The 55,354-nt window shown below is 65.0% G+C and carries 60 protein-coding genes and 1 pseudogene (2 of these 61 cut by a window edge); 33 read left to right on the top strand and 28 right to left on the bottom strand.

The genetic code is table 11. From position 1 onward, the window contains the following. The 14 genes from CBI38_RS26515 to CBI38_RS26450 form a co-directional block, all read left to right on the top strand. A protein-coding gene (locus tag CBI38_RS26515; RefSeq protein ID WP_109333589.1) for a mycofactocin-coupled SDR family oxidoreductase crosses the window boundary here: on the top strand, window positions 1-598 show its 3' portion. The gene continues 224 nt to the left of window position 1, outside the view; only the last 598 of its 822 coding nucleotides appear in the window; its start codon lies off the left edge, out of view; the stop codon is at window positions 596-598. Between the two features lie 74 nt (window positions 599-672). Next, the gene (locus CBI38_RS26510; protein ID WP_109333588.1) at window positions 673-1,155 is read left to right on the top strand and encodes a Zn-ribbon domain-containing OB-fold protein; all 483 of its coding nucleotides are present in this window, start codon (window positions 673-675) and stop codon (window positions 1,153-1,155) included. After that, the gene (locus CBI38_RS26505) at window positions 1,152-2,327 is read left to right on the top strand and encodes a thiolase C-terminal domain-containing protein (RefSeq protein WP_109333586.1); all 1,176 of its coding nucleotides are present in this window, start codon (window positions 1,152-1,154) and stop codon (window positions 2,325-2,327) included. The genes CBI38_RS26510 and CBI38_RS26505 overlap by 4 nt, the downstream gene beginning before the upstream one ends. Before the next feature lie 18 nt (window positions 2,328-2,345). Further along, a complete protein-coding gene (locus CBI38_RS26500) occupies window positions 2,346-2,834 on the top strand; it encodes a lipocalin-like domain-containing protein (protein WP_109333584.1) in 489 nt (162 codons plus the stop codon). Then, complete coding sequence (locus CBI38_RS26495) at window positions 2,831-3,358, top strand: hypothetical protein (RefSeq protein WP_230989977.1); 528 nt, start codon at window positions 2,831-2,833, stop codon at window positions 3,356-3,358. Before CBI38_RS26500 ends, CBI38_RS26495 begins: the two co-directional genes overlap by 4 nt. After that, window positions 3,342-3,656, top strand: a complete 315-nt coding sequence (locus CBI38_RS26490) for a hypothetical protein (protein WP_109333580.1) — start codon at window positions 3,342-3,344, stop codon at window positions 3,654-3,656. Before CBI38_RS26495 ends, CBI38_RS26490 begins: the two co-directional genes overlap by 17 nt. 11 nt (window positions 3,657-3,667) lie before the next feature. Further along, complete coding sequence (locus CBI38_RS26485; protein WP_109333578.1) at window positions 3,668-4,204, top strand: flavin reductase family protein; 537 nt, start codon at window positions 3,668-3,670, stop codon at window positions 4,202-4,204. After that, window positions 4,204-4,866, top strand: a complete 663-nt coding sequence (locus tag CBI38_RS26480) for a TetR/AcrR family transcriptional regulator (RefSeq protein ID WP_109333576.1) — start codon at window positions 4,204-4,206, stop codon at window positions 4,864-4,866. Before CBI38_RS26485 ends, CBI38_RS26480 begins: the two co-directional genes overlap by 1 nt. A gap of 93 nt (window positions 4,867-4,959) precedes the next feature. Next, window positions 4,960-6,375: an aldehyde dehydrogenase family protein gene (locus CBI38_RS26475; RefSeq protein WP_109335381.1), complete on the top strand. Its 1,416-nt coding sequence runs from the start codon at window positions 4,960-4,962 to the stop codon at window positions 6,373-6,375. Window positions 6,376-6,421: 46 nt separating this feature from the next. Further along, window positions 6,422-7,612, top strand: coding sequence for an aromatic ring-hydroxylating oxygenase subunit alpha (locus CBI38_RS26470; RefSeq protein ID WP_109333574.1), 1,191 nt, complete (start codon window positions 6,422-6,424; stop codon window positions 7,610-7,612). An 85-nt stretch (window positions 7,613-7,697) separates the two neighbouring features. Continuing rightward, the gene (locus tag CBI38_RS26465) at window positions 7,698-9,047 is read left to right on the top strand and encodes an MFS transporter (RefSeq protein ID WP_109333573.1); all 1,350 of its coding nucleotides are present in this window, start codon (window positions 7,698-7,700) and stop codon (window positions 9,045-9,047) included. Between the two features lie 167 nt (window positions 9,048-9,214). Next, window positions 9,215-9,367: a DUF1059 domain-containing protein gene (locus tag CBI38_RS26460; RefSeq protein ID WP_418328290.1), complete on the top strand. Its 153-nt coding sequence runs from the start codon at window positions 9,215-9,217 to the stop codon at window positions 9,365-9,367. Window positions 9,368-9,471: 104 nt separating this feature from the next. Beyond that, the gene (locus tag CBI38_RS26455) at window positions 9,472-10,353 is read left to right on the top strand and encodes an SDR family NAD(P)-dependent oxidoreductase (RefSeq protein WP_109333569.1); all 882 of its coding nucleotides are present in this window, start codon (window positions 9,472-9,474) and stop codon (window positions 10,351-10,353) included. A gap of 5 nt (window positions 10,354-10,358) precedes the next feature. Then, window positions 10,359-10,586: a ferredoxin gene (locus CBI38_RS26450; RefSeq protein ID WP_109333567.1), complete on the top strand. Its 228-nt coding sequence runs from the start codon at window positions 10,359-10,361 to the stop codon at window positions 10,584-10,586. Between the two features lie 281 nt (window positions 10,587-10,867). On the opposite strand, the gene CBI38_RS26445 is transcribed toward CBI38_RS26450, so the two are convergent. Beyond that, complete coding sequence (locus CBI38_RS26445) at window positions 10,868-12,037, bottom strand: aromatic ring-hydroxylating oxygenase subunit alpha (protein ID WP_109333565.1); 1,170 nt, start codon at window positions 12,035-12,037, stop codon at window positions 10,868-10,870. 170 nt (window positions 12,038-12,207) lie between these two features. Here CBI38_RS26445 and CBI38_RS26440 point away from each other — a divergent pair, with 170 nt between their 5' ends. The 3 genes from CBI38_RS26440 to CBI38_RS26430 all read left to right on the top strand — a co-directional run bounded on the left by CBI38_RS26440 (window position 12,208) and on the right by CBI38_RS26430 (window position 15,716). Next, window positions 12,208-13,194, top strand: coding sequence for a GNAT family N-acetyltransferase (locus CBI38_RS26440; protein WP_109333563.1), 987 nt, complete (start codon window positions 12,208-12,210; stop codon window positions 13,192-13,194). A 178-nt stretch (window positions 13,195-13,372) separates the two neighbouring features. After that, window positions 13,373-14,197 (top strand): mycofactocin-coupled SDR family oxidoreductase, encoded by an 825-nt coding sequence (locus tag CBI38_RS26435; protein WP_109333561.1) that lies wholly within the window; start codon window positions 13,373-13,375, stop codon window positions 14,195-14,197. Between the two features lie 19 nt (window positions 14,198-14,216). Then, a complete protein-coding gene (locus CBI38_RS26430; protein ID WP_109333559.1) occupies window positions 14,217-15,716 on the top strand; it encodes an aldehyde dehydrogenase in 1,500 nt (499 codons plus the stop codon). A gap of 100 nt (window positions 15,717-15,816) precedes the next feature. On the opposite strand, the gene CBI38_RS26425 is transcribed toward CBI38_RS26430, so the two are convergent. From CBI38_RS26425 to CBI38_RS26415, 3 genes are all read right to left on the bottom strand, one after another. After that, window positions 15,817-16,488 (bottom strand): TetR family transcriptional regulator, encoded by a 672-nt coding sequence (locus CBI38_RS26425; RefSeq protein WP_109333557.1) that lies wholly within the window; start codon window positions 16,486-16,488, stop codon window positions 15,817-15,819. 85 nt (window positions 16,489-16,573) lie between these two features. Continuing rightward, complete coding sequence (locus tag CBI38_RS26420; protein ID WP_109333555.1) at window positions 16,574-17,437, bottom strand: alpha/beta fold hydrolase; 864 nt, start codon at window positions 17,435-17,437, stop codon at window positions 16,574-16,576. A gap of 26 nt (window positions 17,438-17,463) precedes the next feature. After that, window positions 17,464-18,255 carry an SDR family NAD(P)-dependent oxidoreductase gene (locus CBI38_RS26415; RefSeq protein ID WP_109333553.1) on the bottom strand — a complete coding sequence of 264 codons (792 nt, stop codon included), beginning with the start codon at window positions 18,253-18,255 and terminating at the stop codon, window positions 17,464-17,466. 109 nt (window positions 18,256-18,364) lie between these two features. Between CBI38_RS26415 and CBI38_RS26410 the strand changes: the two genes are divergently transcribed. The 6 genes from CBI38_RS26410 to CBI38_RS26385 all read left to right on the top strand — a co-directional run bounded on the left by CBI38_RS26410 (window position 18,365) and on the right by CBI38_RS26385 (window position 25,120). Next, on the top strand, window positions 18,365-19,327 hold the full coding sequence (locus tag CBI38_RS26410) for a PDR/VanB family oxidoreductase (RefSeq protein ID WP_109333552.1): 963 nt from the start codon (window positions 18,365-18,367) through the stop codon (window positions 19,325-19,327). Window positions 19,328-19,351: 24 nt separating this feature from the next. Beyond that, on the top strand, window positions 19,352-20,791 hold the full coding sequence (locus CBI38_RS26405; protein ID WP_230989976.1) for an MFS transporter: 1,440 nt from the start codon (window positions 19,352-19,354) through the stop codon (window positions 20,789-20,791). 186 nt (window positions 20,792-20,977) lie between these two features. Continuing rightward, on the top strand, window positions 20,978-22,495 hold the full coding sequence (locus CBI38_RS26400) for a class I adenylate-forming enzyme family protein (protein ID WP_109333550.1): 1,518 nt from the start codon (window positions 20,978-20,980) through the stop codon (window positions 22,493-22,495). A 34-nt stretch (window positions 22,496-22,529) separates the two neighbouring features. Then, window positions 22,530-23,372: an enoyl-CoA hydratase-related protein gene (locus tag CBI38_RS26395; protein WP_109333548.1), complete on the top strand. Its 843-nt coding sequence runs from the start codon at window positions 22,530-22,532 to the stop codon at window positions 23,370-23,372. Between the two features lie 177 nt (window positions 23,373-23,549). After that, window positions 23,550-23,915 (top strand): ArsR/SmtB family transcription factor, encoded by a 366-nt coding sequence (locus CBI38_RS26390; RefSeq protein WP_109333546.1) that lies wholly within the window; start codon window positions 23,550-23,552, stop codon window positions 23,913-23,915. A gap of 8 nt (window positions 23,916-23,923) precedes the next feature. Then, window positions 23,924-25,120, top strand: coding sequence for a CaiB/BaiF CoA transferase family protein (locus CBI38_RS26385; protein ID WP_162603288.1), 1,197 nt, complete (start codon window positions 23,924-23,926; stop codon window positions 25,118-25,120). Between the two features lie 429 nt (window positions 25,121-25,549). Here CBI38_RS26385 and CBI38_RS38550 read toward each other — a convergent pair whose 3' ends face one another. From CBI38_RS38550 to CBI38_RS26335, 10 genes are all read right to left on the bottom strand, one after another. Then, window positions 25,550-25,768, bottom strand: a complete 219-nt coding sequence (locus CBI38_RS38550; RefSeq protein WP_230989975.1) for an RGCVC family protein — start codon at window positions 25,766-25,768, stop codon at window positions 25,550-25,552. A gap of 268 nt (window positions 25,769-26,036) precedes the next feature. Beyond that, on the bottom strand, window positions 26,037-26,432 hold the full coding sequence (locus tag CBI38_RS26375; RefSeq protein WP_109333540.1) for a DUF5313 family protein: 396 nt from the start codon (window positions 26,430-26,432) through the stop codon (window positions 26,037-26,039). Then, window positions 26,429-26,899, bottom strand: a complete 471-nt coding sequence (locus CBI38_RS26370) for a MarR family winged helix-turn-helix transcriptional regulator (RefSeq protein WP_109333539.1) — start codon at window positions 26,897-26,899, stop codon at window positions 26,429-26,431. The genes CBI38_RS26375 and CBI38_RS26370 overlap by 4 nt, the downstream gene beginning before the upstream one ends. 111 nt (window positions 26,900-27,010) lie before the next feature. Then, window positions 27,011-27,436 (bottom strand): hypothetical protein, encoded by a 426-nt coding sequence (locus tag CBI38_RS26365; protein WP_109335379.1) that lies wholly within the window; start codon window positions 27,434-27,436, stop codon window positions 27,011-27,013. A 357-nt stretch (window positions 27,437-27,793) separates the two neighbouring features. After that, entirely contained in the window at window positions 27,794-28,858 is a 1,065-nt protein-coding gene (locus CBI38_RS26360; protein ID WP_109333537.1) for a class I SAM-dependent methyltransferase, read from the bottom strand. 37 nt (window positions 28,859-28,895) lie between these two features. Further along, the gene (locus tag CBI38_RS26355) at window positions 28,896-29,708 is read right to left on the bottom strand and encodes an energy-coupling factor ABC transporter ATP-binding protein (protein WP_109333535.1); all 813 of its coding nucleotides are present in this window, start codon (window positions 29,706-29,708) and stop codon (window positions 28,896-28,898) included. Then, entirely contained in the window at window positions 29,705-30,469 is a 765-nt protein-coding gene (cbiQ, locus tag CBI38_RS26350) for a cobalt ECF transporter T component CbiQ (protein WP_109333533.1), read from the bottom strand. The genes CBI38_RS26355 and cbiQ overlap by 4 nt, the downstream gene beginning before the upstream one ends. Before the next feature lie 2 nt (window positions 30,470-30,471). Further along, window positions 30,472-30,831, bottom strand: coding sequence for a PDGLE domain-containing protein (locus tag CBI38_RS26345; RefSeq protein ID WP_109333532.1), 360 nt, complete (start codon window positions 30,829-30,831; stop codon window positions 30,472-30,474). After that, window positions 30,828-31,535, bottom strand: coding sequence for an energy-coupling factor ABC transporter permease (locus tag CBI38_RS26340; RefSeq protein WP_109333531.1), 708 nt, complete (start codon window positions 31,533-31,535; stop codon window positions 30,828-30,830). The genes CBI38_RS26345 and CBI38_RS26340 overlap by 4 nt, the downstream gene beginning before the upstream one ends. A gap of 116 nt (window positions 31,536-31,651) precedes the next feature. Continuing rightward, window positions 31,652-32,578, bottom strand: a complete 927-nt coding sequence (locus tag CBI38_RS26335; RefSeq protein ID WP_109333529.1) for a DNA-3-methyladenine glycosylase family protein — start codon at window positions 32,576-32,578, stop codon at window positions 31,652-31,654. 82 nt (window positions 32,579-32,660) lie between these two features. Between CBI38_RS26335 and CBI38_RS26330 the strand changes: the two genes are divergently transcribed. Both CBI38_RS26330 and CBI38_RS26325 read left to right on the top strand, forming a co-directional pair. Then, on the top strand, window positions 32,661-33,179 hold the full coding sequence (locus CBI38_RS26330) for a ribonuclease H family protein (protein ID WP_109333527.1): 519 nt from the start codon (window positions 32,661-32,663) through the stop codon (window positions 33,177-33,179). 49 nt (window positions 33,180-33,228) lie between these two features. Continuing rightward, window positions 33,229-34,104: an amidohydrolase family protein gene (locus tag CBI38_RS26325; RefSeq protein ID WP_109333525.1), complete on the top strand. Its 876-nt coding sequence runs from the start codon at window positions 33,229-33,231 to the stop codon at window positions 34,102-34,104. A 61-nt stretch (window positions 34,105-34,165) separates the two neighbouring features. Here CBI38_RS26325 and CBI38_RS26320 read toward each other — a convergent pair whose 3' ends face one another. Next, a complete protein-coding gene (locus CBI38_RS26320; protein WP_109335378.1) occupies window positions 34,166-34,591 on the bottom strand; it encodes an ArsI/CadI family heavy metal resistance metalloenzyme in 426 nt (141 codons plus the stop codon). 92 nt (window positions 34,592-34,683) lie between these two features. Between CBI38_RS26320 and CBI38_RS26315 the strand changes: the two genes are divergently transcribed. After that, window positions 34,684-35,043, top strand: a complete 360-nt coding sequence (locus CBI38_RS26315) for an Rv2640c family ArsR-like transcriptional regulator (protein ID WP_109333523.1) — start codon at window positions 34,684-34,686, stop codon at window positions 35,041-35,043. A 5-nt stretch (window positions 35,044-35,048) separates the two neighbouring features. Here CBI38_RS26315 and CBI38_RS26310 read toward each other — a convergent pair whose 3' ends face one another. Further along, window positions 35,049-35,936 (bottom strand): DUF4436 family protein, encoded by an 888-nt coding sequence (locus CBI38_RS26310; protein ID WP_109333521.1) that lies wholly within the window; start codon window positions 35,934-35,936, stop codon window positions 35,049-35,051. A gap of 136 nt (window positions 35,937-36,072) precedes the next feature. Between CBI38_RS26310 and CBI38_RS26305 the strand changes: the two are divergent. Further along, window positions 36,073-37,470, top strand: a pseudogene (locus CBI38_RS26305) (diguanylate cyclase domain-containing protein); the annotation flags it as partial. Here the strand turns inward: CBI38_RS26305 and CBI38_RS39375 are convergent. Together CBI38_RS39375 and CBI38_RS26295 are read right to left on the bottom strand one after the other, a co-directional pair. Beyond that, window positions 37,471-37,800: a branched-chain amino acid transporter permease gene (locus CBI38_RS39375; protein WP_109333519.1), complete on the bottom strand. Its 330-nt coding sequence runs from the start codon at window positions 37,798-37,800 to the stop codon at window positions 37,471-37,473. It abuts the pseudogene before it with no gap. Next, on the bottom strand, window positions 37,793-38,533 hold the full coding sequence (locus CBI38_RS26295; RefSeq protein ID WP_109333517.1) for an AzlC family ABC transporter permease: 741 nt from the start codon (window positions 38,531-38,533) through the stop codon (window positions 37,793-37,795). The genes CBI38_RS39375 and CBI38_RS26295 overlap by 8 nt, the downstream gene beginning before the upstream one ends. Window positions 38,534-38,613: 80 nt before the next feature. Here CBI38_RS26295 and CBI38_RS26290 point away from each other — a divergent pair, with 80 nt between their 5' ends. Then, the gene (locus CBI38_RS26290) at window positions 38,614-39,054 is read left to right on the top strand and encodes an Lrp/AsnC family transcriptional regulator (protein ID WP_109333515.1); all 441 of its coding nucleotides are present in this window, start codon (window positions 38,614-38,616) and stop codon (window positions 39,052-39,054) included. 66 nt (window positions 39,055-39,120) lie between these two features. Next, window positions 39,121-39,582, top strand: a complete 462-nt coding sequence (locus CBI38_RS26285; protein ID WP_109333513.1) for a PPOX class F420-dependent oxidoreductase — start codon at window positions 39,121-39,123, stop codon at window positions 39,580-39,582. A 10-nt stretch (window positions 39,583-39,592) separates the two neighbouring features. On the opposite strand, the gene CBI38_RS26280 is transcribed toward CBI38_RS26285, so the two are convergent. The 6 genes from CBI38_RS26280 to CBI38_RS26255 are packed head-to-tail and all read right to left on the bottom strand — an operon-like array spanning window position 39,593 to window position 46,376. Beyond that, window positions 39,593-40,735 (bottom strand): CaiB/BaiF CoA transferase family protein, encoded by a 1,143-nt coding sequence (locus tag CBI38_RS26280; protein ID WP_109333511.1) that lies wholly within the window; start codon window positions 40,733-40,735, stop codon window positions 39,593-39,595. Continuing rightward, window positions 40,732-42,945, bottom strand: a complete 2,214-nt coding sequence (locus CBI38_RS26275; protein ID WP_109335377.1) for an acyl-CoA dehydrogenase — start codon at window positions 42,943-42,945, stop codon at window positions 40,732-40,734. Before CBI38_RS26275 ends, CBI38_RS26280 begins: the two co-directional genes overlap by 4 nt. An 11-nt stretch (window positions 42,946-42,956) precedes the next feature. After that, on the bottom strand, window positions 42,957-43,826 hold the full coding sequence (locus tag CBI38_RS26270) for an SDR family oxidoreductase (protein ID WP_109333509.1): 870 nt from the start codon (window positions 43,824-43,826) through the stop codon (window positions 42,957-42,959). A gap of 12 nt (window positions 43,827-43,838) precedes the next feature. Next, the gene (locus CBI38_RS26265) at window positions 43,839-44,714 is read right to left on the bottom strand and encodes a MaoC/PaaZ C-terminal domain-containing protein (RefSeq protein WP_109333507.1); all 876 of its coding nucleotides are present in this window, start codon (window positions 44,712-44,714) and stop codon (window positions 43,839-43,841) included. 5 nt (window positions 44,715-44,719) lie between these two features. After that, window positions 44,720-45,151, bottom strand: a complete 432-nt coding sequence (locus CBI38_RS26260; protein WP_109333505.1) for a type II toxin-antitoxin system Rv0910 family toxin — start codon at window positions 45,149-45,151, stop codon at window positions 44,720-44,722. A gap of 40 nt (window positions 45,152-45,191) precedes the next feature. Continuing rightward, on the bottom strand, window positions 45,192-46,376 hold the full coding sequence (locus tag CBI38_RS26255; protein WP_109333503.1) for a lipid-transfer protein: 1,185 nt from the start codon (window positions 46,374-46,376) through the stop codon (window positions 45,192-45,194). A 95-nt stretch (window positions 46,377-46,471) separates the two neighbouring features. On the opposite strand from CBI38_RS26255, the gene CBI38_RS26250 reads away from it, so the two are divergent. After that, the gene (locus tag CBI38_RS26250; RefSeq protein ID WP_109333501.1) at window positions 46,472-47,167 is read left to right on the top strand and encodes a TetR/AcrR family transcriptional regulator; all 696 of its coding nucleotides are present in this window, start codon (window positions 46,472-46,474) and stop codon (window positions 47,165-47,167) included. Between the two features lie 89 nt (window positions 47,168-47,256). Further along, window positions 47,257-49,554, top strand: coding sequence for a serine/threonine-protein kinase (locus tag CBI38_RS26245; RefSeq protein WP_230990272.1), 2,298 nt, complete (start codon window positions 47,257-47,259; stop codon window positions 49,552-49,554). Between the two features lie 77 nt (window positions 49,555-49,631). On the opposite strand, the gene CBI38_RS26240 is transcribed toward CBI38_RS26245, so the two are convergent. The 3 genes from CBI38_RS26240 to pdxR all read right to left on the bottom strand — a co-directional run bounded on the left by CBI38_RS26240 (window position 49,632) and on the right by pdxR (window position 53,147). Beyond that, window positions 49,632-50,933 (bottom strand): bifunctional o-acetylhomoserine/o-acetylserine sulfhydrylase, encoded by a 1,302-nt coding sequence (locus CBI38_RS26240; RefSeq protein ID WP_109333499.1) that lies wholly within the window; start codon window positions 50,931-50,933, stop codon window positions 49,632-49,634. Window positions 50,934-50,973: 40 nt separating this feature from the next. Further along, complete coding sequence (locus tag CBI38_RS26235; protein WP_109333497.1) at window positions 50,974-51,510, bottom strand: OsmC family protein; 537 nt, start codon at window positions 51,508-51,510, stop codon at window positions 50,974-50,976. Window positions 51,511-51,737: 227 nt separating this feature from the next. Further along, complete coding sequence (gene pdxR / locus CBI38_RS26230) at window positions 51,738-53,147, bottom strand: MocR-like pyridoxine biosynthesis transcription factor PdxR (RefSeq protein ID WP_109333495.1); 1,410 nt, start codon at window positions 53,145-53,147, stop codon at window positions 51,738-51,740. A gap of 49 nt (window positions 53,148-53,196) precedes the next feature. Here pdxR and CBI38_RS26225 point away from each other — a divergent pair, with 49 nt between their 5' ends. Beyond that, window positions 53,197-53,655, top strand: a complete 459-nt coding sequence (locus tag CBI38_RS26225; protein ID WP_109333493.1) for a carboxymuconolactone decarboxylase family protein — start codon at window positions 53,197-53,199, stop codon at window positions 53,653-53,655. Window positions 53,656-53,672: 17 nt separating this feature from the next. Here CBI38_RS26225 and CBI38_RS26220 read toward each other — a convergent pair whose 3' ends face one another. After that, window positions 53,673-54,080, bottom strand: a complete 408-nt coding sequence (locus CBI38_RS26220) for a DUF302 domain-containing protein (RefSeq protein WP_109333491.1) — start codon at window positions 54,078-54,080, stop codon at window positions 53,673-53,675. Between the two features lie 266 nt (window positions 54,081-54,346). Here CBI38_RS26220 and CBI38_RS26215 point away from each other — a divergent pair, with 266 nt between their 5' ends. Next, on the top strand, window positions 54,347-55,354 hold the beginning of the coding sequence (locus tag CBI38_RS26215) for a SulP family inorganic anion transporter (protein WP_109333489.1). 1,278 nt of this gene lie beyond the right edge of the window; 1,008 of the gene's 2,286 nt are visible here — the first part of the coding sequence; the start codon lies at window positions 54,347-54,349; its stop codon lies off the right edge, out of view.

Below are 55,354 nucleotides of genomic sequence, written 5' to 3'. Positions count from 1 at the left end.
GCAAGCGGATGTCCGGAGCAGTGCAGACATGAGGGCTGTCGCGGATTTGGCCGTCTCTCAGTTCGGACGTATCGACATCCTGCTGGCGAACGCCGGCATCCATGATCACGCCGAGTCGACGATCGAGATCGAAGACGACGCGTGGCAGACGATGCTCGACGTCAACCTCACCGGCGCGTGGAAGGCCTGCAAAGCTGTCGTCCCCGCGATGATCGAGGGTGGCCGCGGCGGATCGATCGTGATCACCTCGTCGGTCGACGGGCTGGGTGTTTCCCCGTCGTGGGGGCACTACGGCGCCGCGAAGCATGGCCTGCAGGGGCTGAAGGACACCCTCGCATTCGAGCTCGCCGACTACAACATCCGTGTCAACACGGTGAACCCGACAGGGGTCAATTCCCCGATGGCGGCCGGCCTGTCGAAAGTGCTGCCGCACGTGGTGCGGAAGTGGAAGCACAACGACCGCACGAATCTGCTGGACGTGATGATGCTCGAACCGCAGGACATCTCCGACGCCGTGTTGTGGCTTGTTTCCGACGCCGCCAAGTACGTGACCGGAATCGACCTGCCGATCGATGCGGGTTACCTGACCAAGCACTGATCGTCGGGTTCCCCACGGCGCCCGCCTGCAGCAGAAGGAAGCGATATGCCAATTCACGAGAGTGGAGCGATCCGATGACACCGGGTGCCGGAACAGCCCGCGAGTTTCCGGCCACGGCCTTGGCCGGCCCGTACGCAGACGGCCTCGACCTGCCGTACTGGGAGGGTCTGCAGGCGGGTGAGCTGAGGCTGCAAAGGTGCGGAGAGTGTGACCTGTGGATCTGGGGACCGCGGTGGATGTGCGGACGGTGTCAGACGTTCGACCCGAAATGGACTGCAGTGGAACCGGTCGGACGAATCTTCTCGTGGTCGCGGACCTGGCACCCCTTCATCCCGGAGCTTGCCGGCGAATTGCCGTTCGTCACAGTTCTCGTCGAACTTCCGGAAGCCGGCGGACGACGAGTACTCGGTCTGCTCGCCGAGAATGGTGCCGGTGACATTGCCATCGGTGATGCGGTTGCGGGGATCATCCAGCAGCCCGCCGATGCACCCTGGCCGGTGCTGCGCTGGCGCATGGCGAGCACTACCACCGAGACCGAACGGAGAACCGGACAATGACCGATACCTTCCTCCGTGGTGCTGCAGCCGTCGTGGGTGCCAGTGAATTCCATTACAAGCGAGGAGAATCGCCGGACAGTGAGCTCCGGATGACTTTGCGAGCCATCGTCGAGGCTGCTGCTGACGCCGGTGTGTCACCACGCGAAATCGACGGATTCGTCTCGTACGGGGGCGGCGACAACGACGGGACTGTCGTGGGTGCGTCGCTCATGTCGCCCCGGATCCGATGGTCCACCATGATCTGGGGTGGTGGCGGAGGTGGTGCTGCCGCGGCGATCACCAACGCTGCGGTCACTATCGCTGCAGGGCAAGCGCGGTGCGTGGTCGTGTATCGTGCCATGGCACAGCAGGATTCCGGCCGACTCGGATACGCCAAGCATCACTTCGACGGCCATATGCTCCCGCATGGGGTTGGATCGCCGGCGCAAGCCTGCGCGCTGCGCACCCGACGGATGCTCGAACACGACGGTGTTCCGGAATCCGCGATGAGATCCCTGGTTCTCGCCGACTACTTCCACGCGCAGCGCAACCCGTACGCCGCCGCGTACGGCCGTCCGCTCGACGAAGCCGAATACGAAGCATCCCGGATGATCGTCGAGCCCTACCGGCTGTACGACTGCTCACGGGAGAACGACGGGGCTGTGGCGCTCATCCTGGTCGCCGCCGACCGCGCCGAGGAACTTTCACCCAGTCCGGCCTACGTGCTGGCCGGCAGTCAGGGTGCGGTCGGCGGATACGCCGTCGACAGCGAGAACGATCTCGACTACACCTCGGCCGGATTCTCCGGAGCCGCCGGAGTTGCCGAAACCTTGTGGGCGGATGCCGACCTCCGTCCGGACCAGGTCGACGTCGTCCAGGTATACGAGAACTTCAGTGGCTCGGGTGTGGCTGCACTGATCGATCACGGTCTGTGCCCACCCGGTGCCGAGGCCGGCAAGGTCATGACACTCGAGAATCTGACCGCCCCGCACGGGCTGCTCCCGGTGAATACCAGTGGTGGAAACCTCGCGGATTCGTTCGTCAACGGAATGGGTCTGGCAGTCGAGGCCGTGCGCCAGGTGCGTGGAACCTCCACCAACCAGGTTCCCGATGCGCAGGTCTCGCTCTTCATCGGCGGGCCCATGGCCGCATTGTCGAGCTCGGTCCTTCTCTGCACGCGCGACGTGCTGTGAGCTGAAAGGAAGCATGACATGAGCACTGACACCGACACCGAAGGCGTCTCGATCGCCGAACGAATCGTCGGGGCCTGGGAACTGGTCGAGTACTCGACGACCTCGAACAGTGGGAAAGTCGACTACCCCCTTGGTCCCGAGGCCCGCGGATTGATCATCTACTCGGCGGACGGGTTCATGTCGGCACAGATCATGCGCCCTGGCCGAACACCGTACCGCTCGCGAAACGTCCACAGTGGCGAGATCAGCGAACGAAGCGAGGCCGCCGGGGGTTACCTTGCGTATTCGGGGCCCTACCACGTCGACGAGGATGACTCCGCCGTATGGCACGAGATGGCGGTATCGCTGTACCCGAACTGGCTCGGTGAGAACCAGAAGCGGCATGTGCGCTTCGACGGTGACCGGATGACCCTGTCCTCGGATCCATTGGTGTTCCGCACCACGACCCTGTCACCGGCACTGGTGTGGCGACGAACCGCACCCCATACGGGACGGACCACGTCGTGAACGGGGTACAGCTCACCGTGGCCGTGGACCTGTCGACGCCAGACGCGCCGGTCGACAGCACCATCGTGGTGCGGCGCCAGGATGACGCCCGCACAGTGCGAATTACAGCCCCGAACCTTCGAGAGGCGCAGAAGAAGCGTGCCCACATTCGGGCCGCGGGCGACACATCCGGCGGCCGGGTCGACGTACTGCTCGACGTCGTCGTCCATATCGCGCCGGACGCTCGCACCGCGCGCTTCGAAGCCGGCGCAGGACAGAGGCGCCCGTCGGCAACTGGCATGACGGAAGGCGACACCGTCGTCTACGTCGGAACGCCGAGCGGCCTGGCAAGTCTGATCCTCGACATCCGCGCGGCCGACATTGCCGACGGCGTCACTGTCGTTCCTGCTGTCACGGAGAGGAACACACGCGATGCATGTGTGCAATTACTGCTGGATGAAGTGCTGCCCATCCTCGATGCCCGCAGCCCTAGCTTCCACCACACCACCATGAACAGGGGAGGAACCCATGCGAATCGTGGTTGACGAGATTTCCGGCAAGTCACAGTTCCGGCTCGAAGACGCCGACGAGTTCGGCTCCCTCCATATCGAATCGGCCGACCCGAAGTGCAGAATCTGGGCAGACCGACTCTCGGCCCTCGGCCGACCGTCCGGCGCCCAGCAGGTCTTTGTCAAACCGGACACGATCCGCGCCCTTGCGGGGGAGCAGGCATTGGACCCGTCGTGGTCGAAACGATTCGAAGCAATGATCGAGTTCGCTGATCACCGCGGATGGCTCAGTCCCGCAGGTGAAATCAGGGTGCACATCGCACTGAGAGTATGAGAGGACCATACGTGTCGACACGATCGGACAGCAGCACACAATCGGTTGTGAACCCGCGGGCGCTTCGCGACGTTCTGGGACACTTCTGTTCCGGCGTGACGGTGGTGACGGCGATGGTGGGCGACGAACCGGCCGGGTTCACCTGCCAGTCGTTTTCGGCATTGTCGCTGGATCCGCCCCAGGTCTTACTGTGCCCGAATCGGCGTTCGACGAGCTGGCCGGCGATCCGTACCGCCGAGACATTCTGTATCAACGTACTTTCCTCGGGTCAACGCGACCTCAGCGACCGCTTCGCGAAATCGGGCGGACCCAAATTCGCCGGAGTGCAGTGGCGACCGGCCGAGCGCGGCGCGCCGATTCTCGAGGGGGTGGCAGCATGGTTCGAGGTGGCGCTCACTGCGGAGCACGACGGTGGAGATCACCTCATCGCAGTTGCCGGCATGCTCGATTTCGGGTCCGATCCAGTGACGGAGCCACTGGTCTTCCATCGGAGCCGATACGGCGGGGTCGTGGAGCTGAATCTCGGATCGATCGAAAGTGGGACATGATGGGGAGACCGGCAAAGCCTCTGATCAGCCGGAGTGCGACCGTCGCGGCAAGCATCGAGATCATCGACACCGAGGGCATGGATGCGTTCAGTCTGCCGCGCGTGGCCAAACAGCTGAACGTAAGTACCTCCTCGTTGTACCACCACTTCGCTGATCGTCGTGAGCTCATGACCGAGGTGGCGAAGGAGCTGATGACCGGGGCGACGGTGCCCGAGTATTCGTCCGGTACGGACTGGGTGGAGTGGTTCGTCGAACTCAGCCTCAATTACCGCGACGCAATCCTTCGTCATCCCAATGCCGCCCTCGTGTTGGTGCAATTTCTTCCCCGTGATGTCCTGACCCGGACGTATGAACGGTGTGCGCGAATCCTCGAGGACGGGGGCGTTCCGGCGCAACTCCAGGTGGTGATACTGGACGGTCTGGAGAAACTCGCTCTCGCAACCACTCTGAGCGATCTCATGCGCGATCCGGTCGGCAGCACAGAGGTCTTCCCTAAGGTCGACGAGCGTAGACACCCGACCCTCGCCCGCGCGCTCGAGGCCAACCAGTGGTCGTCGCGCGAGCTTTTCGTGGTCACCATCCGCGGATTCCTTGCCGGGGTGCTGGGTCTAGCGACCACGCCGGTAAGCGACGAAAGCCTGCGAGATCTGCTCGGATCATGACTGTGGAGTCGCTGCACCGTGGTGCTTTTCGGTAATCGAGCGATTCGAGGCATCGGCAATTTTCATCAACTCAATTCTACGGGGAGAACCATCGTGAGTTTGGAACTATATGTGGATGGCACGTGGATCGCGTCCACGAGCACGGAGCGAATCGACGTCGTCAACCCGACAACCGAAGAGCGCATCGGGAGCGTCCCCGCCGGAGCTGCCGAGGATGTCGATATGGCGGTCGCTGCCGCACGACGGGCCTTAGGCAAGTGGTCGCAGACCGCCCCGCACACGCGGGCCGAGTTCGTGTCGCGTCTGGCCGACGAACTGGAGCGGCGACAGGACGACATCACCGACATCGTCGTCTCCGAGGTCGGCACCCCACGCAGGGTCGCTCGGTGGGCCCAGGTCGGACTGGGCATCGTCGACCTGCGGGAGGCAGTGACCGCGGCGAAGCACTTCCCGTGGGAAGAACCGCTCCGCAACTCCCTTATCGTGCGTGAGCCGGTCGGCGTGATCGGATGTATCACGCCCTGGAACTACCCACTGCACCAGATCACCGCCAAGATCGGCGCCGCGCTCGTGGCCGGGTGCACGGTGGTCGTCAAGGCCAGCGAGGTTGCTCCGTTCACCGCCCACGCTCTGGCAGAGGCGGTCGAAGCGGTCGGGATCCCGGCCGGAGTTTTCAATATGGTGCACGGGTATGGTCCGATTGTGGGTGAGGCCATCGCCGTTCACCCGGACATCGACATGGTCAGCTTCACCGGATCGAACTCGGTTGGTAAGCGAGTGCTGGAACTGGCCGCCGGGACCGTGAAGCGGGTGTCGGTCGAGCTGGGCGGCAAGAGCGCCGCGGTGCTGCTCGATGACCTCGATGTCGAGGAGTTCGCGAAGGCCGTGCCGCACACCGTGCGTGCCTGCTACATGAACGGCGGGCAGTCCTGCAACGCGCAGACTCGCCTGCTCGTACCGCGCTCGCGCCTGTCCGAGGCAGAGAAGCTCGCCGCAAAGGCGGTGGCGGCATATGCCCCGGGCGATCCCACGAGCGGCGACACGAAGCTTGGACCCATGGTGACCGCAGCTCAGCGCGAGCGGGTGCTCGGCTACATTCGTGCCGGCGTCAAGGAGGGCGCGAAGCTGGTCGCCGGCTCGGTCGACGCACCTGCCCGTACCGGATTCTTCGTCGAACCCACAGTGTTCTCCGAGGTGGACCCGGACAGCACGATCGCCCAGGAGGAAATATTCGGTCCGGTGCTGTCGATCATTGCGTACGACACGACCGAGGACGCGATCGAAATCGCGAACGGAACGATTTTCGGTATTGCCGGCGCTGTGTGGTCCGCCGACCCCGAGCGCGCGAAGTCGGTGGCGCGCAGACTGCGTGCAACGCAGATCGAGGTCAACGGTGGAAAGTTCAATGGCGCAGCACCGTTCGGCGGATTCAAGCAATCCGGCCACGGGCGTGAGGGCGGGGCATTCGGCCTCGAAGAGTTTGTCGAAATCAAGAGTCTGCAGCTTTAGCGACGTTCTTGTGGGCCCCGCAGCGGTCCCCGAAGGAGTGAGCACCATGGTCTACACCGATCTGCCGTACGACGAGGAGACGAAAGCGGGTTTTGCCCGGGCGATGTTCGATCACCTCGACAACGGCACCACCGATATGGCACCAGAAATCCTCGAGGTAGATCCCCGCGTCTACACCGATCCGGAACTGGCGGCGCGGGAGCGCAGAGAACTGTTCGGGTATGTGCCGATCATCGCGGCACACAGCACCGAACTGCCCGGAAACAACGACTTTGCGACCGTCCAGCTGCCGAACAACGAAGTTGTTCTCGTTCGGCAGGCAGACGGGAGAGTGCGTGGCTTCGTGAACACCTGCCGGCATCGAGGAGCGCAACTCGTTCCCGAGGAGAAGGGTTCGAAGCGCATCTTTTCGTGCCGCTACCACGGGTGGGCGTACGGCAGCGATGGCAGGCTGCGGTCGATCGCGGACGAGCATACGTTCGGGACGGTTGATCGTAGTTGCATGAGCCTGCTGGAGGTTCCGGTCGAGGAACGGCACGGCTTCGTCTGGGTCATCGACTCCGCCGCGGGTGATCGCGAGATCGACATCGCGGAGTGGCTCGGCCGAGAGTTCGACGAGTCCCTCGCCGCCATGGAGATGGACAAGTACCACTGCCATATCGCCCAGAACTTCGACGTGGACATCAACTGGAAGGTGTTGATGGACGCCTTCCTCGATGGCTACCACATCACCTCGACGCATGCCGGAACCGTTGCCCCGTACTTCTACAACAACGCGCAGGCATGGGAGCCGATGGGCAGGCACGGACGAATGGTCACCGCTCGCAAGAGCATCGACTCGGTCCGCGACGTAAAACCCGAGGATGCCCCCATCGATCGGCATATCACCGTGGCGCACTTTCTGATGCCCAATATGTCGGTGCTCCGTCAACCGGATCACTTGGAGGTGCTCAACTTCGTCCCCGCCCCGGGCACAGCCGTCGGGACTCGGATGCAGATGCGTTTGCTCACTCGGGAGCCGGTGGTGACGGACGAGCAGAAGGCGCGGTGGGACAAGAACTGGAAGATTCTGATGGCCGTGCTACGCGACGAGGACCTCGTGGTCAACGTGGGCCTGCAGAAGTCTGTCGCGAATACAGATGTCGGACCCCTTTATTTCGGGCGCAACGAGATTGCCAACCAGCACTTCCACCAATGGATGGGGCGCGCGTTCGCAGATCCGCGCAAGTGGGGCTGAGCTCCTTCGCACCCATGGTGAACGCGCGCCACTCGCGCAATCACCGAAACCGAACCCCGATACACACGACCCGAAGGAACCCAACATGTCGCAGATTCCTGTCCCGGGGAAGGAAAGGGCCGTCTCGGGGGCCCGATCCGTGGTCCTCACCTGCTTGGCTATCACCATTCTCGATGGTGTCGACCTCATCATGTTCGGCGCGGTCCTGCCGACGTTGCTCGAAGTAGAACAGTGGGGGATCACCACTGCATCGGCGGGGTTGATCGGCAGCCTCTCCCTGTTCGGAATGATGGCCGGGGCGATGCTGGCCGGCTACATCACAGATCGCATCGGGCGACGACCCGTGGTACTCGCATGCATCGTGAGCTTCAGCCTGTTCACCGGGTTGTGCGCCATTGCGCCGAACCTGGAATCATTCGGCCTGTTCAGACTGCTGGCCGGCCTCGGCTTCGGCGGAGCACTCCCCACCTTGATCGCGCTCACCCAGGAATACGTCAAGGTCGACCGACGACAGTTCTACAACGGTGTGATTCAAACGGGTTTTCCCATCGGCGGGTGCGTCGTCGCGATTGCCGCCATCTTCATGATCCCTGCCTTCGGCTGGGAATCGATGTTCGCAGTGGGCGGCCTTCTCGGTGTCGTGTTGTTTGTCATCGCGTACCGAAACCTGCCCGAATCGATTGCCTTCCTCGCAAGCAAGGGGCGGCACGACGAGGCCCGAGAACTGGCACAGCGCTATTCCATCGATGCCGGCGCCGAATCCGGCATGGCACTCGAGAAATCGAAGAGTGAAAGTACCGGCTCCCCGTCGGGCTTTCGGCTCCTGTTCGCCCCCGGCTACAGGATCGCGACGATCATGTTCCCGCTCATCACTTTCTTCGGCCTTCTCGTCTCATACGGCATGAACACCTGGATCCCTCAGATGCTGAGGTCCTCCGGCTATGACCTCGGGTCTGCATTGACATTCCTGCTGGCCTTCAACATCGGCAGCGGGTTCGGCATGGTGGTCATCACCGGTCTTGCGGATCGGCTGGGATCGCGTCCCGTCATTTCCGTGAGCTTCGTCTTCGGGGCACTCGCAGTGTCCGCCCTGACTCTGCAACCGGCACAGGCACTCGTGTTCGGACTCGTTCTCGTGATCGGCTTCTGTGCCTCTTCGACGACGGGCGTCTATGGATTCGTCGGAGTCTTCTACCCGGCGGCCGCGCGTGGCACGGCACTCGGGCTGGCAGTGGGTCTCGGCCGGCTCGGCGGTGTCTGCGGTCCCATACTCACCGGAATGATCATGAGCTCTGCACTCGGAGCCGACTGGGCCTTCTATGCCTTTGCGTTCGCCGGAGTGGCTGCCGCCGTGCTGGTGTCGTTGGTTCCGCGGAAGAACATGGCCGCGTCCGAGTCGGACGTGTCTGTAGAGAAGACCACGGAGCCCGCCTGATCACGACTGTTCCCGATGCGATCGAGCCGGCGCGGGGGCTTGTACAACCTACGTGCATTAGATAACCTTGTGTGACGTCGAACATGTTCGGGGGACTGTCGAACTTCCCGGTCGCCGACGTGCTGTGAGCGTCCGACCGCACGAGAGGCACAGAAAGGTTCACCGAGATGAGAATGAAGACAAGACTGAGCTGTCCGTGTGGCGCCGCGATCACCGGCAGCGACGAAGACGACCTGGTGATGAAAACCCAGGAGCATTTGAGCGAGTCGCATCCGGGCATGGAGTACTCACGCGACGAAATTCTGTTTATCGCGTACTAGCACCGCTGTATCTGCGACACACGGCTATCCGGTCCCATCTCTGTTGTCCCGCTGTCCTATGACAGCTTCCATTCATCCGACACATTCCGAACGCAGGAGACTTCATGAAACTCGAAGGTAAGGTCGCGCTGATCACCGGTGCCGGTTCCGGGCTGGGACGCGAGGCGTCGCAGTTGTTCGCCGCGGAGGGCGCGAAGGTCGCCGTGGTCGATATCGATCCGGAGCGCGCCAAGGGCACGGTCGAGCTGGTCGAAAAGCAGGGTGGTTCGGCGATCGCGGTCACCGCGGATGTGCGAGTCGAGCAGCAGGTGATCGAGGCCGTGGCGGCCACCGTGGCCGCGTTCGGCAAGCTCGACATTGCATGGGCCAACGCAGGCGTCATCTCGCGTGGTGGTGTGCCGTCCGTCGCCGGTGGCGAGCAGGTCGAGTTCCAGGATCTGACGGACGCGGATTGGCAGGACGTCATCGGGGTCAACCTCTCTGGCGTGTTCTACACCGCGAAGGCTGCGGTGCCGGCGCTGCGGGCCAACGGTGGTGGTGTCATCCTTGCGACGTCGTCGGCGGCGTCGTTCGTGGCGTATCACAGCATCGCGGCGTACTCCGCGACGAAAGCCGGTGTGAACGGTATGGTTCGGGCCCTGAGTCTGGATCTCGGCAAATATGGAATCCGCGTCAACGCGATCGCGCCGACACACGGAATGTCGCCGAACTTCCTCGCCCCGGCCGGTACGCCCGTCGTCGGTCAGTCCTATGAGGAAGTGGCAGGTCCGTGGGAGCCGAGCGTGTCGCCGATTCCCCTCAAACTCAATCGTCCGCCGTCACTGAAGGACAATGCTCGAGCAGCACTTTTCCTGGTCTCGGACGAGTCCGCGTACATCTCGGGTGTCACACTGCCGACGACCGATGGCGGCACGTTGTCTCGCGTGGCCATGATGTTCCCCGAAGACGGGAACAACCCTGCGCCGATGGTCACCGGCGAAGAGTAACGATCATGACTGCCCACGACACGAAAACGGAATACGGTACGCGCCGCCTCGTCGTGGATCGGTCGGTGTGCGCGGGACACGGTTTGTGTTACAGCCGTTCCCCCGAGGTCGTCGACTGTGACGATTCCGGGTATCCGGTGATCCTTCAGGACGCACTCGTGCTCGACGAGCACATCGCAGCGGCCGAGGAGGCCGTCGCGGTGTGCCCCGAACGAGCATTGACTCTCGAATAGTCCTGTCGGAACGTATCTGCTACGAAGGCGGACGGCATGTCCGACAGGTCCTCGCTATCTTCCGTGCCATCCGAACGGCGCGTCGATCGCTCACGAACCACGTGGACGCGCGACGCGCCGTTCGTCTTTCAGAATCGGTGCGTGGCAGTGTGCTTCTGCCGCTCCCGTTCACTCCGGAACTCTGAGTCGAGATGAGAAAGGGGACCCGATTGTGATCGGGTCCCCTTCGTGAAGTGAGCGGAAGCCAGCGTCCGTAGTTCCGCGACTGTGAAGCCCAGGTATCAGCTCTCGTTGACGAGTTTCTGGATTGCGCGGCGGAAGACCTGGTTGGCGACTTCGTTCCGGCCGAGGAGCATGTTGCCGGCGTTTGCGCTGTCCATGGCAACCTGTGAATCTCGCAAGATCGGGAAGTCCTCGTTGTGGAGCACTGCTACCAGGATCTCGACGTTCTTGTCCCAGATCCGGTTCCAGCGTTCTTCCGTCAAGCCGCTCTCTTCGAGCGTAGGCGCGACCAGACGAATCTCCATGTGGCAGCGCTGCGGATCACTGCGGTGAGGGCGGAAGGTGAGCAGCTGGAAATGGTCGGGCTGTTTGAGCAACGTACTGTTGGGCCCCACCAGGTGGCTTTCCGTGATGTGCTCGGCGAGACTGCGATCGCCGGGGTCCTCCTCGATCCATCGGTCGATGGTCTTGCGGAGATTGAGGAACCGGCAATGGTTTCCGAAATCCTCGAAGGCCATGACATTCGTGTGGATGTGCTTCGCGGCGGTGTTGGGGTGCGCGTACTGAATGTGGTACCCGTCGAGGAACGCGTCCTGCATCAACTTCCAGTTGATGGGCTCGTCGAAGCGTTGAACCCGAGTGGTCACCATCTTGTCCATGCCGTAGGACCCCATGATCGAGTCCATCTCGGGCCCGAGCCAGTCGGCGACATCGATGGTTGCGTCGGCGTCGTCGACCACCCAGACGAAGCCGTGCCGCTCTTCGGTGGGTAGTTGGACGAGGTTGCGTTCGGAGCGGTCGGCATCACCGAACGTGTTGTCGCGGGTGATGGTGCGCAGGCTGCCGTCGGTATCGTAGGACCAGCGGTGGTACGGGCAGGAGAACAGGCGGCAGCGGCCTTTCTCCTCCTTCTCGACCATGGCCCCGCGATGACGGCACTGGTTCACGAGGGTTTTGACGCTGCCATCGCGCTGGCGGACGATGATGACGTTGTTTCGCGGTAACTGCAGGGTGACGAAATCCCCTGCGCGGGGGATCTCGGAGCCGTGGATGATGATCGACGGAACCCGGCCGAATACACGCTCACGTTCGATCTTGGCGATGTCCGGATCGGTGAACTCGACGGGTTCGAACCACGTGACGTGCTCGAACTCGTCGGTGGTGTCGTTGCGCAGATGGTCGAGCGCGCGACGGATGCGTTCCTCGCGGGGGATTCCGACCTCTGTCATGGCTGCCCTCCAGGCTGTGGTGCGATGGCGAATCGATGATCCTAAATCTAACTTATGTAGATTTAGCTGTAAACCCCGGGCTGCGTCCCCGGGTAGGTTTCGACCATTGCGATCCAATACCGATTGGCATTAGATTTATGGGGACGAACCGGCAGATGAGGAGCGAACGAATGATCTCGTATCAGTGGTGTTCGGAACTGGATTCCGGCGATCGGGACGAGGTGCTGGCACTTGTCGCGGCGGCCGCCGAATACGACGACGAGGCGGGCTTCTCCTCGATCAATCCCGGCGATGTGGCCTCGACGAGCCGTGACGGTGTGCGGGTCTACCACCTGCCGATCGCGGCGCGCAGAGATTTGAGTGCCCGCGACGATGCTCCGCTCGTGGTCGTGGCGTACCTGCATCTGCAGGTCGACGACGGGGGGCTGGGTACCGCGCAGTTCGTGGTTCACCCCGACTATCGGTCGCGAGGTATCGCAACGATGCTCGTCGAGGAGGTCGGTCTGGACACGACCGTGGACGGTGGTTGGGCAGGCACTGGCGCTGTGGCCCTGCGCTGCTGGGCGTACGGCACTCACCCCGCGTCCGAGCGTCTCACGCGCCGGTTCGGCGTCGCACCGGTCAGCAGGTTGTGGACGCTGTTCCGTCACCTGTCGGGGCCGTTCGCGAGCCCGCTCGACGATGTCTCGGTGCCCGACGGCATCACGCTCGCCGAAGCTCGCCCACTCGAAGATCCGACGGCGTCGAAGTCGATCGAGGAAGTGTTGGATGCGGCCGCGCTGGTGCCGGCGCAGCGTGAACGCCTCACCGACGACATTCGTCTCGGGGCCGGCAGCGTGGTCATTGCAACAGATTCTTCGGGCGCACCTCTCGGATTCGTCTGGCTCGACTCGACGGTGTCCACGCACCTCGAACTGGAAGCCGCGTCGGTCCGGGCGCTCGTGCTCACCGAGGCCGCGAGGCGGGAAGGCCTGGGCACCACGCTGCTCGTGGTGGCGCTCGGGGCGCTGCGCGACGCGGGAGCGCAGATCGCCCTGATTCGTATCGACCCGGACGATGCAGGCGCGGTGCGTATGTGCCGGCTGTTGTCGTTCGAGCAGGAGGAAGAACACTCGTGTTACCAGGTCGGGGAGTGGGCCGACGTGCCCAGCTTTTGAATGGTTGTCGGTGATACGAAAAACGATTCTTGTTCGGTGTTGACCTAATGGTTGTAGGCAACTACGGTCTGTGTTGTGGCTCACAGATGGTGTGCCGACTTCATTTCGATCATCCGATCACCCCGCACGTTGCCTGTGTGCACCACCAGGCGGAACCTACACTCGGAGAGGACTATCCATGGGACGGCTCGATGGCAAGGTCGCATTCATCACCGGCGCGGCGCGCGGTCAGGGCAGGTCGCATGCCGTCCGGCTCGCCGAGGAAGGTGCGTCCATCATCGCGATGGACATCTGCGACCAGATTCCGACCGTGTTCTACCCGATGGCGACCTCCGACGATCTCGCAGAGACCGAACGCCTGGTCAAGGAGGCCGGAGGCGCCATCGTTGCGTTCGTTGGCGACGTCCGGAACCTCGAAGACGTCCAAGCTGCGTACGACGCGGGAATCGCACAGTTCGGCAAGGTCGACATCGTGCTGCCGAACGCCGGCATCATGCCCGTCATCGGACCGGGTGAGCAGCGGCAGGCGTGGCACGACGCGATCGACACCATGCTCACCGGTGTGTGGCACGTGCTCGACGTGACCGTGCCGAATCTCGTCGAGCGGGGTGAGGGTGGCTCGATCATCATCACCAGTTCGGCCGCCGGCCTGACAAGCATCGGCCTCAACACCCTGCCGGGCCAAGCCGGGTACAGCGCGGCCAAGCACGGTGTCGTCGGCCTCATGCGGCTGTATGCGAAACAACTCGCTCCCCACAGCATTCGGGTCAATACCGTGCATCCCACAGGTGTGAACACTCCGATGGTCGCGAACGCCGAATACGGGGAGTTCGTCAATTCCCACCCAGAGGTCGCCGCCGACGAGTCGTACAAGAACCCGATGCCCGTCGAGCTGATCGAGGCCGTCGACATCAGCAACGCGATCGTGTACCTCGCTTCCGACGAGGCCCGCTACGTCACCGGTGTCACATTCCCCGTCGATGCCGGCTACAACATCCGTTGAAAGCGAAGGAGCTTCACTGATGACCACCACCGAAACCGCAACCGGTAGGGCGACCCCGTCGATCGCCGATCGCGACCAAATTTTCATCGGCGGCCGTTGGGTCGACTCGACCGGTGACGAATGGGTCGATGTCGTCGACTCGTTCACCGAAGAGAAGGTCGCACGCGTCCGCACCGCCACCGTCGAAGACGTCACCAAAGCGGTTGCCGCTGCCCGTGAGTCGTTCGACAGGGGTGAATGGGCGTCGCGCACCATGGCCGAGCGCGCCGACGTTCTCGATGCCATCGCGGACCGTCTCGAGCAGCGCGTGGACGAACTGACACCGATCGGCGTGATCGAGGTCGGGGTACCGGTCAGCGTCAGCCGCCCGACCCAGCAGATGACCGGCGGCCTGTTCCGGGCCGTTGCCACGGTAGCCCGCGAGTTCGAGGTCAGCGAAGAGCGATGCCGTGCCGACGGCGGCATCTCACGCATCGTCAAGGAACCGACGGGCGTGGTCGCCGCGATCATCCCCTGGAACGGGCCGATCGGCACGATCGCGTTCAAGCTCGCGCCGGCGCTCGCCGCGGGCTGCTCGGTCGTTCTCAAGACCGCACCCGAGGCGCCGATCTCGCCGTCGATTTTCGCTGACATCATTGCCGAGCTGGTCGCGGAAGGTCGCATCCCCGAGGGTGTAGTGAGTGTGCTGTGTGCCGACCGCGAGGTGTCGGAGTCGCTCGTGACCAACCCGGACGTCGACCACGTCACGTTCACCGGCAGCACCGCAGCGGGCCGGCGCATCATGTCGCTTGCCGGCGAGCGCATCGCACGCGTGTCGCTCGAACTCGGTGGCAAGTCCGCGGCGATCATCCTCGACGACGCAGACATCAACCACGTGCTGCAGACCCTGCCCATGGGTGGCTGCATGCAATCCGGTCAGGCCTGCATAGCGCTGACCCGCGTGCTCGTCTCACGCAAGCGTCACGACGAGGTGGTAGAGGCACTGAAAGCCGCATACGGATCTTTGCCGATGGGCAACCCGTGGGAGCCGACAAACTTCCTCGGCCCGCTCGCCTCCAAGCGTCAGCAGGACCGCGTGCTCGGCTACATCGACATCGCGAAGGAAGACGGCGCGAAGGTTGTGCTCGGTGGTGGCCGCCCCGAAGGCCTCGATACGGGTTTCTTCGTCGCAGCCACCCTGATCGACGACGTGCAGCCGGATTCACGAATCGCGCAGGAAGAGGTCTTCGGTCCGGTCATCTCGGTGATCACCTACGAGGACGAGGAAGACGCAATCGCGATCGCCAACAACTCGGTGTACGGCCTGTCGGGCGCCGTCTATACCGAGGATCTCGACCACGGTTTCGAGGTCGCGCGGCGCATCCGTACCGGCACCATCAGCGTCAATACCGCGACGATGGACTTCACCCTGCCATTCGGTGGTTACAAGCAGTCGGGCGTCGGACGTGAGGGCGGCATCGAAGGTCTCGAAGAGTTCTTCGAGATCAAGACCGTCCACCTGCCCGCTCCTACCCAGTAGGTCTGCACGACCGAGTAGGTCTGCAAACGCGGTGCCCCACGGATTCGATCCGTGGGGCACCGGTGCGCCGAGGGCCGTTCCGGAGGAAGGGCGGACTCGGTCAGTTGGCCGAAATCTTGACGTTGTCGGAGGGCGCGGCGTCCGTGATCGCGACGTTCTCGTTGCGCACCACGCCGTGCAAGAAGCTGCGAATCATTTCCTCGAACAACTGCCGGGAGGTCATCTCGTTAGCGGCGAGAGCCTTGGACAGCAGGGGCTGCGACTCCGGGTCGACGTTGGGGAAGATCGTGGACTTCGTGCTCGGTTTGCGCATCGCCTCGGTAAGCACCGCACCGAGCGTCAGGCGCTCCATGCCGTCGAGAATCTGGACGTGCAGGTGCGCGGGCACTCCGGACTCCTCGAGAAACCGGGCGGTGTCCTCGTAGGTGCCGATCAGCAGGTCACGGGGCAGATATTGCAGCAGGATCGGCGCGGCGTTGCGGTGTTTGAGGATCGACCGGCGAAGGTTCATGCTCAGCGTCACGAAGAATTCGGGCCAGTCCGGGCCGGGCTTGCGTCGCGGTAGGTTTCCGGCGCCGGCGATCTGTCGTGCGACCGCGGCGAGGATCGCCGACTTGTCGGAGAAGTGATGGTAGAGCGAGGGAGCACGCACTCCGATGTGTTTCGCCAGGCGTGGCAGGCTGAACGCATCGAGTCCCTCGGAGTCGATGATCTCGATGGACGCTGCCACGGCGGCTGCGCGACTGATCAGAGGTTTCGACGGTCGGGCCATGTCTCGCTTTCGGTTCGAGCAGTACGCCGGGCCTGGTCGGCGCGGCAGATGGTCAGAATGGTATATGTTCCAGTCGCTCAGGTGGTCATGCGGTGAGAACCGCCTCGTCGAGGAACTCCACCAAGCCTCGACTCAGGACGTCGTTGTCGTCGCCGCCCACCATGTGCCCAGCGCCGCCCACGTCTATATAGCGGGACCCGGGAATCAGCTCCAGCAGTTCGCGCGCTCCTTCCGGACTGACCACATCGGACTGTGCGCCACGAATGAGCAACGTCGGAATCCTGATCGCCCGCGCTGCGGCGCGAGCACGACTTTCGCGTTCGGCCGCCGCGGCCGCCGAATTCGTCCTGTCCGACAGCATCCGCGGATCCCAATGCCAGTACCAACGACCCTCGTGTTCACGCAGGTTCTTGCGCAAACCCTCCACCCGCGGCGCGCGAGTGCGGTGCGGGTTGTATTCGATCACTGCTCCCAGCGCGTCGTCGAGGCTGTCGAAGCCGGACAACCCGGCTTGCATGAAGTCGGTGATCTTGGCGAGACCCGCCGGTTCGGCCTTCGGGGTGATATCTACCAGGACCAGCGCCCGGGCAAGACCTGGTTCGTCGCCCGATGCCACGAGTGAGGCCATGCCGCCCATGGACGCACCGACGAGCACCGGGGGTTCACCGAGGTCGCTGACGACTGTGCGGATGTCGCGGGCGTGCGCGTCGGGGCTGTAGTCGCCGTCGGGCGACCATTGGCTGTCGCCGTGGCCACGTGCGTCGATGCAATACGCGCGCCATCTCTGCTGGGCCAGGCGTATTCCGGTGCGCTGCCACGAGTGTCTGGTCTGCCCGCCGCCATGGAGCAGCAGGACGGTGCCTTTCGGTTCCGACCGGGGTTCCCACAGGTCGGCGACCAGGGAAACGCCGTCGCCGCGGAGGGTGGTCACCGTGGTGGAGTACGTCATGGTTGCATGGTCCTTCGTCGTCGGAATCAGTGTCCGGAGGTGCCGCCGTCGACGGCGAGCGTCGAGCCGGTGATGTAGCCGGAGGCGCGACTGGCGAGGAACACCACGGCTCCGTCTATCTCGCGCTGCGTCGCGGTGCGGCCGAGCGAACTGCCGCGCAGGAACTCGTCGAGCGTATCCGACGACATTTCGGAAATCAGGTCGGTCTCCACGAATCCCGGCGCGATCGCATTGACGCGGATGCCCTTTCGCTTCGACCACTGATGCGACAGGTCGCGGGTCAGGCCGATAATTCCCGCTTTACTGGCCGCGTACGCAGCCTGCGGGAGTGCCGATTTGATGAGGCCGAGCATGCTCGCGACATTGACGATGGCCGAGCCCGGGCCCATCACGCGTCCACACGCTTGCGCTACCCAATAGCTGCCCATCAGGTTCACGTCGAGGACTGCGCGGAAGTCCTCAGGGCGCTCGCGTGTCGCAGGCGCGGAGCTGGTGACCCCGGCGTTGTTGATCAGGATGTCGAGGCGGCCGAACTCGGCGACAGCGGCCTGGGCGAGCGCGTCGCACTGCTCGGGGTCGGTGACGTCGGTGGGGACGACCAGGCAGCGGCGACCGATGGCCTCTACTGTCACCGCGACGGCGTCGAGGTTCTCGCGCCGGCGTGCGGCTATCACTACGTCGGCGCCGGCCTCGGCGAGAGCGCGGGCGAATCCGGCGCCCAAGCCACTGCCGGCACCGGTGACGACAGCGACGGATCCATCCAGTCTGAACAGGTCGAGGACCGTCTCACTCCGGTCCGTCGATGAGTGTGGGGTCATGGCGATCTCCTGTGCGCGTCGTGGGTGCCGGTGTGGCCGGGCTTGCGCCTCGTAAACCTAACTGCTTAAGATTATAGGGCACGCGAAGTCTATGGGAACGAGAGCGCCGATGACCCGAAGCACCAACACCGAACAGCGCAAAATGCGAGTGATCGGCAAAGACGTGCTTGCTCACGGTGTCATGGCAGTACGGCTCGCGGATCCCGATGGCGGCGCTGTCCCGACCTGGGAGCCCGGAGCGCATATCGACGTCGTCATCGACAGGTCGACCGTGCGGCAATATTCCCTGTGTGGCGACGCATCGGACACCACCTCCTTGGCGATCGCGGTGCTCCGCGAAGGGGACGGCCGAGGGGGGTCGCGCTGGGTGCACGACTCGCTGCAAGTCGGAGACTTGGTCGCGATCGCAGGCCCGCGCAACAATTTCACTCTCGAACCCGCGCAGTCCTACCTCTTCGTCGCCGGCGGTATCGGCATTACGCCCCTGTTGCCGATGCTCCGTTCGGCCGAAGCCGCCGGCGCCGACTGGCGCCTGCTGTACGGCGGCCGAGCACGCACCAGCATGGCTTTTGCCGACGGGCTGGTCGCTCGGTACCCCGGGCGAATCGAGCTGCGACCCCAGGACGAGTACGGTTTCCTCGACCTTCCGGCTGCCCTCGACGCCGTACCCGACGGTACCGCGGTGTACTGCTGCGGACCGGAGCCGCTTTTGCAGGCGATCGAGAACGAATTCCTCACGCATCCCAACCTGAGGCTGTACGTCGAGCGGTTCGCTGCCAAGGAGCGGCCGGCCGATGCGGTCGACGGATCGTTCGAGGTCGAACTGCGGCGCGCGGGCAGCACCATCACGGTCGACGCGAACGAAAGCGTGCTCGACGCCGTACTCCGGTCCGGTGTCGACGCCCCCTTCTCGTGCCGCGAGGGTACGTGCGGGACTTGCGAAACTCCCGTCCTGGAAGGAGTTCCCGAGCACCGGGACTCTATCCTCACCGAAGACGAACAGGCCGAGAACGACTGCATGATGATCTGTGTATCACGAAGCTGCACAGCCAAACTCGTGCTCGATCTCTGACCGGCACCGCAGCGAGGATTTGCCGTGACCCAGGCACCCGATACGGCCCATCGCGCCGCCCACGAGACGGCAGGTCGATCGGCGGTGCTGGTTCCGGCGCTCTGCTTCGTCGTGATGATCACGTCGATGATGCAGACCGCCGTGGTACCGCTCCTGCCGGCAATCGCGGTGCAGCTCGACATGGGCACGGACGCTGTCGGTTGGACAGTGACAGCGAATCTCCTTGCGGCCGCGGTATGTACACCACTGTTGGGTCACCTCGCCGATCGACATGGTCCGCGGAAGGTGATGCTCGCCGTGCTGGGCACGGTACTGATCGGTTCGGTGCTGTGTGTCGCGTGGACGGGCTTGCCGGCACTGGTCGCCGGTCGAATTCTGCAGGGCGTGTCGTATGCGTTGTTCCCCGTCGGTGTCGCGGTAGTGCGGGGCGCGCTGGGGCCGCGCCGTGTCCCGATGGCGCTCGGCGTCATGTCCGGGGCGTTGAGTGTCGGCGGCGGTGCGGGAATGATCGCGGCCGGATTGCTGTACACCGAAGGGTCCGACTATCGACGTGTCTTCTGGATGCTGTTGATACTTACGGCGATAGCAATGGTCGTCGGGTGGTGCGTTATTCCGCATACCCCGGGGTCGGGAGCGCGCGACGGGTTCGACTTCTGGGGTGTGGTCGGGCTCGCGATCGGCCTGCCGGGGCTGCTGTTGGCGCTGGCGCAAGGTGGGACGTGGGGATGGCTGTCGGTGTGGACACTCGGTTGCGCCGTCACCGGCGCGCTCGTGCTTGCCGCCTGGTACCGGCACGAACGGAGGACTACTGCACCGCTGGTTGCTCCTGCGCTTCTGACGGCGCGGTTGGTGGCCCCGGCGCATATCGCCGCCTTCCTGGTGGGTGTAGCGATGTTCGTGCAGTTCCTGGCCATCGCGACGTTCGTGCAGATCTCCCGAGAAGAAGCGGGATACGGCTTCGATGCGTCGGTGCTCGAGACCAGTCTGGTGTACCTGCTACCCGGACAGATTGCCGGTACGGCTGCGGCGGCCGTCAGTGGGCTCGTAACCCGACGGTTCCCAGCCCACCGGGTGCTGACCGCGGCATGTGCCGTCGGGGTATGCGGATTCGTGATGCTGATACTTGCTCATGACTACACGTGGCAATTGATCACGGCGGTTGCGGTGATCAATGTCTTTGTCATAGTCGCCTACGGTGCATTGCCGTCGATGCTCATCGGCAGCGTTCCTCCGGGAAACACGGGGGCGGTGAACGGGATCAACGCGATCGCCCGGACATTCGGCAGCTCACTGGCCAGTGCCTTGGTTGCGGTGTTGCTCGCGACGATCACGATCCCGGGCACCTCGACGCCCACAGAACAGGCGTACGTCGTGGTGTTCGCGGTCGGGGGAGTGGCCGCGTTCGCAGCGGGCTTCGTTGCCGTCACAGCGCGCGCCGTTTTGCAAAATACAAGACTTGATTGACGTCTCAATTTGGACCATATAGCGTGGGTCGCACGGCGTACGAGCCAGGTTCTCCTGGTCATATTCGCACTGAAAACATCTGTCGGCAAGAGCGATTCGGACCGCGCCCTGTGTCAGGCACCCCGTGCCCGGTAGGCCCCGCTAGAACGACATCGCACATGTGCGACTCACGAAAGGTAAGGACGAATGGCTGCCACCGTCGGCTCGGCATTGCATTGGTGGGCGAAGACCAGGGGAGAGCAGGACGCGCTCGTCGTGGCGGGTGAATCTCTCACATACCGCGAACTGCAGGACTGGTCCAGTCGTATCGCCCGGAAGATCGTGGACCTCGAAATCCAGCCGGGTCAACGAGTCGGCGTGCTGGGCCCGAATTCGCTGACATGGCCGGTGATCGCACTGGGCGTCCTCAAGGCCGGCGGTGTACTGATCCCGCTCAACCCACGGTTCAAGCCGGCGGAGCTCCGCAAGGTTGTCGACGACGCCGGCGCCGTCCTGGTCGTCACGCCGAGCGAGTTCGCGCCGACGGTCGACGCGGCGCGTGAATTGGGTTCCGCCTTCGACACGCTCTCGTTCGACGAGCTCGCGCCGCTACGCGCGGGAGGACAGGACGACTTCCGCATCGATCTCGAACCGGACGAACCGACCGCCCTCCTCTTCACGAGTGGCTCCACCGGGATGTCCAAGGGTGTGATCTGCACGAACCGGACGCTGCTCAATATCGTCTTCGAGGCGTCACTCACCGAAGAAGGCTTCCGGCCCGGGTCCACGTCGCTGCTCGTGTTGCCCTTGGTGTTCACCCCCGGCCTGGTCTGGGGGCTGGTCATGACAACGGTGCTCGGCGGAAAGCTGATCATCGAGAAGGAGTTCGATCCGGGCCGCGCGGCCAAACTTCTCGGTGAACACGATGTCCAGGCCATCTTCGGTGTGCCGTTGATCTTCGAGGCGATCTCGCGTTCACCCGAGTTCGCGGACGCCGACCTGTCGTCGCTGCGCACCGCGATCGTCGGCGGCGCCGCGGTCGCTCCGGCACTGTTGCAGCGCTGGGCGGACAAGGGCGTCGCACTGAGACAGATCTATGGCATGACCGAGGCCGGCGGTGTCGCCACCGCCACCCTCGTCGCCGAAGCCTTCGACCACCCCGACACGTGTGGATCCGGCTCGATCTTCACCGAAGTGAAGGTGGTCCGTCCGGACGGCACCGATGCCGCGCCCGGTGAAGAGGGCGAGATACTCCTGCGCGGTCCGGGCGTCACCCCTGGCTACTGGAACGACGCCGAGTCGACGGCGGCAGCCTTGCAGAACAGCTGGCTGCACAGCGGCGACCTCGGCACTCTCGACGACGAAGGACGCGTCAAGTTCGTCGACCGGCTCAAAGACCTCATCATCACCGGCGGAATCAATATCTCGCCGGTCGAGATCGAGCGGGTCATCGCCGAGATTCCCGGTGTCGAGGAAGTCGCTGTCATCGCGGCCGCTGACGAACGCTTCGGCGAAACCCCGGCGGCGATCGTCACGGTGAAGGATGGCGTCGATGCAGCGGCAATCATCGAACACTGCGACCGGCTCGTGGCCGACTACAAGGTTCCGCGCTACGTGGTGATCCGGGACGAGCCGCTGCCGCGGCTCCCCAGTGGCAAGCTCTCGAAGACGGCGATCCGGTCCGAATACCGGGACGTGGCTGAACGATTCGACAAGGTCCGCTGAACCGAACCGGCGGGGAACAAAGGAAGGAGTCATCGTGCCTGAGACCGGTACCGACGATGCAGTGATACTCGAGCGGCACGGGGAGATCGCGGTTGTGCGATTGAACCGTCCCGATCAGCTCAATGCGTTCACCAACGCGATGTGCTATCGCCTCATCGACATCTTCGACGAGACCGACGCAGACGACGAGATCCGTGCGGTGGTGATCACCGGAACGGGACGAGCCTTCTGTGCGGGTGCCGATCTCGCAGCCGGCGGCGACACCTTCGTCCTCGGTGACGACCCGGAGACCGGAGGCGCACCGGCCGACACGGGCGGGCAGGTCTCGCTGAGAATTTACCGTTCCCTCAAGCCCGTCATCGCCGCGATCAACGGACCGGCCGCGGGTGTCGGCGTCACCATGACCCTGCCGGCCGACATCCGCATCGCTTCGGAAACCGCGAAGTTCGGGTTCGTGTTCACCCGTCGCGGACTTGTCCCCGAGGCCTGCTCGACCTGGTTCCTTCCGCGGGCCGTCGGCATCTCGACGGCCGTCGAGTGGGCGGTGGGCGGCAAGATGGTCTCGGCAGTCGAAGCGCTCGAACGTGGACTCGTCCGTGAACTCGTCCCCGCCGATCAGGTGCTGGATCGGGCCCTCGACATCGCGCGGGAATTCGTCTCCGGCACCTCACCGGTGTCGGTAGCTCTCACTCGACAGCTGATGTGGAGGATGCTGGGTGCGTCCGACCCTGAGGTAGCGCACCGGGCCGAATCGATCGGCATCTACGTCCGCGGCACCTCGGACGACGTGCGTGAAGGTGTCGACGCGTTCCTCGAAAAGCGCGAGCCGAAGTTCCCCAACCGGATCACGGACGGGTTGCCGGACCTGTTCGAATAGTGCGTCGACAGCCGAGGGTCAGCCCAGGGCCTGACGGACTCGTGGGGCGACTACGGTGCCGACGAGCTCGATCTGCGCAGCAGGTCGGCCGGCGGCATGGACCTCATCGCACGGACACTTAACGATCGCCTATGTATGCGCACATGGGCGCGGTCAGGCCGTTTGTAGACTGGCCGAGTGGCTACCACTCCTGCGCTGAATCCCGAGGACGTTCAGCGCGCCGCGGCGGCGCTGCACAGCCCCGACATCGAGGGATGGGCCAACCGCTTCGAATTGTTGTCGGACGGCAACCGCCTCCGGTTGCTGCTGTGCCTGCACCACGCGCCGGGTATCTGTGTCGGCGACCTCGCGGCAGCGCTCGAGATGAGCGGTACCGCCGTCTCGCACGCACTGCGACTGCTGCGCCACCAGGGCTGGGTCTCGGCCACACGCGACGGCCGCTCGATGCGCTATCGGCTTTCGGACGACACCGTGCACCAGTTGCTGCACGCGATCGGGGCCACGCACTATCACGACCACCCGGAATCGAAATCGGAACGGTGAAGTCCCACATGGAGAACGACCCCGGAACCCTTCCACTCGACGGAATCACCGTCGTTGCTCTCGAGCAAGCTGTGGCGGCCCCCCTCGCCACCCGTCATCTGGCGGACATGGGCGCGCGGGTGATCAAGGTGGAGCGCGTCGGGGAGGGCGACTTCGCACGCAACTACGACGACGCCGTCTTCGGCGAGGCCTCACACTTCGTCTGGTTGAACCGAGGGAAGGAATCGTTCTGTGTCGACCTCAAATCCGAGGTGGGACGGGATGCTGTCCTGCGGTTGATCGCGAGTGCCGACGTGTTCGTGCAGAACCTGGCGCCCGATGCGGCGAGCAGACTCGGTTTCGGGACCGAGGCGTTGCGCGCGGAACACACCGCGCTGATCGTGGCGAACATGTCGGGCTACGGGACAGCGGGACCGAGGCGTGAACGCAAGGCGTACGACATGCTGGTGCAGGCCGAAACCGGCATGATTTCCGTGACCGGAACCCCCGAGACGGCCACCAAGACCGGAGTGCCCGTGTCCGATATCGCGGCGGGAATGTATGCGCTGACGTCCATCCTGAGTGCGCTGTTCCGACGTGAACGAACGGGGGCGGGCGCGCAGATCGACGTGTCGATGTTCGACGCGACCGCGGAGTGGCTGGGCCATCCGATGTATATGAAGATGTACGCCGACCGGCAGATCCCTCGTGTCGGCCTCGGGCACGCCGCCATCGTTCCGTACGACGCGTACCCCACCCTCGACGGCAACATTCTGATCGGGGTCCAGAACGATCGGGGGTGGCGGCAGTTGGTCACCGAGGTCTTCGCGCGACCCGAACTCGCCGACCATCCCCGCTATGCGACGAACATGCTGCGGGTCCAGCATCGCGAAGAGGTGGATGCCCTCGTCGCCGAGGAGACGAGGAAGTTCACCTGCGCGGCCCTCGATCAGGCACTGGCGGATGCCGGGATTCCGGCAGCGGAGCTGAACGATATGGGCGGATTGATCGACCATCCGCAGCTGAAGGAACGTGACCGCTGGCGTCAGGTCGGCAGCGAGGTGGGACAGATCAGCGCAGTGCTGCCACCGATGACTTTCGCCGACGTGGAGATGCGGATGGGTGACATTCCGGCTCTCGGCGAGCACACCGATCAGGTCCTCGGCGAGCTGGGGTGCTCGGCTGCGGACATCGCAGCGATGCGGAAGGCCGGCGTCGTCGGCTGACGTTGGATCCGTTCGCGGCTGTGTCAGTCGACACAGGAACCGCATCTCCAATCAGCCATGCGTGCGAGTGAGGTCGAGGTCGGGTACCTGCAAACGATGCGAGTGTCGTCGTAGTGGTTGCGCAAGCCGGACGTTGCCCCTGGCGCGGCAGCAGCGGGTGCACGGGTAGGCGATCATCCGAGAACTAGCTCCGGAGCCCGACATTTCGCGGTGACTCGTGCCAGACACTGAGCTGTGAACGGGGGAGACCGTAACCGGATCGCGATCGACGCGCTCGGCCTGCCTCCTGTGGCGGCGGTCGCACAGTCCCACGGCCAACATCGCGACACGGCTCGCTCTCATTGCCGTCATTGTCCTGTTCTGACAGAGGGCCGGTTGCCCGCACGGCCCGGTACAGCCAGCGAAGCGCCCGTGGGGTGAACCTCTCGTTCAGTACCGGGAGTAGTGCTGTCCTTTCGCCTGTTCGCCAGCACAGATGCACTTTCGGTCGAGGTTTCGGTCCGAGGTCACGGCGCAAAACCGAACACCGAGCGCATCGTGCGATTCCGGGCTATGTGGACATGCCGTGCAAGACAGCGTCGTTTCCAGTGCCCGTGCGGGGCTCGGTGACTCGGAAACTGCTAGAGCATCAATCGGGTTCGACGCCATGGCGGCGCTCCAGTTCTCGGCCCTTGGACTCAGGGCCGGTTTGGGCGCCGAGGACGACATGGCTTGACCGCGCATATTCGATGGGCCCTCGACACCTATGAGGTTACACTTCCCCGCCGCCCTTTCGGCTCCGCGGAACTAGCCTCACACAGCAGAAGTGACAGCGAACGGACCGAACCGCGGCGAGGCGTCGACGGTTCACAACGTCCCGACGACCCATTTCGGCCCTCGGCGGTCTACCGCAATTGCACCCGAACGATCTTGGCTCTCACGCACGGGGATGCGCCCGGGAGTACGCGGCCCGTTCGGCGTCGTGTCGGCGTCTGGCTTTCGGGTTTTCCAAGTCGGGCGGAAGTCCGTGCTTTTCGAGGCGGCGTGATCGGTTCTGCGCCATATAGGCGACGCTGTAGAAGAGGGCGAGAAACACCCCGAGCAGCACCATGGAACCGCGTAACCACACGGGCCCGGGGAAGAGGAAGAAGGCCGCGAACACCGGAATGAACGGCACCATGCTGCGGACGAGGTGTCGCGGCACCGCCCAGTCACCGATCAGATCGTTCCGAACCCAGTCCTGCATGGAGTCGGGCAATCTGCGTCCGAACGCGTAGCCGAGCCATTGAAAGGGCGTCGGCCGGCTCCGGGCACTGCGGCTTCGATTGGTCACTTGTCCACTCCTCCGAGCGCGCCTGCCTTGACGGCCGCGGCGTTGATGCGGGTCAGCACTCTGTGCAATTCCATCAATTCGGACAGTTCCACTCCGAGTGCTTCGACTACGGCGGGTGGCACTTTTTCGGCCTGTGCGCGCAACGCCCTGCCCGCGTCGGTCAACTCGACGACGAGCTGGCGTTCGTCATCCGCGCTGCGGGTACGGGTGAGAAGCCCGGACGATTCGAGTCGTTTGAGCAGCGGCGACAGCGTAGGGGAATCGAGTTGCAGGGCGCTGCCGATCTCCTTGACCGACATGGGGGAGGTACCCCACAGGGCCAGCATCACCAGGTACTGCGGATGCGTGAGTCCCAACGGTTCGAGGATCGGCCGATAGACGCCCAGGACTGCGCGATTGGCCACCGCCAGCGCGAAGCACACCTGCCTGTCGAGTGCGAGGGGATCATCGGCAACGTTCGTGGTCACCAACTCAGCGTAGCTGATAGTTCGTGCACTAACCAATCGTGCACTAACTAAAGGTGAGATGAAACACCGCAGCCCGGCCTGTGTAGGGCCGGGCTGCGGTTCGCTCTTCGCTCAGGGTGTGGCGAAGAACTGCTCCACCGCGGGCTGCGCGTTCGGATTTCCCACACCGACACCGATCACGGCTCCTGCAATCGTGCCGACGACGGCGCCGATGATGCATCCGGCGATGAAGTTGGGGAAGATCGAGACGCACCCGATTGCCATGCCCACATTGGAACCGATGGCCATGCCCTGCAGGCCCGCATTGTTCCAACCGGTGTTGATCTCGCTGGTCATGTTGTCGAAGGCGGCCTGTTTGGCGTCATTTTCCGGAAAGAACTGTTCAGCCACCTGGCTACTGCCTTCGGCGGTCGGGGTCATCAAGGGCTGGCTCCAGTCGATTCCCTGCGTGCCGGGATCGGCGTAGGCCGTGCCGGCGCCGACTGCCATCGCGGCGACGACGAAAATGGACAATGCCAGAGTTCTGAGAAGTTTCATGAGATTTCCCACCATGTCGTAGGTCGAACACGGACTCCACCTGAGTACCGAACATTGTTGTGAGTGGACCATATTCGCTGGAAGTACCGAACGGCTACATGCATATGTGGGTGCGCGGTGATGCTCCCCGGTGAGTCACCTACTCCATAGCCCTCCCGAATTCATCTCTCGGCCTGGGGAGGCGAAGGGGGCAGGGCGCGCGAAGTGGCTACGAGGAGCGTGTCCAACCCTGTGCAATCCTGCAGTGTCATGGTGCTTCCCATGCCTAGTAGCTTGCTGAACATCTTCCCCCTTCGGGTATCCCACTTTTCGGAGTTTGCCCAAAATTCGTTACATACGCCTCACTGGCACGAGGTGTCACACGGTCAGCCGGTAGAAACGCCAGAACCCGAAGTCTTCGATGGGAAGGATGTCCATCGAGCCGAAACCGGCAGCCTCGGCGTACTTTCGCAAGGTGCTCGGACGCATGACCGTTCCGGTGGCGGCACTCGGACTGGAACTCATTCCGTCCGGCAGGCACACGGTCAGACTGAATCCGTACATCAACCGCTCGATGTCGCTTCCCGGCGCCGAGAACTCATCGTCCACCGCCTCGTCCATGACGATCATGACCCCGCCGGGTGCCAGAGCCTTGCGTACCGCAGTCAATACGGCGACAGGTGCAGGCATGTCGTGAATGCACTCGAAGGCGAATGCAGCGGTATAGGCGCCCTCCGGAATGCCCGCTGCATCCGACTCGGTGATTGTGATCCGGTCGGCAACATCCCCTTGATCGCGGACGTTGTGTTTCGCGAGTTCGACCGTGGCGCCGTCGATGTCGTAGCCATCCAGCCGGGCATCGGGATAGGCGCGCGCCAGGGCGATCGTGGACCACGCGCCCCCACATCCGACATCGGCGATGGCGGCACCGGGGGTACGCAGAAGTGCGTCGACCTCGGGTACCGACGCGAGCGCTCCCGGCAGAACCTGCTCGTACCACGGCCGATTCATATCCGCCTGCGATTCCCTCGCATCGACACCGTACTGTGCCCATCCCACACCGCCTCCCGTGCGATACGCCTCGATCAGCGCGGGCATCTGGGTGGTGGCGGCAACGAAAATCCGGGCCAGCGGCGCCAGGTAGGCCAGGCTTTTCTCATCGGTGAACACTTCGGCCGCACCGGGCTCCAACGTGAATTTCCGGGGGCTGCCGCCGTCTGCGGTGAGCAGCCCTGTCACCGCCTGTTGTTCGAGCCACTCCTGTGCGTACCGCGGATGGGTCGAGGTGCGTTCGGCCAGTTCGTCCGCTGTTGCGGGGCCCTGATCTGCGAGACTTCGATACCAGCCGAGTCGATCTCCCAGATGGATGGAGAGAATGTCGATTGCGCCGAGGGAGGCGTCGAAGACGCGTTGCGCCACTGCGTCGGCTCCGGGTGTGGGCATCGCTGACCTCCGGTGTGGGTGGTCTCCTCATGGTGACCTACCGCGGTAGCCGATGTCCCCGTTTCGGTTGCTCCCAGTGCACATTCGCGCCGGAGTCGGTCGAGCGTCCGGGAAGCCGGAAACCCCACGGCAACTCGAGGCGGTGGCGGGCGAGCAGGTTTGTGTTGGCGAGCAGGTCGAGGATCGGTCCGTCCGCCACCACCTGGCCTTCGTCGAGAATCACCGCGCGGGTGCACAGCTGCGCAGCGTACGGAAGGTCGTGGGTGACCAGCAGTTGGGTGGTGTCCACCGCGAGCAGGACTTCGGCCAGTTCACGCCGGGCAACCGGATCGAGGTTGCTCGACGGCTCGTCCAGCACCAGCACGTCCGGAGCACACGCGAGGACGGTGGCCAGGGCGACCCGGCGCCGTTGCCCCACCGACAGATGAACGGGGTTGCGATCGGCATGCGACGTCATGTCGACGGCGGCCAACGCGGTGCGCACCCGGTCGTCGAGTGCCGCACCGGTGACACCGAAATTTGCCGGGCCGAAGGCGACGTCCTGCGCGACGGAGGGCATGAAGAGCTGATCGTCCGGGTCCTGGAAGACGATGCCGACCCGCCGCCGCACCTCGCGCAGCGTGTTCCGGTCGGTGTTGCGCGACACTGGTACACCGCCGATGGTGACCCGACCGTCCGAGGCGGTCAGAATTCCGTTGAGGTGCAGCATCAGAGTGGTTTTGCCGGCACCGTTCGGGCCGAGAACCGCTACCCGTTCGCCCGGGCTCACGGCGAGGTCGATTCTGTCGAGTGCCTTCCTGCCGTCCGGGTACGAATACGACACACCCTCGAGGTGCACGGCGGCCGTCATCGGAGGGTCCAGGCCGCGAGGCAGATACCCACCGCGCAGACGGCAGGAACGAGCCCGGCCGACCACGCCGCGGCGGACGCCGGGGGAGCACCGACTGTGGGAACCGCCCCCGTGAAGCCGCGCGACAACATGGCCAGGTGTACGCGCTCGCCGCGCTCGTAGGAACGCACGAACAATCCGCCCACACCCCGGGCGGTGGCGCCGATCTGGCGCAGTGTCCGCGGATCGTCACCCCGGGACAAGCGTGCGGTGCGCATCCGGGCGACCTCCGAGGTGAGTAGATCGAGGTACCGCAGCATGAGGACCACGATCGTGGTGAACATGGCGGGCACGTGCAGATGGGCAAGTCCCACCGGCAGATCGCGGGCGGGGGTGGTGGCGGCGAGAGTGAGTGATACCAGCACGCCGAGAGTGCCTTTCACCAGGATTCCCCACGCGGCGTGCAGTCCGGCCACCGAGAGCGACAATCCGAGGACCGTCGTCTGCTCGCCACCCTCCGCGAAGGGCAACAACAGGGCCAATGTGACGAAGGGTAGTTCGATCAGCATGCGCGGGGCGAGCCAAGTCAGGGCAATGCCGGCAAGTCGCCACACCACCGCCAGGACTGCGAGGTACACGGCGAAGGCCCAGAACGCCTCGCGGGGCGTGGCAACCACCGCGAACACCGTCACCACCGCGCACACGATCTTCACCTCGACGGGGAGTCGGTGGACTGGGGATGTGCCGTGGAGATAGAGCGGCTGCGCGTGACCGGAACTCATGATCAGGGTCCGGCTCGGTGACGCCGTCCGCGGGCGAGGAGCCGGAATGCGGCGGCCGCGACGACGAAGGTCGCGGCCGCACCGATGATTCCGGCCACTCCGGTGAGACCCGATCGTCCACTTACCGTGTAGTCGGCGAGCGGGGAGGCCGACAAGTGGTGGTCCTCGGCGTTCTTCGCAATGCAGTCCCCGACCAGTGACGCGCCGGTGTCGGTCTCGACGGTGTCGCAGCCACGCGTCGTGGCAGCGTCGAGGCCGTCCGGACTCGAGCTCGCCAGAGAGGACACCACCCCGGCGATGAGCAGTACCGCGAGAGCGAAACCGAGAAGGAAGCGGCGGGACGACCGCGTCGACGCGGTCATGCGCCCACCGCCACGTTGCGCGGCGCGGTCCGGAGCAGATACACGAGGTCGGGTCGGGCCCTGGCCACCGCCGTGACCGTGAGGGCGGTGATAATCCCTTCGCCGATTCCGATCAAGATGTGGGCGCCGAGAACGTAGGCCGCCACCGAGCCGAGCGCAGTGGCGCCGCCGGCAGCGGGCTGACCGCCGATGGCGTACTCGAGGACGAAGCCCATCGACGCCGCGACGGTTCCGCACAGCGCAGCGGTAAATGCGAGAGCGCCGAGCACGCGGAGACGAAGATCCTCGGGGCGCGCGAGTCGGCGCAGAACAAGCGCGACGACGTAGCCGACCGTCACCCCGATGATCGCCATGTTCGTGATGTTCGCTCCCAGAGCGGTCAGCCCACCGTCCGCGAAGAGCAGCGCCTGCACGATCAGGACGATCGCGATGCAGAGCGCACCCGTGTAGGGCCCGACCAGGATGGCTGCCAGCGCACCACCGAGGAGATGACCGCTGACACCGGGAAGCACGGGGAAATTCACCATCTGCACCGCGAAGATGAAGGCGGCTACGAGACCGGCCATGGGGGCGGTGCGATCGTCGAGTTCGGAACGGGCCCGCCACGCGGCGACCGCGAGCCCCGCCGCCGCTACGGCGAGGAAGAGGACGGACGTCGGGGCATTGATCAGCCCGTCACTCATGTGCATGGCTACGGACTCCATGTCACCCTCCTCAGCCGGCAGCTGTCCCGTCTCTGCAGTCTAGTTTCTCGTGTGAACACTTGAACAGGTGTTCATGGGTCAGGACACAACCGTGCTCTGCCACCACCACCGGAGCCTCAGTGCCAGCTATGGTCCACGACGGGGGTTCGCGGTCCGAACTTGGGTTTGATCGCGTTGCCACTGACCAGCAGCAACCGCACAGCGCGATAACGATGCGGGCGAACCGGTTCCAGGTACGCCACCATCTCGGCGTCGTCGAGGGGCTTGCCGAGTAACGACCACCCGACCATCGACGCCAGGTGGTAGTCGCCGACGGACAGCGCATCCGCATCGCCGAGTGCACGTTGCGTCACCTCGGCCGCGGTCCAGATGCCGACCCCCGGGATGGACATCAAGCGGCGGGTCGCTTGCTCGGGGGAAAGGTCGACGATCTTCTCCAGACGGTCCGCGACCTGGGCGCAACGCACGATGGTGCGGGCACGGCCGGGGTCCACGTTCGCGCGGTGGAACTCCCACGACGGGACTCGCCGCCACACGTGCGCGGTGGGAGGCACCCGCATTCCGTCGGGCGCCGGGCCGGGGGCGGGTGTGCCGAATTTCCACACCAGACGCCGCCACGACGCGAATGCGGCGATGCCGTGGACCCGTTGCTCGAGGATGGCCGGGACCAGGGCTTCCATCACCCGGTCGGTGCGCCCCAGACGCAGGTGCGGGAAGCGGCGGTGGGCCTCGGCAAGGATCGGGTGCTCCGGCGCGAAGTCTTCGCACTCGTCCTGCTCGCCGACGAGACGGTTCAGCCCATCCGCCAAGTCGCGGGCACCCTCGCCCCAGGCCTGACAGTGGACGGTGTGGCGGTCGCTTTGCGTGAGGCGATAGGTGACCGGACCGGACGGTTGCACCGACGTCCGCCAGATGGAGCCGTCGACCGCACGCTGGTGACAGGGGTCGCCCTTACCGCGCTGAAGGGGGTGCAACGTCATCGCGACGTCCAGTGGACGCCGCGCGGTCACGGTGGTCTCGACCACCTCCAGCGAAGCCGTCATCGCAAGCAGCGTATCCGCCCTCCGGCGACATGTCGGCCACCGCTACCGGCGGTTGTCGGGGCGCGCACGTAAAGTCCCAGCCATGATCATCGTGAGTACCGACGGATCCTGTCTGCGTAACCCCGGTGGGGCGATCGGCTGGGCATGGGTCAATCACGAAGGTCCCAGCCGATCCGGTGGTGAACCCTCGGGAACCAACCAGATCGCCGAGCTGCGGGCGTTGCTCGAGGCGATCACCGCGCATCCCGGACCCGATCCGCTCCTGATCGAGTCGGATTCCCAGTACGCCATCAAGTGCGCATCGGAATGGCTGCCCGGTTGGAAGCGGAAGGGCTGGAAGACGGCGGCCGGTGCCCCGGTGAAGAATCTTCCTTTGGTCCAGGCCATCGACCAGGCCATCATCGAGCGTTCCGGACCCGTGCGGTTCCGTTGGGTACGCGGTCACGTCGGCAACCACTACAACGAGATGGCCGACGTACTCGCCGGTGAGGCCGCACGGGCCGTCGCATCCGGTGAGCCGGTAGCTGCGCCCCCTCCCGCTCCCGCTACACCCGCGGTCGCGGCCCCTGCAGCGGCCGAAGAAGCGTTCACCCTGTTCTGATCCTGTCGGTTCACTTGGTACCGGGAGAAGTCTGTATCGAGGAGAAGTCGTGACCGAGGATCTGCGGGTGCGGGAGTTCTGGCGGGCGCTGGGGTTGCCCGGCATCGTCGACGTCCACACCCACTTCATGCCCGCCAACGTGATGGAGAAGGTCTGGCGGTACTTCGACGCGGTGGGCCCCCTCACCGGGCGAGAGTGGCCGATCCGCTACCGGCACGAAGAAGACGTGCGCGTAGAGCAACTTCGTGCGTTCGGGGTTCGGCGGTTCACGTCCATGATCTATCCGCACAAGCCGGAGATGGCCGCGTGGCTGAATCAGTGGGCGGCCGACTTCGCCCACCACACGCCCGACTGCCTCCGGACGGCGACGTTCTACCCGGAGGATTCCGCGGCCGCGTACGTGTCCGAGGCAATCGAGTCGGGCACCCGGGTGTTCAAATCCCACATTCAGGTCGGCGAATACTCACCGGGCGACCGGTTGCTGGACCCGGTGTGGGGAGCGTTGCAGGACGCGGGTGTGCCGGTGGTCATCCATTGCGGATCCGGTCCCGCGCCGGGCAAGTACACCGGCCCCGAACCGATCGGCGACTTACTGGCGCGGTACCCCCGACTCCGCCTGATCATCGCCCACATGGGCCTGCCCGAGTATCGGGAGTTCCTCGAGCTCGCGGGACGCTATTCCGGTGTGTACCTCGACACCACGATGGCGTTCACCGATTACACCGAGGAGGCGACCCCGTTTCCGCGTGACGCTGTACACCGGCTGTCCGATCTGCAGGAACGCATCCTGTTCGGAAGCGACTATCCCAACATCCCGTATCCGTACCTGGACGCACTCGAAGGTCTGACCCGGTTCGATCTCGGTGAGGACTGGCTTCGCTCGGTGTGTCACGACAACGCTGCGGCGCTGTTCGCGCTCGACTGATCCGCCGGCGCGGAGCTGGTGAGCTCGCGCCGGCGGATCGGAGACCCCTGAGGATGAGGGGTTACGACCCACAGCACGCGGTCGGGGCGTCCTGCTCGGGGGCAGGCGCATTGCGGAATGTGTCGCTGTCGGCGAGCACCGTATACACCTCCCACTTCTCGCCGGCGGGCCCGGTGACCCACACCTTGTCCTGGCTGGCGAAGCAACAGGTGGTCCCGAGTTCTTCCTCGGTGAACAACCCTTCCTCGGTCAGCCTGGCGATTTCCGAGTGCACGGCCTCACTCGATTCCACCTCGACGCCAAGGTGATTGATGGTGCCGCCCGCACCGGGGTTCTCGAACAACACGAGCTTGAGCGGGGGCTCGGCGATGGCGAAATTGGCGTACCCCTCCTTCAGTTTCGCGGGCGCTGTGCCGAAGAGCTTGGAGTAGAACGAGACGGCCTGATTGAGGTCGTCGACGTTGAGGGCGAGCTGTACGCGGGACATGAGATCCTCCACCTTTTCGATGTATATCGAATTACTTCTTCACTATGCGCCACCTTTTTGACGTATGTCAAGAAGGTGGGCACAATGGGTTCATGCCCAAGGCCTTGCCTCTGATCGATGCGACGTCACCACTCTGCTGCGCCCCGGTCGCGTCGGGACCCATCTCGGACGATGGGGCGCTCGAGGTGGCTGTGCGGCTCAAAGCTCTTGCCGATCCGGTGCGCATCAAGCTGATGTCGATCCTGTTGTCCGCCAGCGAGGGTGAGGTCTGTACCTGCGACCTCGCCGACGGTGTCGGTGTATCCGAATCGACCGTCAGTCATCACTTGGGGCAACTGAAGAAGGCGGGCATGGTGGTCCCCACCCGGCGCGGAATGAACGTCTATTACCGCCCACAACGTGACGCGCTCGAGGCGCTGCGCTTCGTGCTGGATCCGAACTGCTGCTCGTAGCGCGGTCACGTTCCTTTGACGGGCTCGCTGTCGCGCCACCAGCAGAACACGAACAGGGCGAGTGACGCGACCAGCGTGGACACCACCCAGACAGTGAGAGCAATGTCGACCCACGACCCGATCGGCGGGCTGCCCGGCAGGATCCCGCGCAGGGGTACGACGGCGAACAGCATTGCGGCCATCCAGCCGAGCATGTCGGTGTCGACTGCCCGCTTGCGCCGGAACGTCTGCAATGCGACGAAGGCGGCGAGAACGGCGAGGGTCGTCATCATCAGGAGGAGAATTCCGGCGTAGATGAGGTTTCCGCCTGTGCGCGCCAACCGCACGTCGACGCCGGTGCCGTTCCGGGAGATGTCGGTGTCGACCGCGACCGGTTCGGCCTTCGCCTTCCATCCGTCGACCCGCCCGTCCAGGAGAACACCCGTGGGTACCAATTCGCGTTGGGCGCCGAGGCCCTCGTAGGCCTCGACCACCATCGGATTCACCTCGAACCGGTCGAAGGGCCACATGGCGGCGTTGCCGTTCGCGATGAACTCGGTGTCGAACGTGGTGGGCGCGGTGCCTTCGCGGAAAACGATCTGCTCGTGGCTGGTGCTGGGGACGAGCAGGAGAGTGATATCTCGGTTGAGGGTATCGCCGTTGGCATGGAGGTAATCCTGACCGGCGGCGATCGTCACCTCTGCCTGCATCCGGTCGACCGTCGGCTGCAGCGACTTCGCGGTGACGAGCACCATGATCACGTCGTCGTCGATGGCGAACGGCGCGTCGTCCTCGATCGCGTTGCTGCTCAACCCGTAGACGGTGAGGGACGCGGCGTAGACGAGGGCGAGGAGAATCGCCGCCGCGACCCACTGGAGCCGGTGACGCAGGAGGAGCGGTGACTCGGCTGTCACCGTCGCAACATACCGCCGTTGGGGTGGGCGGGTTCATCGATCGGTGGTCTCGATCGATGCGGAGACAGGCTCGGTCGTCGCGCGCGCGTACATGCGACATATCGTGGACGGCACCACTGGCTAGGGAGGAGCCGCAATGGAATCGCGACTGCAGAACTCACAGATGCTTCTCGCAGTCCTCGAGCAGGCCCCGACGCTGGTAGTGCTGTCGGAGTTCGTCTCCGGCCGGATCGTCTTCCTCAATCCGGCGGGCGTTCGCCTCATGGGCTTCACCACCGCCGCCGATGCCTGCTCGAGGACGACGGCGGAGTTCTTCACCGATGTCGGTCTGGTGCAGGCGCCCGAGGTGGAGGCGGCACTCGTCGAACGGGGGGAGTGGTCCGGGCTCACCGAGCTCCGCCACTTCGTGACCGGAGAGCCGATCCCCATGCTGATCTCGACGTTCGTGGTGGAATCCGACAACTCCGGTCCGGCGGTGATTGCCTCGATTGCCCACGATCGCCGCAGTGCGCAGATCGAAGAACGCCGGCTGCACAGCGCGCTCGAGGCGGCCGCGTACCGTGCCCGCGAGCAACAGGCGATCGCCGAGCTGAGCCAGCTCGCCGTCGATGGTGACCTCGACGAACTTCTCGACGCGGCGACCAGGGCAGCTACGGCGCTGATGGGTGTGCGCTGTACCTCCATTGCCCGGATCTCTGGTGGAGGGGAAGAACTGACCGTTCTCGCGTACCGGGGTCCGGCGCCGGGACCGGCGAGTTTTGCACCCGGTACGGGCTCACAGCCGGGATATGCCGCCGCGGCCGAATCGGTGGTCGTGTGCCGCGACAGAACGCAGGAGACCCGCTTCTCCACCACAGCGATGACAAGGCGTGCACTTCAGAGCGGGGTGTGTGTACCGATCGGTGCCGACCCCGTGTGGGGAGTTCTCACCGCGCACAGTCACCGCCCCCGCGACTACACCGACCGGGATCTGTCCTTTCTCCGCTCGGTGACGGGTGTGCTGTCGGCGGCTATCCGCCGGATCGAGGCGGAAGCGCAACTGCTGCATCAGAGTTTGCACGACCCCCTGACGGGATTGCCGAACCTGACGCTGGCCCGCAGACGCATCGATTCGGCGCTCGACGCGGCACGGCGCGAGAGTACGATCATGGCTTTGCTGCTCATCGACCTCGACGATTTCAAAATACAGAACGACAGTCTCGGTCATGCCGGTGGTGACGACGTACTCGTCGTCCTCGCCGAGCATCTGCGCTCGGCAGTGCGCCCGGACGACACTGTCGCGCGGATCGGGGGCGACGAATTCGTCGTCGTATGCGAGCAAGTTAGGGGTGCCGACGAGGCAATTGCCGTCGCCAAGGGGATCACCGACAGCCTCGCGATGCTGAACCAGGTGGCACTCCTCCAGTTGCCGATCAGTGGCAGCGTCGGAATCGCCCTCTCGGATCCGGACTGCACGCGGGAAGAGTTGGTTCGCCGCGCAGACTCGGCAATGTATCGGGCGAAGGCAGGAGGTGCCGGCGGGTACGCCCTCTACTCAGCCGAACACCCAGTTCATCAGGATCACGTACAGTCCGGTCCCGACCACGATCGAGAGCACCGCATTCTTCCGCCACAGGTGCACCACAGCCGTTGCTGCCACGGCGAGCAGTTCGGGTAATCCGTGCGCCGGGACGGTGATCGACACGTTCTTCAGCGAGTAGACCACCAGGATCGACATGATTCCGGCCGGCATGAACACGCCGAGATAGCCGACCAGCGCCGAGGAACGCAGCGGGTGGAGAACCGCGAACGGGACGGCGCGGAGGGCGAAGGTGACAATCGCCATGATGGCCACGGCGGCGAGTAGGTAACCTGACTCAGGCATCGCCGGCAACCTTCTGTCGAGTGAGGACGTATCGAAGGACGAGCAGACTCACGAATGCCCCCATTGCCAGCGGCAGCATGTGGTCGACGTCGACCAGTCGCGCCACCACAGCGCAGGTGACGCCCATCAGGGGAACTGCGAGGCCACGCTGCGCTCGGACGGCCTCGATGGACAGTACGACGAACAACGCGGTCAGTGCGAAGTCCATGCCGACGATGTTGTCCGGGATCCATTGCGCGGCAATCGCACCGAGCCCGGCGCCGCCGATCCAGTAGGCGTGGAGGTACAGCTGTGTGTACACGATCATCCGCCCGGACACCGTCTTGCGGTCGCTGGTGACCGCCATGGCGTAGGCCTCGTCGGTGAGCGCGAACATGCTGTAGAGGCGTGCCGGCCGGCCCTTGATCGTGTCGAGCGGAAAGCTGAGGGCGTAGAAGACGTGCCGAAAGTTCACGAGCAGTGCTGTCAACGCGATGTAGGGCAGTGGCGTCATCGCGGTCACCAGTCCCACTGCGACGAATTCGAGAGAACCGGCATAGATCAGTGACGTGAAGACCAGTGCCCACCACGGGCTCAGCCCCTGTTGTACGACGAGGACCCCGAGGGCGATACCGAGGGGAAACAGTCCGACCCCGACGGGGAGTGAGGCTCGGAGAGCGCCGCGTACTTCCGAGGAAGGTGGAGCCTCGGCGCCGGCGACGACGGCCGTCGAGTGGGGTGCTGATTCGGTCACTACGCAAAGGTATAGCGATCATCGAGGTGAGCGATTGCGGACAAATGCTGCTACAGCGGATTGTGCGCAATAATTGATCAATGGACGCCATCGATCACGCAATTTTGGCGCATCTGCGCCGGGACTCGAGTCTGACCAACACCGAGCTGGCCGATCTCGTCGGCCTGACTCCGTCGCCGTGTCTGCGGCGCGTGAAGAAGCTCGAGGCGGACGGAATCATCACCGGCTACCGCGCGGTCGTCAGTCAAGAAGCGCTCGATCGTGGTTTCCAGGTGATCGTCACGGCCGAAATCGGGGTGAACGACCAGGCCACCATCGAGCAGTTCGAGTCGCGCGTGGCTGCGTTCGACGAGGTGATCGAATGTCGGCGCCTGTTCGGGATCCCCGACTACTTCATCCGCGTCGCCGTACGCGACCTTGCCACCTACGAGCGGTTCATGGTGACGAAACTCGGGGGACTTCCGGCGGTGTCGCGGGTCACCTCGCTGATCACGATGAAGACGATCAAGAGCGTCGACTGATCGGTCCCCGGCACCGGGTCCCGCCTAAGGTGAGGGCAACGACCCGTCGACAAGAGAAGGTGCACCATGGCCGTCGCTACCGCACAGCACGTGTCGCGTGAGGAGTTGCTCGACTTCGTCCGTCCCCGGCACCGGAGCGTGCTGATCACCCGCAAGAGGTCCGGGGGTCTGCAGATCTCCCCGGTCACGTCGGGACTCGACGCGGAGGGACGGATCGTCGTCTCCACCTACCCGCAGCGCGCCAAGGCCGCGAACGTGCGGCACGACCCCGCCGTGAGCGTGTGCGTGCTCTCCGACGAGTTCAACGGCGCCTACGTGCAGATCGACGGCACGGCCGAGGTGCTGGACATGCCCGACGCACTCGAGCCGCTGGTGGAGTACTTCCGCGGCATCTCCGGCGAGCATCCCGACTGGGACGAGTACCGCGACGCCATGCGGAAGCAGAACAAGAGCCTGATCCGGATCACCATCGACGAGTGGGGACCCATCGCGACCGGTGGCTTCCCACCGGACACCGATCGCGGATAGGTCCCGTCACCTATTCGACGGCACCCGCCGAGCGCAGGTGTTCGATGCCCGCCGCGTCGTACCCGGCCTGCGCGAGGATCGCATCGGTGTCCTGCCCGGGCCGCGGGGCCGGCCGGGGAACGGGCGCCGGGGTGCGGCTGAAGCGCGGTGCCGGTGCGGGCTGGCGGATGCCACCCACTTCGACGAACGTTTCCCGTTCCTTGTTGTGGGGGTGCTCGTGCGCTTCCCACGGCGAGAGGACGGGCGACACGCACGCGTCGGAATCGGCGAACAGCGCCGCCCATTCGTCCCGCGGTCGGGTCGCGAACACCTCGGCGAGGCGCTTCTTCAGTTCCGGCGCCGCATCGAGGTCGTACTGCAAAGGCAGATCCTCACCGCTCAACCCCAGCACGTCGAGGAGTTCACCGTAGAAGTGCGGTTCGACGCACCCGACCGCCACGTGCAGACCGTCGGCGCATTCGTAGGTGTCGTAGAACGCGGCTGCCCCGTCGAGGACGTTTTGCCCGCGGCCCTCCTGCCACAGCCCGGCGGCGTTCATGCCGTGGACGAACGCCGTCAGCAGCGCCGCGCCGTCGACCATCGACGCGTCCACCACCTGTCCGCGGCCCGACCTGGAGCGCTCGTGCAGCGCGGCCAGGATTCCCATCGTCAACATCAGGCCGCCACCGCCGAAGTCGCCCAACAGGTTCAGCGGCGGCACCGGCCGCTCGCCGGCGCGCCCGATGGGTTCGAGCGCGCCTGCGAGCGCGATGTAGTTGATGTCGTGCCCGGCCCGCGCCGCGAGCGGCCCGTCCTGACCCCAGCCGGTCATGCGCCCGTAGATCAGTCCGGGGTTGCGTGACAGGCAGTCGTCGGGGCCGATGCCCAGCCGTTCCGCGACGCCGGGACGGAAACCCTCGACGAGGATGTCGGCTGACTCGACCAGTGCCAGAACGGCTTCCAGCCCCTCCGGAGTGCGCAGGTTCACGGCGATCGATCGTCGTCCGCGGTCGAGTACACCTGAAGGCGCCATCAGCCCGCTGCCGCCGTCACCGGCCCGTTCGACGCGGATCACGTCCGCGCCGAGGTCGGCGAGGATCATGCAGCCGAACGGGGCGGGCGCGAGGCTCGCGATCTCGACGACGGTCAGCCCGCTCAGCGGCCCGCCGGTCACGACACCCCCTGCGCGTCGCGGGGCAGTCCGAGCATGCGCTCCCCGATCACGTTGAGCTGCACCTCGGTCGTGCCACCGTAGATGGTGGTGGCCCGGCCGGCGATCAACTGCTCCATCGCCTTGTCGCTCGGCTCACCCGGAATGCTCACGGCACCGGCAGGTCCCAGTTCGGCGACGACGAACTCGGCGATCGCCTGCCCGAGGCCCATGCCGAGTAACTTGCCGACGCTCGACGTGGTGCTCACGTCCGCCCCCGACAACTGCTTCAGCACAATCCTGGAGCCGATCAAATCGATGGCCTGGCTTTCGGCGACCAGTTCGCCGACGCGGTACCGCGCCAGCGGCCCGAGGTTTCGTCCGCGGGCGAATTGGAGCAGGTCCTTGTCGGTGGCGTAAGCCTCCATCTTCTGGCTGAGTGCCACCCGCTCACCGGCCAGCGTCGTGCGGGCCACGTTCCAGCCGTCGTTCACGTTCCCGACCACGTTCTCGTCCGGGATGAACACGTCGTCGAGGAAGACCTCGTTGAACAGCGCCGACCCGGTCATCTCGCGCAGCGGCCGGACGGTGACTCCCGGTGTCGACATGTCGAGGACGAAGTAGGTGATGCCCTCGTGCTTCGGCTTCGACGGGTCGGTGCGGGCGATCAGCATGGCCCAGTCGGAGAACTGTGCCACCGTGGTCCAGATCTTCTGGCCGGTCACCTTCCAGCCGCCGTCGACCTTCTCCGCCTTCGTGGTCAGCGACGCGAGGTCGGAGCCGGCCCCCGGTTCGCTGAACAGCTGACACCACACCACATCTCCGCGCAGGGTGGGGACCGCGAGGTCCTGCTTCTGCGACTCGGTGCCGTGGGCGACGACGGCCTGCACCGCCCAGCCGCCCATCAGCAGTTGGGGCATGGGAATCCCGGCCGCCTTGATCTCCTGGGCGATCACTATCTGCTCGAGCGGAGACGCGCTGCGGCCGTATGGCTTCGGCAGGTGCGGCTGCACCCAGCCGCCGTCGCCGAGGGCAATCAACTGGTCGTCCTCGCCGAGGTCGACGAGCGGGGCGAGTTCCGCCCGTACCTGCGTCCGAATCGCCTCGGCCTCGTCCGGCAGTTCCAGTTCGGAGGAGCGGGCGGTGCCGGCGAGCGACTGTTCGGCGACGCGGGTGGCCCGCTCCTCGCGGGTACCGAGGAGCCCTCGGATGGCCAGCGCCCGCCGGTAATACAGGTGCGCGTCGTGCTCCCAGGTGAATCCGATGCCGCCGTGGACCTGAATGCAGTCCTGAGCGCATTGCACCGCGGCATCGGGAACGATGACGGCGGCGATATCCGCGGCGAAATCTGCGGTGTCGTCGTCATTGTCGAGGGCGGACGCGGCATCCCACAACACGGCGCGCGCCTTCTCCAGGGCGATGCCCATGTGGGCGCACCTGTGTTTGACGCCCTGGAACTGCCCGATGGGACGCCCGAATTGCACACGGGTCTTGGCGTATTCGGCGGCAGTGGAGACACACCACGACATCACCCCGATCGCTTCGGCGCCCAGCACGACGGCGGCGATCGATCGGACGCGTTGTTCACTCAGTCCGTCGAGGATCTGATCAGCGCCGACGTGAACGCCGTCTGCCGTGATTCTTGCCGAGCCTCGCAGTACGTCGATGCTGTCCTGCGCGGTGACGGTGACGTCTGCCGACTCGACGACGGCCCAGCGCACGTCGTTGCCGACGGTGATCGGCAGGAGCAGGATGTCGGCGTGCTCGCCGCCGAGAACGGCGTCTGCGCTTCCCGCGATCCGGTATCCGCCGTCGTGCGCCTGCGCGTGGAGCGCGGTACCCAAGGCGACCGCGGCGGTGTGTGATCCATCGAGAAGGGCAGGAATCAGCTCGATTCCGACCTTGGAATCCGCAGCTGCGACGAGGGCGGCGGACAGTGCGGTCGGAACGAACGGGCCGGGGGCCACCGTGCGGCCGAGCGCCTCCAGCGCGACGGCCAGGGTGAGCAGCCCGGCGCCGTGGCCGCCCTTGTCCTCGGGGATGTGCAGGCCCAGCAGTTCCTGGCCGACGAGCGCGTCCCAGAACGGAGGAAACTTGTCCTCGCCTTTCGACTCGACCGCGGCACGCACCTGCTCGGACGTGATGGCGCGTTCGGCGAAGGCCCGAACGGAATCGGCGAGGGCGCGATGCTCCTCGGTGAGCCCGAGGCCCAGTTCATACGTATTCTTGGCCATGTCCGAACCCTTCAGCCGAGCCGGTCGGCGAGGTCGGCGACGGTCCACGGGCCGTCGCTCTCGATGGTCTTCACGTCGTGCCAGCCGGCCAGTTCGGAGATGGCTCCGCCCTGCACCGCGAACACCTTGCCCGTGATCTTGCAGTCCGCATCCGCGAGCCGGGCGACCAGCGGGGAGATGTTGGCCGGACTGAATGCGTCGAACTCACCTTCCGGCACCTCTTCGGCGAACAGTGCGCCCATACCGGGAGTGGCCAGCGTCAGCCGGGTACGGGCGATCGGCGCGATCGCGTTGACCCGGACGCCGTACCGTTCGAGCTCGTCGGCTGCGACGAGCGTCAGCGCGGCGATACCCGCCTTCGCGGCGCCGTAGTTGCCCTGCCCGGCGTTGGGCATGAACGTGCCGGATGCGGACGCGGTGTTGATCACGGAGGCGTTCACCGTCTCGCCCGCCTTGGTCTGCGCTTTCCAGTACGCCGCTGCATGATGCAGCGTCGCGGCATGTCCCTTGAGGTGCACGGCTATGACGGCGTCCCATTGGCTTTCGGACATTCCCGCGATGAAGGCGTCGCGCAGGATGCCCGCGTTGTTCACCAGGACGTCGAGCCGGCCGAACTCCCTGACCGCCTGAATGACGAGCGCTTCGGCACCGTCCCAGGACGCCACGTTGTCGGTGTTCGCCACGGCTTTGCCGCCGCCGGAGACGATCTCGTCGACCACCTGCTGGGCCGGGCCTGCGTCCTCGCCGGTGCCGTCGTTCGCACCGCCGAGGTCGTTGACGACCACGGCGGCCCCCTCCCGGGCGAAGAGCAGGGCGTGCTCCCGCCCGATCCCGCGCCCGGCGCCGGTGACGATGGCTACCCGTCCGTCGAGTGTTCCCATGTGTACGTACTCCTAGGCTTCTGTGTCCGCGATGACGGCGAGGCCGTCCTTGATGACGAGTTCGTCGCCGACGGTCGTCTCGTAGGCGTACGACGTTGTCCCGCCCGTGGACTCGGCGACCTGCCGGAACTGCGTGGTGATGTCCTGGCCGGGCAGGACTGGCTTGGCGAACCGCACCGCGAGCCTGCGGAGGCGTTCGACCCGGCCGTCGGCAAGTTCGGTGAGCGCCGCCCACGAGGTGAACGCCATGGTGCACAGGCCGTGGTTGATGATTCCGGGGAGCCCGGACATCCGCGCGATCTCGTCGTCCAGGTGGATCGGCATCGGATCACCGGAGGCAGGCGAGTACCGGAACGTCTGGTCGTCGTCGATGTGCTGGGTGATCGACGCTTCCGGCGCCTGCCCGCGAAGGGATTCGTCGAACCGGTGTGCAGGTGCCTGCGCGCCGAGTCCGGCTCCCGCATCTACCTTCCGGAAGAATGCGGTCATCCACTGCTCGTTGACGAGTTCGCCCTGCTCTGTGCGGGTTTCGACGTACACGACGACGGTGGAACCGTTCGCCCGCCCCTCGAATCCGATCGGCTTCGCGCGGACCACCAGGTTGTCGCCGGGGCGGATAGGACGGTGGAAGAAGAAATCCTGTTCCCCGTGCACGAGCTTCATGAGCAGTTCGACCGGGGCGACGGACAGTGCCGCCGGCGCCATCGAGGTGAACGCCGGCACCACAGCAAACGCCGGTGGTGCGACCTCTCCGGCGAGGTGGCGTTCGATGGGATCGTTGGTGGCCGCGGCGTACTCGGCGATGCGCTCGGCAGTAACCTCGAACCGCTCCGGATCCGTCCACTCGCCGAGACCACTCGTGTCGAATTCGACTGCGGGGGTAGTCATACGGATCAACCCACCATGTCGGCGAACCCGGCCAGGGATGCCTCCAGGTCCGCCTTCGCATTCTTGGCGACGGCCTTGCCGATGGGGCCGACGATCATCGTGCCGGTGAAGCTTGCGTCGATGATTGCCTTGGATCCGGCACCGTCCGGCTCGACCTTCAGCGTGAATTCGACGGTGACACCCGCCATGCCGGTGCCGGAGATCTTCACCATTTCGGGCACCTGCACCTCGGTGACGGTCCACTCGATCTTGTTGGCCATGCCCATCACGGAGACCACCTCGGTGAACTTCGATCCGAGTGCCACCTCGGCGGGGACCTCGCTCTTCCACGACTGGTGGATCGTGAGCCACTCTTCCCAGCGGGACAGGTTGGACAGCTCGTCCCACACCTTGTCGGGGGAGGCGGGAAGCGCAGCGGAGACGGAAACGGAAGCCATGAGTTACTCCTAAGTGTGTTCGAGGTGGGTAGGAAAGAGTTCAGAGAGCGCGGTACGCGGTGACGACTACTGCGCCCCCGAGGCCGATGTTGTGCTGGAGAGCGACGCTCGCGCCGTCGACCTGCCGTGCGTCGGCGGTTCCCCTGAGCTGCCAGGTGAGTTCGCTGCATTGGGCGAGTCCGGTGGCGCCCAGCGGGTGTCCCTTGGAAATCAGACCGCCGGACGGGTTGACCACCCAGCGTCCGCCATACGTGGTGTCGTCGTTGTCGACGAGTTTGCCGCCCTCGCCCTCGGCGCAGAGACCGAGCGCCTCGTAGGTGAGCAATTCGTTGGTGGAGAAGCAGTCGTGCAGTTCGATGACGTCGATGTCTTCGGGACCGATCCCGGCCTGCTCGTAGACGCGAGCGGCGGCCGTGCGGGTCATGTCTGCACCGACCAGGCTGATTGCACTCCTGTCCTCGAACGTGCTGGGGAGATCGGTCACCATCGACTGCCCGACGATCTCGACGGCCTGACCGGCGAGGTCGTGCTTCTCGACGAAGTCTTCACTGGCCACGATCACCGCGCCGGAGCCGTCGGACGTCGGGGAGCACTGCAACTTGGTGAGGGGACCGTAGATCTGCTTGGAGTCGAGGATCTGGTCGAGCGTGTACTCGTCCTGGAACTGGGCGTAGGGGTTGTTCTGCGAGTGGCGGTGGTTCTTGACGCCGATTCTGGCGAACTGTTCCGCGGTGGTGCCATATCGCTCCATGTGCTCCTTACCGGCTGCACCGAACATGTACGGCGCGGGCGGCATCGCGAACTCCTGCAGTTCCGCGAGCGCGAGGAGGTGGCGCATCATCGGCTGTTCGCGATCGTCGTATGTGGACCCGAGCGAACCGGCCTGCATCTTCTCGAAGCCGAGTGCCAGTGCGCAGTCGACCTGGCCGCTCCTGATCGCCGACGTGGCGAGGAACAGGGCGGTCGACCCCGTCGAGCAGTTGTTGTTGACGTTGACGATCGGGATGCCGGTGAGGCCGAGTTCGTAGACGGCGCGCTGCCCCGACGTCGACTCGCCGTACACATACCCCACGTACGCCTGCTCGACGAGCGGATAGTCGATTCCGGCATCGGCCAGGGCCTTGCCGCCGGCCTCCCGCGCCATGTCCGGATAGTCCCATTCGCGTGCGCCGGGCTTCTCGAACTTTGTCATCCCGACTCCGACCACGAACACCCTGTTACCCATTGCGGCTCCTGAGAAATGTGTGTGTGACACGCTGTCCACCAAAAGTATGTGAGACGTGCTGTCCAGTCAACTACGTGGTGAGTAACGTATGGCGGATGCCGGACAAAGTCGACACCGCCACCTCGCCCCCCGGGGACGGTCGCGCCACCCGCTGGGAGGATCACAAGGCGGAACGCCGAAGCCGGATTCTCGATGCCGCGATGGATGCCATCAACGAGGACGGCCCCGACGTCGGGGTGCAGCAGATCGCGCAGCGCGCCGACGTCCCACGATCGGTGGTCTACCGCATCTTCACCGACCGGGGCGACCTCGACGAGCAGCTCCGCGGACGCATCATCGAACGTCTGATGGCAGATCTGGCGCCGACGCTGACCCCGGAGGGGACGGTAGGTGAAGCCATCGCGCGGGCCGTGGAGACGTACCTGGCGTGGATCGTCGAATTTCCCCGTCTGCACCAATTCCTCGGCACCGGGTCGCCGAGCAGGCGCACTACCGGTTCGCGTGTCGTGACCGGGACGAAGACTGCCATCGCACTCCAGCTCGCCGGCCTGCTGGCGGCCGTGCTGGAGAAGGTGGCAGACAACGCAGATCTTGCGGAGCCGCTGGCCTTCGGATTGGTGGGACTGGTGGATGCGAGCGTCAACCGATGGCTGAGCAATCCGCAGTCGACACTGGGCAGTGACGCGGTGGCGCAGTTCCTCGAGGTGTCGATCTGGCAGGTGCTGCACGGAAATTTGCAGGGCATCGGCGTCCACATCGACCTCACCACCCCCGTTTCCGAACTGCAGTAGCACGGGGATCGTCGAGCTACCATGGTCTGCATGTTCTCCGGGCGAGGTTCACGGAACGACCGCTAGCGTCCGAGAAGCTTGTGACGCGCTTGGTCCGACCGACACCGGAAGCGACGGTGTCCAGCGGCCCGCCGCCACAGTCGACCGCGGTCGGCGACATCGTCGGGCGATTCACGGCAGCGTGGGAGTCGTCCGGCCCCGCTCCGGACCTCACCGATTACCTGCCCGCTGATCCGGCGCTGCGCAGGGTGTCGCTGATCGAGTTGATCAAGGTCGACCTGGAAAAGCGGTGGCTCCGCGGCGACCACCCGAAGCGGCTGGCCGAGTACCGCGACGAGCTTCCCGAGCTCGGCAGGTGGCCGTTACCGCCAGACTTGATCTACGAGGAATTCCATCTACGCAGGCGTAGCGGTCAGCCGGTCGACGCCTCGGAATACACGCGGACGTTTCCGGCGCAGGCCGACGAACTCGAAAAATTGCTGAGCACCGGCGAGTACCACAGCACCTCGATTCACCACCTCGAACACACCTCCGCGGCGCCGCCCCCGAGGAGTACGGAACTCGGCGATCTCGACGTCGGGCAGCGGGTCGACGACTTCGACTTGATGACGGTCCTGGGGCGAGGAGCGTTTGCCCGGGTCTTCCTCGCCCGTCAGCGGTCGATGCAACGACTGGTCGCGGTGAAGATTTCCGAGGACCACGGAACCGAGCCGCAAACCCTCGCCCAGTTCGATCACGACTACATCGTCCGGGTCTTCGATCAGCGCCTCCTCGCCGATCGAATGCTGCGATTGCTGTACATGCAGTATGTGCCGGGTGGCACGTTGCTCGGGGTGGTCGCGCGAGTGCGCGAGACGGCGCCCGGCCTGCGTACCGGACTTCTGCTGCTGGAGGCAGTCGATCGGGAGTTGGTCAGCAAGGGCGAGATACGGCCCAGTGAATCCCGGGTACGTGAGGAAGTCGCAGCTCTGTCGTGGCCGGAGACCGTGGCGTGGCTGGGCCGCCGATTGGCCGAGGCCCTCGACTACGCCGGCAAACACGGTGTTCTACACCGGGACATCAAGCCCGCCAACGTGCTGCTGACGGCAGAGGGCGTCCCCAAGCTGGCCGATTTCAACATCAGCTTCAGCGAGACTCTTCCCGGGACCAGCCCGGTCGCGTACTTCGGTGGTTCACTCGCGTACATGTCGCCGGAGCAGCTCGAGGCGATCCATCCAGATCGGCCGGGGACCGCGGCAGACCTCGACACCCGAAGTGATTTGTACTCGCTTGCCGTGGTGCTGTGGGAACTGCTCACCGGACGTAAGCCTTTCGACGACACGCCGTCCGGTGACACCGACGCGGAACTGGGAACGCACCCGCCCGGAGATCGCACCACCCTCGACGCGATGCTCGAACGACGCCGCGGCCGTCACGAACCCGCGATCGCGGACCTGCCGGCCGACTGCCCGAGCGCGTTGCGGCGAGTGCTGCTGAAGTCGCTCGAGCCCGAGCCGGCGGATCGGTTCTCCACCGGAGCCGAAATGTCCCAACAGTTCGACGTGTGTCTCGATGCCCACGCCCGCGATCTCGTCGATCCACCACCGGGAAGTTGGCGGTTGCGGATGCGGCGGTGGACGCACCCGATCATGTTCCTCGCCATCGCCGTACCGAATCTCCTGGCAATTTTGTACAGCTATCAACACAACACCACGCTGATCATCAGCAAGCTACCGCCCACCGCGCAGAGCAGTTTCGAGCGCATCACGCGAATCGACTACGCCACGGCCTTTGTGATCGGGGTTGTGGGCACCGTCTCTATGACGCTGTATCTGACCACGGTGGCCGGTGGGCTTCGGAAGGGAAAGGCGTATGACGGCGGCCACCTCGCCCGCGCCCGCAAAGACACCCTGCTGCTCGGACAACGATGCGCCCTACTGTGTCTCGGACTGTGGGCGGTGACCGGCATCATCGTCCCGGCCACGTTGCAGATCAGTGGAAGTGAGGTGCCGTGGAATACGGTTGTCCACTTCACGGCCGCACAACTGGTCTGCGGCGCCATCGCCGTCGTCTATCCGTTCTTCTTCGTCAACTTCTATGCCGTCCGCTGCCTGTACCCGGTCTTCCTGCCGCACGGGGAGATCAGTGCTGCCGACGCCCGCATGCTGCACCGGCTGGGTCGGCGCAGCATGTTCTTCCTGGCCGCGGCCGCCGCGGTGCCGTTGCTCGGTGTCGCGGGTGCAACGTTCATTCCCGCGGAAGACCTACCGCACGTGGTGGTCGCGCTCCGTGTGCTGTGCGTCGGAAGTGTCTTCGCGTTCGTCGCGGCGTACTGGCTGTTTCGCCTGCTGACGGATGACTTACACGCACTTTCCCGCGTGGTGTCGGGCGTACCCCGGCACGAGTGATCGTCGGTACGAGCGTCGGATGATCTGACGCAAGAGGGTGCGGGGCCGAGCAGCCCCGCGCCCTCTCGTCTTCCCAATCAGACGCCCGCTGCGGCAAACCCGGCGTCGAGGTCGGCCAGGATGTCGTCGATACCTTCGATGCCCACAGCCAGGCGGACCAGCCCGGGCGTGACCCCGGCGGCGAGCTGCTCCTCCGGAGTCAACTGCGAATGCGTGGTGGACGCGGGATGGATCACCAGGGAACGCACGTCACCGATGTTGGCGACATGGCTGTGCAGGGTGAGCGCATTGACGAACTTCTTACCGGCGTCGACGCCCCCGGCGAGTTCGAACGTCACGATGGCGCCGGCTCCCTTGGGGGTCAGCTGCTGTGCGCGCTCGTGCCAGGGTGAAGACGCGAGACCGGCGTAGGCCACCGTCGTCACCTCGCTACGGGCTTCGAGGTATTCGGCGACCTTCTGGGCATTGGCCACATGCCGTTCGAGACGCAGGCTCAGCGTTTCGATGCCCTGAGCGATGAGGAACGCGTTGAACGGGGCCACCGCGGAACCGAGGTCGCGCAGCAACTGCACGCGCGCCTTCAGTGCAAATGCGGGAGCACCCAGATCGGCGAAGACGACACCGTGGTAGCTGGGGTCGGGGGTGGTGAAGTTCGGGTGCCGACCCTGGGTCCAGTCGAAGGTGCCACCGTCGACGATCACGCCGGCGATCGCCGTGCCGTGCCCGCCGAGGTACTTGGTGGCCGAATGCACGACGATGTCGGCCCCGTGCTTCAACGGCTGGAGCAGGTACGGCGTGGCCACCGTGTTGTCGACGATCAGCGGAAGGCCGTTGTCGTGCGCGACCTTCGAGATCCCGGGCAGATCGAGGATGTGATTCTTGGGGTTGGCGATGGTCTCGCCGTAGAACGCCCTGGTGTTCGGTCGGACGGCCGACGCCCACTGCTCGAGGTCGTCGGGATCCTCGACGAACGACACCGCGATGCCCAGCTTGGGCAACGTGTAGTGGAAGAGATTGTAGGTGCCGCCGTACAGGTATGGGCTGGAGACGATGTGGTCCCCGGCCTCGGCGAGGTTCAGGATCGCGAAGGTCTCCGCGGCCTGCCCGGAGGACAGCAGCAGCGCGGCGACGCCCCCCTCGAGTGCGGCGATGCGCTGCTCGACGGCGTCCTGGGTGGGGTTCATGATGCGGGTGTAGATGTTGCCCGGCTCGGCCAGACCGAACAGTGCGGCAGCATGATCGGTGTTGTCGAAGGTGTACGAGGTGGTCTGGTAGATCGGCAGTGCCCGCGCCTTCGTGGTGGCGTCGGACGTCTGCCCGGCGTGGATCTGCTTCGTCTCGAACGACCAGTTGATGCTGGGGTCGATGCTCTCGGTCACGAGTGGTGTACTCCGAATTCGGTGAGGTGGATGTGGTGAATCAGTTTTCGCTGGTGAGTGTTTCGACCACGGTGTGGACCGGGGTCGAATTGCGGGTGAGGTCGAGGACGGGGCAGTGTGCATCTACCGCTTCCTGCAGCTCGCGGTAGCGCTCCCGCGATTCCGGGCCGGTCAGTGTCACGACGACGCGCACTTCGCCGAACCCGGCACGGACGGACTCGTCGAAGCCGAAGAACCCACGCACGTCGAGATCTCCCTCGGCCCGGGCGGAGATGTCGTCCACTCGGATTCCGAGCTTGTCGGCCCAGAAGCGGTAGGTGACCACCTGGCACGACAGCAGCGACGCGAGGTAGTACTCGACGGGGTTGGCGGCGGCGTTGTCACCACCGAGCGCGGGCGGTTCGTCCACCTCGACGCTGTACTTGCCGAGGGTGACTGTGCTGGCCACAGCGTCGTGCGCCTGGGCGGACGCGCGGAACACGACCTGGGCGTTGGCGGGATTCTGGGAGACGGCGTCGGAGGTGGCGGCGATGACGGACGACAGGTGTGACAGTGACGCGGTATCGGTGGCAGACATGGCGAATCCTTCGAACGGAGGGTGTACGGGATTGGCCCGGCGGAGGAAAAATGTCACGCCGGGATGAGTCCGATCAGAGACTCGGACACCCTGAGGTACACACCAACGCGAAATCGACATGGCGGCGCCGCGTCAGCAGCTCGCCGGAATCGATCGCGTGGAAGTCGGTCACGGAACAGACTGTAACCGGAAGACTCGCATTCCGACTAGTCCTATAGGAAATGCGCTCAACGGGTGGGCAGCGCCAGGCACAGTGCGTCGAGTGTGGCGGCGAAGCGCGCGGACGACGGTGTGCTGTAGCCGACGACGAGACCGTCCGGCCGATCGTCTTCGGCATCCGGATGGCGGAACGTGCGCAGACCGATGACGGCCAGACCCAGCGCCTCGGCGCGTGCCACCGTGGCCTCTTCCGTTCCTGCTGGAAGTTCGAGTACGGCGTGCAATCCGGCCGCGATGCCGGCGACGTGCACGTGCGGTGCGCGAGATGCCAGGGTGGCAACCAGGGTGTCGCGGCGTCGGCGGTACAGGGTGCGCATCCGACGGACGTGCCGATCGAGCCCGCCACACCCGATGAACTCGGCGAGGGTGAGCTGTTCTGTAGCGCTGACCCACCTTTCGTAGTCGCCCTTGACCGCCAGTACGTCGTCGATCAGCCGATCGGGGAGCACCATCCAGCCCACGCGCACCGCGGGAGACAGGCTTTTGCTCACGGTGCCGAGATACACCACGTGCTCGGGCGCCAGACCTTGGAGCGCACCGACGGGCTGTCGGTCGTAGCGGAATTCACCGTCGTAATCGTCTTCGATCACCACCGCGCCGGTACTGCTCGCCCAGTCCACGAAAGCGGTTCTCCGACTGGGGTGCAGCGGGCCACCGGTCGGGAACTGGTGCGCCGGCGTGACGAGTGCCGCGGTGAGAGATTGGCCTGTCACATCGGGCGGGTGAGCGCCCAAATCGTCGAGTGCCAACGGAACGGTGGCCACCCCGGCGTCACGGAGGAGTGCGCGGTGCAGATGTAACCCGTAACTCTCCACTCCGATCGGGCCGCCGAGTGCGCGGGCGAGCAGCCACAATCCGTGTCCGGAACCCGCGCTCACCACCACGGACTCCGGGTCGGCGCGGACGCCGCGCGTGCGGGTGACGTATTCGGCTACGGCGCGGCGTAATTCGATCCGTCCCCGTGGGTCGCCGGGACCGAACGCGTCATGGGGTGCCGCTGTCAGGGCGCGTCGCGCCGCGGTTGTCCAGGCGGTTCGCGGGAACTCTGCGACATCGGGGGAGCCGGGCATCAGACTCATCGGTGGTGGAGGCGGGACGCCCCGACGCATGCGGGGGGTTTGCTGCGGCTTTCGGGCGCGGTCCGCCACCCGGGTGCCCGAACCCTGGCGTGCAGTGAGCCAGCCTTCGGCGACGAGCTCGGCGTACGCGCCTGCCACCGTGTTGCGTGCGAGACCGAGATCGGCCGCCAGGGTGCGCGACGGTGGCAGGACGGTGCCGGGCAGGAGTCGGCCCGAACGAATCGCCGTGCGCAGCGCCGCGACCAGGTCGGCGCGCGGCGTGGTCGAAGGAGTGCCGGACGAGGACACCATGTCGAGGTGGAGATCCCGTCCCACGCCCGAATTGGCCCAACTTTCCATGACCGGATTGAACCACGAACCTGGGCTACTGGGCGCATAGTCTTGTCGTATGACCACAACGGAACGTAAGACGCGGGTCGACATCGCGAAGAAGGCGCCCGCCGTATACAAGGCAATGATCGCCCTCGACGCCGCGGCTCGTCAGGAACTCGACCCCGAGCTGGTCGAGCTGGTACTCACCCGGTGTTCCCAGATCAACCACTGCGCGTGGTGCATCGACATGCACACTGCCGACGCCAGGAAGATCGGGGTGAGTGAACAGAAGCTGTTTCTCCTCAACGCCTGGGAGGAGGCGCACGGCCTGTACACCGAGAAGGAGCGGGCGGCGTTCGCCTTGGCCGAGTCGATCACGGTGTTGACCGACGGATTCGTCCCCGACTCGGTGTATGAGCAGGCCGAGGAATATTTCGACGAGGCCGAGCTGGCTCAGCTCATCTCACTGATTCTCACGATCAATGCCTGGAATCGGATCGCTGTGAGCACGAGGAAGACGCCGAAGGTGCGCTGACTTCGGCGGCGGCGTGGTCAGGCGTTCTGCGCGGTGAGGGCGTCGATGGCTGCCTGCAGCTTGGTGGTGGCCTCGTCTGCGACCTCACAGAGGCCCTGCTCCTCGGCCACGGACACCATCAGCGCCGGATTCATCGCGTCGATGATGATCGTGTTCTCGGCGGAGGTATCGGCGCGCACCACCACGTTGCAGGGCAGGAGCAAGCCGATCTGCCGGTTCACGTCGACCGCGCGGTGCGCGAGCGGCGGATTACAGGCTCCGAGGATCAGATAGTCCTCCATATCCTCACCGAGCTTCGCCTTCAGGGTGGCTTTCATATCGATCTCGGTGAGCACTCCGAAACCCTGCTCGGCCAGAGCCTGGCGGGTGCGCTCGACGGCGTCATCGAACGAGGTGTGCAAAGTCGTCGACAGTGCGAGCTTCATGATGGTGCTCCCTCTGGGCTGCTTTCCTCTCCCACGATACCCCGCGCGGTAGGCGAAGCATATGGTGCACGAGGTGCCATGAGACGTTGTGGGCGGAGCGAACGTCCGGCCTCGGCCGGAGGGCAGGACGACAGGGTCCCGATGTATATGCCTGTTGTCCAGTTGTTTTCGTTGTGTTCGCGCGAAACCTTCAGCGTCGGTGACACATGCCACAGGACGGCAGCCGATTCGGGCGTTTCGCCCGGTCGTCACCGTAAGGTGTCGACATGTCGATCCTCGAGAATGAGAAAGCGCCCCCATCCGCTGCCGTCCCCGGACCGACCCTCGGTGAGAGGTTGCGACGCAACGCCCGGTACGACGTGCCTGCCTCGCTCGTCGTCTTCCTCGTCGCCCTGCCGCTGTCGCTCGGAATCGCCATCGCATCCGATGCCCCGGTCATGGCGGGCCTCATCGCCGCGATCGTCGGCGGCGTGGTGGCCGGATCGATCGGCGGATCACCCCTTCAGGTCAGCGGTCCGGCGGCCGGATTGACCGTCGTAGTAGCAGAATTGGTAGGCACCTTCGGGTGGCGCGCCACCTGTGCCATCACCGTCGCGGCCGGATTCCTGCAGATCATCTTCGGGCTCAGCCGAATTGCGCGAGCTGCCTTGGCGATCGCTCCCGTCGTGGTCCATGCAATGCTGGCCGGGATCGGAATCACCATCGCTTTTCAGCAGATTCACGTTCTCCTCGGAGGTGGATCGCACAGCTCGACGTGGGCCAACATCACGCAGCTTCCGTCTCAACTCGCATCCGCACGATACGGCGAGGTTCTCATCGGATCGGCCGTGATCGCCATTCTATTGCTGTGGAAGAAGGTGCCACCCAAGTTCGGCATGCTCCCCGGACCGCTCGTCGCGGTTGCGGCGGCCACCCTTGCCTCACTGGTTCTTCCGCTCGACATCGATCGAATCACGTTGGACGGCTCGCTGTTCGACGCGCTGTCGCTACCCGCGATGCCACAAGGCCCGTGGCTGGCGGTGGCAACAGGTGTGCTCACGGTGGCGCTGATCGCCAGCGTCGAGAGCCTGCTCTCCGCAGTCGCGGTGGACAAGATGCACGGCGGCGAAAGAACCGAATTCAACCGGGAACTCGTCGGCCAGGGATCGGCCAACATGGTTTCGGGGCTGATCGGGGGACTGCCGGTCACCGGTGTGATCGTGCGGAGTTCCACCAACGTCGCGGCGGGTGCACGAACCCGGGCGTCGGCTGTATTGCACGGAGTGTGGATTCTC

The organism is Rhodococcus oxybenzonivorans (genome assembly GCF_003130705.1).
GTDB lineage: Bacteria > Actinomycetota > Actinomycetes > Mycobacteriales > Mycobacteriaceae > Rhodococcus_F > Rhodococcus_F oxybenzonivorans.
This window is presented reverse-complemented; position numbering and strand designations above follow the sequence as displayed.

Bases quoted from the DNA above. Each gene is read 5' to 3' on its own strand.
- CBI38_RS26510 (WP_109333588.1), top strand. From the start codon at position 673: ATGACACCGGGTGCCGGAACAGCCCGCGAGTTTCCGGCCACGGCCTTG.
- CBI38_RS26505 (WP_109333586.1), top strand. From the start codon at position 1,152: ATGACCGATACCTTCCTCCGTGGTGCTGCAGCCGTCGTGGGTGCCAGT.
- CBI38_RS26500 (WP_109333584.1), top strand. From the start codon at position 2,346: ATGAGCACTGACACCGACACCGAAGGCGTCTCGATCGCCGAACGAATC.
- CBI38_RS26490 (WP_109333580.1), top strand. From the start codon at position 3,342: ATGCGAATCGTGGTTGACGAGATTTCCGGCAAGTCACAGTTCCGGCTC.
- CBI38_RS26480 (WP_109333576.1), top strand. From the start codon at position 4,204: ATGGGGAGACCGGCAAAGCCTCTGATCAGCCGGAGTGCGACCGTCGCG.
- CBI38_RS26470 (WP_109333574.1), top strand. From the start codon at position 6,422: ATGGTCTACACCGATCTGCCGTACGACGAGGAGACGAAAGCGGGTTTT.
- CBI38_RS26465 (WP_109333573.1), top strand. From the start codon at position 7,698: ATGTCGCAGATTCCTGTCCCGGGGAAGGAAAGGGCCGTCTCGGGGGCC.
- CBI38_RS26460 (WP_418328290.1), top strand. From the start codon at position 9,215: ATGAGAATGAAGACAAGACTGAGCTGTCCGTGTGGCGCCGCGATCACC.
- CBI38_RS26455 (WP_109333569.1), top strand. From the start codon at position 9,472: ATGAAACTCGAAGGTAAGGTCGCGCTGATCACCGGTGCCGGTTCCGGG.
- CBI38_RS26450 (WP_109333567.1), top strand. From the start codon at position 10,359: ATGACTGCCCACGACACGAAAACGGAATACGGTACGCGCCGCCTCGTC.
- CBI38_RS26445 (WP_109333565.1), bottom strand. From the start codon at position 12,037: ATGACAGAGGTCGGAATCCCCCGCGAGGAACGCATCCGTCGCGCGCTC.
- CBI38_RS26440 (WP_109333563.1), top strand. From the start codon at position 12,208: ATGATCTCGTATCAGTGGTGTTCGGAACTGGATTCCGGCGATCGGGAC.
- CBI38_RS26435 (WP_109333561.1), top strand. From the start codon at position 13,373: ATGGGACGGCTCGATGGCAAGGTCGCATTCATCACCGGCGCGGCGCGC.
- CBI38_RS26430 (WP_109333559.1), top strand. From the start codon at position 14,217: ATGACCACCACCGAAACCGCAACCGGTAGGGCGACCCCGTCGATCGCC.
- CBI38_RS26425 (WP_109333557.1), bottom strand. From the start codon at position 16,488: ATGGCCCGACCGTCGAAACCTCTGATCAGTCGCGCAGCCGCCGTGGCA.
- CBI38_RS26420 (WP_109333555.1), bottom strand. From the start codon at position 17,437: ATGACGTACTCCACCACGGTGACCACCCTCCGCGGCGACGGCGTTTCC.
- CBI38_RS26415 (WP_109333553.1), bottom strand. From the start codon at position 18,255: ATGACCCCACACTCATCGACGGACCGGAGTGAGACGGTCCTCGACCTG.
- CBI38_RS26410 (WP_109333552.1), top strand. From the start codon at position 18,365: ATGACCCGAAGCACCAACACCGAACAGCGCAAAATGCGAGTGATCGGC.
- CBI38_RS26400 (WP_109333550.1), top strand. From the start codon at position 20,978: ATGGCTGCCACCGTCGGCTCGGCATTGCATTGGTGGGCGAAGACCAGG.
- CBI38_RS26385 (WP_162603288.1), top strand. From the start codon at position 23,924: ATGGAGAACGACCCCGGAACCCTTCCACTCGACGGAATCACCGTCGTT.
- CBI38_RS38550 (WP_230989975.1), bottom strand. From the start codon at position 25,768: ATGGCGTCGAACCCGATTGATGCTCTAGCAGTTTCCGAGTCACCGAGC.
- CBI38_RS26365 (WP_109335379.1), bottom strand. From the start codon at position 27,436: ATGAAACTTCTCAGAACTCTGGCATTGTCCATTTTCGTCGTCGCCGCG.
- CBI38_RS26360 (WP_109333537.1), bottom strand. From the start codon at position 28,858: ATGCCCACACCCGGAGCCGACGCAGTGGCGCAACGCGTCTTCGACGCC.
- CBI38_RS26355 (WP_109333535.1), bottom strand. From the start codon at position 29,708: ATGACGGCCGCCGTGCACCTCGAGGGTGTGTCGTATTCGTACCCGGAC.
- cbiQ (WP_109333533.1), bottom strand. From the start codon at position 30,469: ATGAGTTCCGGTCACGCGCAGCCGCTCTATCTCCACGGCACATCCCCA.
- CBI38_RS26345 (WP_109333532.1), bottom strand. From the start codon at position 30,831: ATGACCGCGTCGACGCGGTCGTCCCGCCGCTTCCTTCTCGGTTTCGCT.
- CBI38_RS26340 (WP_109333531.1), bottom strand. From the start codon at position 31,535: ATGGAGTCCGTAGCCATGCACATGAGTGACGGGCTGATCAATGCCCCG.
- CBI38_RS26335 (WP_109333529.1), bottom strand. From the start codon at position 32,578: ATGACGGCTTCGCTGGAGGTGGTCGAGACCACCGTGACCGCGCGGCGT.
- CBI38_RS26330 (WP_109333527.1), top strand. From the start codon at position 32,661: ATGATCATCGTGAGTACCGACGGATCCTGTCTGCGTAACCCCGGTGGG.
- CBI38_RS26320 (WP_109335378.1), bottom strand. From the start codon at position 34,591: ATGTCCCGCGTACAGCTCGCCCTCAACGTCGACGACCTCAATCAGGCC.
- CBI38_RS26315 (WP_109333523.1), top strand. From the start codon at position 34,684: ATGCCCAAGGCCTTGCCTCTGATCGATGCGACGTCACCACTCTGCTGC.
- CBI38_RS39375 (WP_109333519.1), bottom strand. From the start codon at position 37,800: ATGCCTGAGTCAGGTTACCTACTCGCCGCCGTGGCCATCATGGCGATT.
- CBI38_RS26290 (WP_109333515.1), top strand. From the start codon at position 38,614: ATGGACGCCATCGATCACGCAATTTTGGCGCATCTGCGCCGGGACTCG.
- CBI38_RS26285 (WP_109333513.1), top strand. From the start codon at position 39,121: ATGGCCGTCGCTACCGCACAGCACGTGTCGCGTGAGGAGTTGCTCGAC.
- CBI38_RS26275 (WP_109335377.1), bottom strand. From the start codon at position 42,945: ATGGCCAAGAATACGTATGAACTGGGCCTCGGGCTCACCGAGGAGCAT.
- CBI38_RS26270 (WP_109333509.1), bottom strand. From the start codon at position 43,826: ATGGGAACACTCGACGGACGGGTAGCCATCGTCACCGGCGCCGGGCGC.
- CBI38_RS26265 (WP_109333507.1), bottom strand. From the start codon at position 44,714: ATGACTACCCCCGCAGTCGAATTCGACACGAGTGGTCTCGGCGAGTGG.
- CBI38_RS26260 (WP_109333505.1), bottom strand. From the start codon at position 45,151: ATGGCTTCCGTTTCCGTCTCCGCTGCGCTTCCCGCCTCCCCCGACAAG.
- CBI38_RS26255 (WP_109333503.1), bottom strand. From the start codon at position 46,376: ATGGGTAACAGGGTGTTCGTGGTCGGAGTCGGGATGACAAAGTTCGAG.
- CBI38_RS26250 (WP_109333501.1), top strand. From the start codon at position 46,472: ATGCCGGACAAAGTCGACACCGCCACCTCGCCCCCCGGGGACGGTCGC.
- CBI38_RS26235 (WP_109333497.1), bottom strand. From the start codon at position 51,510: ATGTCTGCCACCGATACCGCGTCACTGTCACACCTGTCGTCCGTCATC.
- pdxR (WP_109333495.1), bottom strand. From the start codon at position 53,147: ATGGAAAGTTGGGCCAATTCGGGCGTGGGACGGGATCTCCACCTCGAC.
- CBI38_RS26225 (WP_109333493.1), top strand. From the start codon at position 53,197: ATGACCACAACGGAACGTAAGACGCGGGTCGACATCGCGAAGAAGGCG.
- CBI38_RS26220 (WP_109333491.1), bottom strand. From the start codon at position 54,080: ATGAAGCTCGCACTGTCGACGACTTTGCACACCTCGTTCGATGACGCC.